General features: G+C 74.3%; 51 protein-coding genes (2 of these 51 only partly in view). 19 read left to right on the top strand and 32 right to left on the bottom strand.

The genetic code is table 11. From position 1 onward, the window contains the following. Positions 1-69, bottom strand: the 5' end (the start) of a protein-coding gene (locus ACN9MM_RS04770) for an FAD-binding oxidoreductase (RefSeq protein WP_426362445.1). It extends 1,320 nt beyond the left edge of the window; only the first 69 of its 1,389 coding nucleotides appear in the window; its start codon is at positions 67-69; the stop codon falls past the left edge of the window. 193 nt (positions 70-262) lie between these two features. Between ACN9MM_RS04770 and ACN9MM_RS04765 the strand changes: the two genes are divergently transcribed. Together ACN9MM_RS04765 and ACN9MM_RS04760 are read left to right on the top strand one after the other, a co-directional pair. Further along, positions 263-709: an SRPBCC domain-containing protein gene (locus tag ACN9MM_RS04765; protein ID WP_426362444.1), complete on the top strand. Its 447-nt coding sequence runs from the start codon at positions 263-265 to the stop codon at positions 707-709. A gap of 11 nt (positions 710-720) precedes the next feature. Then, a complete protein-coding gene (locus ACN9MM_RS04760; protein ID WP_426362443.1) occupies positions 721-1,038 on the top strand; it encodes an ArsR/SmtB family transcription factor in 318 nt (105 codons plus the stop codon). A 33-nt stretch (positions 1,039-1,071) separates the two neighbouring features. Here ACN9MM_RS04760 and ACN9MM_RS04755 read toward each other — a convergent pair whose 3' ends face one another. The 3 genes from ACN9MM_RS04755 to ACN9MM_RS04745 all read right to left on the bottom strand — a co-directional run bounded on the left by ACN9MM_RS04755 (position 1,072) and on the right by ACN9MM_RS04745 (position 4,204). After that, a complete protein-coding gene (locus ACN9MM_RS04755) occupies positions 1,072-2,541 on the bottom strand; it encodes a multicopper oxidase family protein (protein ID WP_426362442.1) in 1,470 nt (489 codons plus the stop codon). 320 nt (positions 2,542-2,861) lie between these two features. Further along, a complete protein-coding gene (locus ACN9MM_RS04750; protein ID WP_426362441.1) occupies positions 2,862-3,224 on the bottom strand; it encodes a DUF952 domain-containing protein in 363 nt (120 codons plus the stop codon). 38 nt (positions 3,225-3,262) lie between these two features. After that, entirely contained in the window at positions 3,263-4,204 is a 942-nt protein-coding gene (locus ACN9MM_RS04745) for a LysR family transcriptional regulator (protein ID WP_426362440.1), read from the bottom strand. A 172-nt stretch (positions 4,205-4,376) separates the two neighbouring features. On the opposite strand from ACN9MM_RS04745, the gene ACN9MM_RS04740 reads away from it, so the two are divergent. Both ACN9MM_RS04740 and ACN9MM_RS04735 read left to right on the top strand, forming a co-directional pair. After that, complete coding sequence (locus ACN9MM_RS04740) at positions 4,377-5,222, top strand: maleylpyruvate isomerase family mycothiol-dependent enzyme (RefSeq protein WP_426362439.1); 846 nt, start codon at positions 4,377-4,379, stop codon at positions 5,220-5,222. 267 nt (positions 5,223-5,489) lie between these two features. Beyond that, positions 5,490-5,789: a DUF1876 domain-containing protein gene (locus ACN9MM_RS04735; RefSeq protein ID WP_382858537.1), complete on the top strand. Its 300-nt coding sequence runs from the start codon at positions 5,490-5,492 to the stop codon at positions 5,787-5,789. A gap of 140 nt (positions 5,790-5,929) precedes the next feature. On the opposite strand, the gene ACN9MM_RS04730 is transcribed toward ACN9MM_RS04735, so the two are convergent. Further along, positions 5,930-6,628 carry a CBS domain-containing protein gene (locus tag ACN9MM_RS04730; RefSeq protein ID WP_426362438.1) on the bottom strand — a complete coding sequence of 233 codons (699 nt, stop codon included), beginning with the start codon at positions 6,626-6,628 and terminating at the stop codon, positions 5,930-5,932. A 152-nt stretch (positions 6,629-6,780) separates the two neighbouring features. Between ACN9MM_RS04730 and ACN9MM_RS04725 the strand changes: the two genes are divergently transcribed. Beyond that, on the top strand, positions 6,781-8,031 hold the full coding sequence (locus tag ACN9MM_RS04725) for a YncE family protein (RefSeq protein WP_426362437.1): 1,251 nt from the start codon (positions 6,781-6,783) through the stop codon (positions 8,029-8,031). Between the two features lie 66 nt (positions 8,032-8,097). Here ACN9MM_RS04725 and ACN9MM_RS04720 read toward each other — a convergent pair whose 3' ends face one another. From ACN9MM_RS04720 to ACN9MM_RS04690, 7 genes are all read right to left on the bottom strand, one after another. Continuing rightward, on the bottom strand, positions 8,098-10,167 hold the full coding sequence (locus ACN9MM_RS04720) for a discoidin domain-containing protein (RefSeq protein WP_426362436.1): 2,070 nt from the start codon (positions 10,165-10,167) through the stop codon (positions 8,098-8,100). A gap of 121 nt (positions 10,168-10,288) precedes the next feature. Beyond that, a complete protein-coding gene (locus tag ACN9MM_RS04715; RefSeq protein ID WP_426362435.1) occupies positions 10,289-10,879 on the bottom strand; it encodes a TetR/AcrR family transcriptional regulator in 591 nt (196 codons plus the stop codon). A gap of 135 nt (positions 10,880-11,014) precedes the next feature. After that, positions 11,015-11,803, bottom strand: coding sequence for an ABC transporter ATP-binding protein (locus tag ACN9MM_RS04710; protein ID WP_426368673.1), 789 nt, complete (start codon positions 11,801-11,803; stop codon positions 11,015-11,017). A gap of 40 nt (positions 11,804-11,843) precedes the next feature. After that, positions 11,844-12,887, bottom strand: coding sequence for a glycine betaine ABC transporter substrate-binding protein (locus ACN9MM_RS04705; protein ID WP_426362434.1), 1,044 nt, complete (start codon positions 12,885-12,887; stop codon positions 11,844-11,846). A 56-nt stretch (positions 12,888-12,943) separates the two neighbouring features. After that, entirely contained in the window at positions 12,944-13,870 is a 927-nt protein-coding gene (locus ACN9MM_RS04700; protein ID WP_426362433.1) for an ABC transporter permease, read from the bottom strand. Then, the gene (locus ACN9MM_RS04695; RefSeq protein ID WP_426362432.1) at positions 13,867-14,991 is read right to left on the bottom strand and encodes an LLM class flavin-dependent oxidoreductase; all 1,125 of its coding nucleotides are present in this window, start codon (positions 14,989-14,991) and stop codon (positions 13,867-13,869) included. Before ACN9MM_RS04695 ends, ACN9MM_RS04700 begins: the two co-directional genes overlap by 4 nt. Before the next feature lie 201 nt (positions 14,992-15,192). Further along, complete coding sequence (locus ACN9MM_RS04690) at positions 15,193-15,300, bottom strand: putative leader peptide (protein WP_426362431.1); 108 nt, start codon at positions 15,298-15,300, stop codon at positions 15,193-15,195. A 189-nt stretch (positions 15,301-15,489) separates the two neighbouring features. Here ACN9MM_RS04690 and ACN9MM_RS04685 point away from each other — a divergent pair, with 189 nt between their 5' ends. Then, positions 15,490-16,905: a hypothetical protein gene (locus ACN9MM_RS04685; protein WP_426362430.1), complete on the top strand. Its 1,416-nt coding sequence runs from the start codon at positions 15,490-15,492 to the stop codon at positions 16,903-16,905. 43 nt (positions 16,906-16,948) lie between these two features. Here ACN9MM_RS04685 and ACN9MM_RS04680 read toward each other — a convergent pair whose 3' ends face one another. Both ACN9MM_RS04680 and ACN9MM_RS04675 read right to left on the bottom strand, forming a co-directional pair. Further along, positions 16,949-17,623 carry a GntR family transcriptional regulator gene (locus tag ACN9MM_RS04680; protein WP_426362429.1) on the bottom strand — a complete coding sequence of 225 codons (675 nt, stop codon included), beginning with the start codon at positions 17,621-17,623 and terminating at the stop codon, positions 16,949-16,951. Positions 17,624-17,689: 66 nt separating this feature from the next. Beyond that, a complete protein-coding gene (locus ACN9MM_RS04675) occupies positions 17,690-18,901 on the bottom strand; it encodes a CaiB/BaiF CoA transferase family protein (RefSeq protein WP_426362428.1) in 1,212 nt (403 codons plus the stop codon). 200 nt (positions 18,902-19,101) lie between these two features. Between ACN9MM_RS04675 and ACN9MM_RS04670 the strand changes: the two genes are divergently transcribed. Further along, entirely contained in the window at positions 19,102-20,283 is a 1,182-nt protein-coding gene (locus ACN9MM_RS04670) for an acyl-CoA dehydrogenase family protein (protein ID WP_382858566.1), read from the top strand. A gap of 21 nt (positions 20,284-20,304) precedes the next feature. On the opposite strand, the gene ACN9MM_RS04665 is transcribed toward ACN9MM_RS04670, so the two are convergent. Continuing rightward, the gene (locus ACN9MM_RS04665; RefSeq protein ID WP_426362427.1) at positions 20,305-20,808 is read right to left on the bottom strand and encodes an FBP domain-containing protein; all 504 of its coding nucleotides are present in this window, start codon (positions 20,806-20,808) and stop codon (positions 20,305-20,307) included. A gap of 78 nt (positions 20,809-20,886) precedes the next feature. Beyond that, entirely contained in the window at positions 20,887-22,356 is a 1,470-nt protein-coding gene (locus ACN9MM_RS04660) for a PLP-dependent aminotransferase family protein (RefSeq protein ID WP_426362426.1), read from the bottom strand. 99 nt (positions 22,357-22,455) lie between these two features. Between ACN9MM_RS04660 and ACN9MM_RS04655 the strand changes: the two genes are divergently transcribed. Continuing rightward, a complete protein-coding gene (locus ACN9MM_RS04655; RefSeq protein ID WP_426362425.1) occupies positions 22,456-22,638 on the top strand; it encodes a hypothetical protein in 183 nt (60 codons plus the stop codon). Continuing rightward, positions 22,635-23,225, top strand: coding sequence for a universal stress protein (locus tag ACN9MM_RS04650; protein ID WP_426362424.1), 591 nt, complete (start codon positions 22,635-22,637; stop codon positions 23,223-23,225). The genes ACN9MM_RS04655 and ACN9MM_RS04650 overlap by 4 nt, the downstream gene beginning before the upstream one ends. Before the next feature lie 110 nt (positions 23,226-23,335). On the opposite strand, the gene ACN9MM_RS04645 is transcribed toward ACN9MM_RS04650, so the two are convergent. Continuing rightward, positions 23,336-24,736, bottom strand: coding sequence for a DUF6777 domain-containing protein (locus ACN9MM_RS04645; RefSeq protein ID WP_426362423.1), 1,401 nt, complete (start codon positions 24,734-24,736; stop codon positions 23,336-23,338). 84 nt (positions 24,737-24,820) lie between these two features. Between ACN9MM_RS04645 and ACN9MM_RS04640 the strand changes: the two genes are divergently transcribed. Further along, entirely contained in the window at positions 24,821-26,155 is a 1,335-nt protein-coding gene (locus ACN9MM_RS04640; RefSeq protein ID WP_426362422.1) for a streptophobe family protein, read from the top strand. A gap of 145 nt (positions 26,156-26,300) precedes the next feature. On the opposite strand, the gene ACN9MM_RS04635 is transcribed toward ACN9MM_RS04640, so the two are convergent. The 3 genes from ACN9MM_RS04635 to ACN9MM_RS04625 are packed head-to-tail and all read right to left on the bottom strand — an operon-like array spanning position 26,301 to position 30,799. Beyond that, positions 26,301-27,314 (bottom strand): serine/threonine-protein kinase, encoded by a 1,014-nt coding sequence (locus tag ACN9MM_RS04635; RefSeq protein ID WP_426362421.1) that lies wholly within the window; start codon positions 27,312-27,314, stop codon positions 26,301-26,303. Next, a complete protein-coding gene (locus ACN9MM_RS04630; RefSeq protein WP_426362420.1) occupies positions 27,311-27,961 on the bottom strand; it encodes a hypothetical protein in 651 nt (216 codons plus the stop codon). The genes ACN9MM_RS04635 and ACN9MM_RS04630 overlap by 4 nt, the downstream gene beginning before the upstream one ends. 45 nt (positions 27,962-28,006) lie before the next feature. Then, complete coding sequence (locus tag ACN9MM_RS04625; RefSeq protein WP_426362419.1) at positions 28,007-30,799, bottom strand: FHA domain-containing protein; 2,793 nt, start codon at positions 30,797-30,799, stop codon at positions 28,007-28,009. A gap of 100 nt (positions 30,800-30,899) precedes the next feature. Here ACN9MM_RS04625 and ACN9MM_RS04620 point away from each other — a divergent pair, with 100 nt between their 5' ends. Further along, complete coding sequence (locus tag ACN9MM_RS04620) at positions 30,900-31,562, top strand: TetR/AcrR family transcriptional regulator (RefSeq protein WP_426362418.1); 663 nt, start codon at positions 30,900-30,902, stop codon at positions 31,560-31,562. Here the strand turns inward: ACN9MM_RS04620 and ACN9MM_RS04615 are convergent. After that, positions 31,526-32,332 carry a class II aldolase/adducin family protein gene (locus ACN9MM_RS04615; RefSeq protein WP_426362417.1) on the bottom strand — a complete coding sequence of 269 codons (807 nt, stop codon included), beginning with the start codon at positions 32,330-32,332 and terminating at the stop codon, positions 31,526-31,528. The two genes, ACN9MM_RS04620 and ACN9MM_RS04615, sit on opposite strands and share 37 nt — an antisense overlap. Positions 32,333-32,436: 104 nt before the next feature. Next, positions 32,437-33,252: a DUF3626 domain-containing protein gene (locus ACN9MM_RS04610; protein WP_426362416.1), complete on the bottom strand. Its 816-nt coding sequence runs from the start codon at positions 33,250-33,252 to the stop codon at positions 32,437-32,439. Positions 33,253-33,401: 149 nt separating this feature from the next. Here ACN9MM_RS04610 and ACN9MM_RS04605 point away from each other — a divergent pair, with 149 nt between their 5' ends. Beyond that, a complete protein-coding gene (locus tag ACN9MM_RS04605; RefSeq protein WP_426362415.1) occupies positions 33,402-34,079 on the top strand; it encodes a ThuA domain-containing protein in 678 nt (225 codons plus the stop codon). Positions 34,080-34,178: 99 nt separating this feature from the next. Then, positions 34,179-35,576, top strand: a complete 1,398-nt coding sequence (locus ACN9MM_RS04600) for an NADP-dependent succinic semialdehyde dehydrogenase (RefSeq protein WP_426362414.1) — start codon at positions 34,179-34,181, stop codon at positions 35,574-35,576. Between the two features lie 63 nt (positions 35,577-35,639). On the opposite strand, the gene ACN9MM_RS04595 is transcribed toward ACN9MM_RS04600, so the two are convergent. Together ACN9MM_RS04595 and ACN9MM_RS04590 are read right to left on the bottom strand one after the other, a co-directional pair. After that, the gene (locus tag ACN9MM_RS04595; protein WP_426362413.1) at positions 35,640-36,668 is read right to left on the bottom strand and encodes a PHP domain-containing protein; all 1,029 of its coding nucleotides are present in this window, start codon (positions 36,666-36,668) and stop codon (positions 35,640-35,642) included. 10 nt (positions 36,669-36,678) lie between these two features. Continuing rightward, the gene (locus ACN9MM_RS04590; protein ID WP_426362412.1) at positions 36,679-38,763 is read right to left on the bottom strand and encodes a SpoIIE family protein phosphatase; all 2,085 of its coding nucleotides are present in this window, start codon (positions 38,761-38,763) and stop codon (positions 36,679-36,681) included. 413 nt (positions 38,764-39,176) lie between these two features. On the opposite strand from ACN9MM_RS04590, the gene ACN9MM_RS04585 reads away from it, so the two are divergent. Next, on the top strand, positions 39,177-42,572 hold the full coding sequence (locus ACN9MM_RS04585) for an AfsR/SARP family transcriptional regulator (protein WP_426362411.1): 3,396 nt from the start codon (positions 39,177-39,179) through the stop codon (positions 42,570-42,572). Here the strand turns inward: ACN9MM_RS04585 and ACN9MM_RS04580 are convergent. Further along, entirely contained in the window at positions 42,569-43,426 is an 858-nt protein-coding gene (locus tag ACN9MM_RS04580) for a siderophore-interacting protein (protein WP_426362410.1), read from the bottom strand. The genes ACN9MM_RS04585 and ACN9MM_RS04580 overlap by 4 nt on opposite strands. A gap of 161 nt (positions 43,427-43,587) precedes the next feature. Between ACN9MM_RS04580 and ACN9MM_RS04575 the strand changes: the two genes are divergently transcribed. Together ACN9MM_RS04575 and ACN9MM_RS04570 are read left to right on the top strand one after the other, a co-directional pair. After that, positions 43,588-43,788, top strand: a complete 201-nt coding sequence (locus ACN9MM_RS04575) for a hypothetical protein (protein WP_382858620.1) — start codon at positions 43,588-43,590, stop codon at positions 43,786-43,788. A gap of 376 nt (positions 43,789-44,164) precedes the next feature. Beyond that, positions 44,165-45,343 carry an acyl-CoA dehydrogenase family protein gene (locus ACN9MM_RS04570; protein ID WP_426362409.1) on the top strand — a complete coding sequence of 393 codons (1,179 nt, stop codon included), beginning with the start codon at positions 44,165-44,167 and terminating at the stop codon, positions 45,341-45,343. A gap of 71 nt (positions 45,344-45,414) precedes the next feature. On the opposite strand, the gene ACN9MM_RS04565 is transcribed toward ACN9MM_RS04570, so the two are convergent. The 7 genes from ACN9MM_RS04565 to ACN9MM_RS04535 form a co-directional block, all read right to left on the bottom strand. Further along, the gene (locus ACN9MM_RS04565; protein WP_426362408.1) at positions 45,415-46,257 is read right to left on the bottom strand and encodes an NAD(P)H-binding protein; all 843 of its coding nucleotides are present in this window, start codon (positions 46,255-46,257) and stop codon (positions 45,415-45,417) included. A gap of 17 nt (positions 46,258-46,274) precedes the next feature. Next, positions 46,275-47,207, bottom strand: coding sequence for a ScbA/BarX family gamma-butyrolactone biosynthesis protein (locus tag ACN9MM_RS04560; RefSeq protein ID WP_426362407.1), 933 nt, complete (start codon positions 47,205-47,207; stop codon positions 46,275-46,277). A 93-nt stretch (positions 47,208-47,300) separates the two neighbouring features. Next, the gene (locus ACN9MM_RS04555) at positions 47,301-48,797 is read right to left on the bottom strand and encodes an FAD-dependent monooxygenase (protein ID WP_426362406.1); all 1,497 of its coding nucleotides are present in this window, start codon (positions 48,795-48,797) and stop codon (positions 47,301-47,303) included. Between the two features lie 276 nt (positions 48,798-49,073). Beyond that, positions 49,074-49,355: a pyrimidine/purine nucleoside phosphorylase gene (locus ACN9MM_RS04550; RefSeq protein ID WP_426362405.1), complete on the bottom strand. Its 282-nt coding sequence runs from the start codon at positions 49,353-49,355 to the stop codon at positions 49,074-49,076. A 119-nt stretch (positions 49,356-49,474) separates the two neighbouring features. Continuing rightward, positions 49,475-50,041, bottom strand: coding sequence for a YciI family protein (locus tag ACN9MM_RS04545; protein ID WP_426362404.1), 567 nt, complete (start codon positions 50,039-50,041; stop codon positions 49,475-49,477). Positions 50,042-50,093: 52 nt separating this feature from the next. Then, positions 50,094-50,972, bottom strand: a complete 879-nt coding sequence (locus tag ACN9MM_RS04540; RefSeq protein ID WP_426362402.1) for a potassium channel family protein — start codon at positions 50,970-50,972, stop codon at positions 50,094-50,096. A 279-nt stretch (positions 50,973-51,251) separates the two neighbouring features. Then, positions 51,252-52,313 carry a helix-turn-helix transcriptional regulator gene (locus ACN9MM_RS04535; protein WP_426362401.1) on the bottom strand — a complete coding sequence of 354 codons (1,062 nt, stop codon included), beginning with the start codon at positions 52,311-52,313 and terminating at the stop codon, positions 51,252-51,254. A gap of 99 nt (positions 52,314-52,412) precedes the next feature. On the opposite strand from ACN9MM_RS04535, the gene ACN9MM_RS04530 reads away from it, so the two are divergent. The 3 genes in view from ACN9MM_RS04530 to ACN9MM_RS04520 are tightly spaced (at most 39 nt apart) and all read left to right on the top strand, a layout consistent with a single transcriptional unit that may run on beyond the window. Continuing rightward, positions 52,413-52,703, top strand: a complete 291-nt coding sequence (locus ACN9MM_RS04530) for a hypothetical protein (RefSeq protein ID WP_426362400.1) — start codon at positions 52,413-52,415, stop codon at positions 52,701-52,703. Between the two features lie 39 nt (positions 52,704-52,742). Next, complete coding sequence (locus tag ACN9MM_RS04525) at positions 52,743-53,657, top strand: oxygenase MpaB family protein (protein WP_426362399.1); 915 nt, start codon at positions 52,743-52,745, stop codon at positions 53,655-53,657. Beyond that, a protein-coding gene (locus tag ACN9MM_RS04520; RefSeq protein WP_426362398.1) for a tetratricopeptide repeat protein crosses the window boundary here: on the top strand, positions 53,639-54,781 show its 5' portion. Its footprint extends 1,089 nt past the window's final position; only the first 1,143 of its 2,232 coding nucleotides appear in the window; the start codon lies at positions 53,639-53,641; its stop codon lies beyond the right edge, outside the window. The genes ACN9MM_RS04525 and ACN9MM_RS04520 overlap by 19 nt, the downstream gene beginning before the upstream one ends.

The raw sequence follows: 54,781 nt of genomic DNA, 5'->3' as shown, positions 1-54,781 counted from the left end.
GGCGTCCTCCGGGCCGATCACCTCGCCGCGCAGCGCTTCGCGCAGGGTCTCCACCGCCGTGCCGCCCATGACCACTCCTCCTGGGCACCCCTGCCTGCCGGCCGCGCTACCCCTTCAGTCTCCCCCCGCCGTACGGGCCCCGCGAGCCCGTGACGCGCAACCCTCGGGTTGCTCCTCGTGGCGTGATGTGCAACTCTGGAGTTGCACGATTTCGGGGCCGGCCGATCGTCGGCGAGCCCATCCCACGCGAGAGGATTCCCCCATGAGCGAGGACCGGATCGAACGCGAGATCCAGATCGACGCGCCCCTGGAGCGGGTGTGGACCCTGGTCGCCCAGCCCGGATTCTGGGTGGCCGACGAAGCGACCCTGGCCGGGACCGTGGCACGGGAGGGCGAGACGATGGTGGCGCGGAACCCGCAGTACGGGGACTTCCCCGTGCGGGTCGAGAAGGTCGCGCCGCCCACCTACCTCGCCTACCGCTGGGCCAGCGCCTTCCCCGGCGAGGACCTGACCGACGGCAACAGCACGCTCGTCGAGTTCACCCTCACCCAGGAGGGCCCGGGCACCCGCCTCAAGGTCGTCGAGAGCGGCTTCGCCTCGCTCGCCGGCTCGGAGGATCTGCGGGCCCGGGCGGTGCGCGACAACTCGGGCGGCTGGCCGCAGGTGTTCGACGCGTTCAAGAAGCGCGCCGAGCAGTCGCCCGCGTGACGGAGGAAGCCGTGAGCGACCCCGCCGACCGTGTCTTCGGGGCCCTCGCCGACCCGACCCGGCGCGCCCTGCTCGATCTGATCGCCGAGCAGGGCGAGGCCACCGCGACCTCCCTCGCGGCCCGGGTGCCCGTCTCGCGCCAGGCGATCGTCAAGCACCTCGCCGTGCTCGACGCCGCCGGCCTGGTCACGGCGGCCCGGGTCGGCCGGGAGGTCCGCTACGCGGTCCGCCCGGCCGCTCTGGACGCGACGGCCCGCTGGATGTCGGCGCTCGCCTCCGACTGGGACCGCCGCCTGGCCGCGATCAAGCGGATCGCCGAGGACGGCTGATCCGCCGCGTGCGCGGCCTGGCGGAGGAGCCCGTCACCTGACCCGGAAGGTGGCCATCATGCCCATGGCCGAGTGGTCGAGCATGTGGCAGTGGTACACGTAGTCGCCCCGGAAGCCGTCGAACGTCACGTGCAGCTTCACCGTCTCGCCGGGCATCACCCGGACCGTGTCCTTCAGGCCCGCCTCGGTCGGGCCCGCCGGCAGCCCGCCGCGTTCGAGCACCCGGAACTGGACCAGGTGCAGATGGAAGTTGTGGGCGACGCGCCGGTTGGTGTTGGTGACGTTCCAGATCTCGGACGAGCCGAAGGCCACCGTGGTGTCGACGCGATCGGGGTCGTACAGCTGACCGTTGATGAAACCCCGCGGGTCCGGCCGCCCGTCCTCGTCCATGCTGAGATCGACGCGGCGGGTGACGGCGGGGGCGGCCAGGGCGGAGGCGGGCGGCAGGGCGCGCAGGACCGGGGGGACGCTGCTGGGGTCCTCGGCGGTGCGCACCACGTCGAAGCGGAGGACCTTGCCGACCTGCTCGGGCTTGCCGGGGCCGCTGTTCGTGAGGACCAGCCGGGTGCCGACGGGGTGGCGGGAGAAGTCGAGGACCACGTCGGCCCGTTCGCCGGGCGAGAGCGTGAGGACGGGCACGGCGACGGGGCGTTCGAGCAGCCCGCCGTCCGAGGCTATCTGGGTGAGCGGGGTGCCGTCGGACAGGCTCAGCGCGAAGATCCGCAGGTTGGAGCCGTTGAGCAACCGGAAGCGGTACTTTCGGGCCGCGACCTGGAAGTAGGGGGTGGGCCTGCCGTTGGCGAGGATGGTGGTGCGGTCCCGGTCGGACATCGTGTACGCCAGCTGCCCGTTCTCGTCGAAGCGGGCGTCGCGCAGCGTGATGGGCACGTCGTACCGGCCCTTGGGCAGCGGAAGGCGCTGTTCGAGGCCGTCCGTGAGCAGATACGTGCCGGACAGGCCGCGGTAGACGTGCTCCGCCTCCATGTGGTGGGCGTGGTCATGGAACCAGAGCGAGGCGTGCGGCTGCCGGTTGGTGTACGTGTAGGTGCGCGAGGCGCCGGGGGCGAAGACGTCCATCGGGTTGCCGTCGGAGGCGGACGGGACGCTCGCGCCGTGCAGGTGGACGGCCGCGGGCATGTCGAGGCCGTTGCGGTGCCGGACCAGGACCGGGCGCCCGGAGCGGGCGTGGATGACGGGGCCGGGGAAGTGCCCGCCGTAGGTCAGGACGTCGGTCGCGGTGCCCGGGAGGATCTGGGCGGTGGCCTTGCGGATGGTCAGCTCGTAGTAGTCCACGCCGCCCGTCGAGGTGAGGGGGCGCAGGACGTGCGGGACGGGCATGGCCGTGGTGAACGCGGGCGGCACGGGGGCGGGCGCGCGGCGGGGGCCTGCCGAGGGCAGGGCCTGCGCCGCGTGTGCCTCACCCCCGGCGGGGGAGCCGGGGGCGAGGAGCGGCAGGCCTGCGGCGGCGAGTGCCCCGCCGAGCACGCTGCGACGGCTGATCATCGACTTCCTCCCGGGAGGTGGGCGGCAAGTGACGCCGGACGAGGGGCTTCCGGCGGGCCGGCCGACACCCTGTGATCCAGGTCTAACCGAGAGCGGCGGGAACCGCACACGGCGACGGAGCCCGCGCGGCCCCCGGCGCGCCGTCACGGGGCGGGCCCACCGGCGTGGTTTCCGGCGTGGCGGCTCTTCGGTCCGGCGCCGTGCCAGGTACTCCGTGCGGGGAAGGCGGTGCGCGGGGCGGAGCCGCGGGTGCGGAACGCGAGGCGGATCACGGGCAGCACGCGGACGGTCCGCGTCGCCGCGTGCCACGGCGGACACGGTCAGCCGGTCTTCGCGAGCCCCGCGGCCCGGCCGTCCCCGTCCCGGACGACCGTCAGGACCGCGTCGACGGCGGCGCGGTCGATCGGCCCGAACACGTGCGGGAACAGCGTCCCCTCGGGGACACCGGGCGGCGGGGTGGGCACGGCGGCCTCCCACTCCGTCCTCGCCGTGAGCCGGCCCTCGTCGAGCAGGAGGACCAGGAGCGGCCCGGAGGCCTCGGGGAAGAAGGCGTTGACGACGGCGAGCGTGGTCGCCTCGTCGGGGGAGCAGTGGACGAACCCCTCCTCCGCGAGGGAGGCCGGGGCGTACGGCTCCTCCGGTCGGGCGGACCATTCGGCGGGCATCACGACGTGGTAGATCATGCTCCGGTTATAGCAGCGGCCGACGACGTTCCCCGGGGTCACCAGGAGCGCCCCGCCTCCGTCAGCAGGTCCCGTACGCGGCTCACGTCGGGGTTGTCGGGGCGGCCCGGACGCTGCACGAGGTAGGCGGTGTTGATCGGCGGGTCCTCCGGTTCGTGCAGGAGCACGAGGGCGCCCGAGGCCAGTTCGGCAGAGCAGAGATAGCGCGGCAGGACGCTGAACCCCGCTCCGGCCACGACCGCGGCGAGGACCCCGCGCAGATCGGGGACGGTCAGGGCGGCGGGGCGGGAAAGACGCGACCCGAACACGTGCCGCCAGTAGCGGCGCGCGATCGGCAGGTCCTCGGCGTACGCGACCAGGGGTACGGGGTGCAGCGCGGCCGGCCCCTCCCGGCCGACCCGCTCCCCGACCCGGTCCGCCCACTCGGGAGCGGCGACCAGCACGAACTCCTCGTCGGCGATCGGCACGGCGGTGAGCGCCCGCCCGCGCGGCCGGAAGGTGGCGATGACCAGGTCGTGCCGGCCCGCGCGCAGCTCGTCGAGGAGCGGCTCGGTCAGCCCCTGGCCGACCCGCAGCCGTACCCCCGCGGCGGTCAGCGGGGCGAGCACGGGCAGGACGCGCGTGCAGAGCAGTTCGGCCGGACCCGCCAGATGGACGGGAGCGGCCCGCTCGTGGGGCGCGGCCTCGTGTCCGGCCGCGGCGGCCAGCGCGTCGAGCGGGCCGGCGACCCGGGCCGCCAGATCGTCCGCGACCGGAGTCGGGGCGACACCGCGCGGCAGCCGCTCGAACAGCTCACGGCCCGTCTGCCGCTCCAGCGCGCGGATCTGGGTGGTCACCGTCGGCTGCGACAGCCCGAGCAGCCCGGCCGCGGCGGTGAACGAACCGGAACGGTGGACGGCCAGGAAGGTCCGCAGCAGGTTCAGATCGGTCACCGGCTGCGCCGCACCACCGCCCACACCATCGGAATCCTTATGTCGCATGCGCCCAGCCTAACGAGACTCCTATGGGTGGGCGGCCTCTCCCCGGACGTCCGGGCCCCTGGCCCGAGAAGTCCCCGCCCGCGACCGGTGCAGGCGGGGCTACTCGCTGGTACGGTCCCCTGACCCACCGGTGCTCCACGGGGAGCGGCCGGGGCCAGGGAGGGGCGGAACCATGACGCGGCGAACGGGCGAGGTGCTTCCCGGGGTGCTCCCCGCAGGGCTTGCCGAGGCGATAAGGGGCACCGCCGACGACATCGCGGCGGTCCTGCGGACCCCGTCACCCGGCGGACGGCCGGCGGACACCGGCCTGCTTCCCGTGCCCCGCTCCACCTGGACGGTCGGGGAGGCCGCCGCGCACCTCGCGCAGGCGAACGTCCTCATGGCCGACCTGGCCGCCGGCCACGACCGGCCCTACGGCGACGGCACCCCCGGCAGCCTGGCCGAGGCCAACGAACACGCCCTCGCCGCGTTCGGCGAGCGGGCGCCGGGCCCGCTCGCCGAGATGATCACCGCCCAGGCCGAGGCGTTCCTCGCGGCCGTCGAGGAACGCGACCCGGCCGAGCTCCTCTCCACGCCGCTCGGCCGCATGACCCCGGCCGTCCTCGGCTCGTACCTTCTGACGCACATGCTCGGCCACGGCTACGACCTCGCCCTCGCCCTGAACCGCCCCCACATGCTCGACGCCCGCCGGGTCGATCTCACCCTGCCGTTCATGGTCGAGGCGATGCCCCGGGTCGCCGACCCGGCCGCCGTCGCCGGACTGACCGCGAGCTTCGCCGTACGGCTCCGGGGCGGCGGCCCGGGCTTCGGCGTCACCGTCACGGACGGCACGGTCCGGACCGACCACGAGCCGCCCGCCCGCCCCGACTGCACGATCCTCACGGAGCCGGTCGCCTTCCTCCTCCTGGGCCTCGGGCGGATCGACCCCTGGCCGGTGATCGCGCGGGGCAGGGCGCTCGGCTGGGGCCGCAAGCCCTGGCTGGCCCCGCGCTTCCCCCGTCTCTTCCGCGCACCCTAGGGGGTGTCTTGCCGATCAGGCCGGGCTCGCGGCGTCTGGCACCGCGCCTCGCCGCGTTGTCGTCGGTCGACAACGCTCCGCGTTGCCTCCCTCCTCCGCCTTGCGATGCACGGCACCAGACGCCGCTCCCTGATCCGGCCTGATCGACAAGACACCCCCTGGGGTGTCCCGTCCCCGCGCGTTCCCGGCCCCGCCGATGGATCCTGGAGGTATCGGAAGGGGTCGCGCCTCGGTTCCGCGTGGCCCGGCGATGCGAGGAGGCGGACCATGACCCGCACGCTGGAATGGAAGGTCGGCCTGGAACTGACCGAGGAGAGCGGCAGGACGAAGGCCGAGGCGCGGCTCAGCACCGGCACGTCGACCCTCACGGGCCACGGCTCCGCGCGGTGCAACCCGGCGGACGTGGACGTGCCGGCGATCGGCGACGAACTCGCCGCGAGCCGGGCGATGAAGGACCTGGCGGGCAAGCTCATGCGCGAGGCCAACCGGGAGATGGAGGCGGTGGGCGCGGGGACCGTACCCCAGCACACCGGCCCCGGGTACGGCTGGCCGGAGGCGGTGTCCTGACGGAACCGCCACCCGCTCCGGGAGCCCGACGGGCCGGTGACGCCCCGCCGGGCTCCCCGGGGAGACGCGCGCCCGAACCGCCCTCGCCTTCCTGAGACGCGCGGGACGCGCCCTCGCCCTCCGAAGCCGGCCCCGTCCTCCTACGACCCGCCCCCGTCCTCCTCCGACGTCTTCCGGCCCCCGTCCTCCTGCGGCCCGCCCCCGTCCTCCCCCGACGTCTTCCGGCCCCCGTCCTCCTGCGGCCCGCCCCCGTCCTCCCCCGACGTCATCCGGTCCACGACCTCCACCACCCCGTCCACCGTCTCGCACAGCCGGACCAGGATCGGGCCGAGGCCCGGGCGCTCCAGGGTGCCGCTCAGCGTCACCCGGCCCTCGTCGACGTCGATGTGCACGGCCGAGGGTGACAGGCGCAGGATCCGGACGATGACGTCCTCGCGGATCTCCTCCTGGATCGAGCGGTCCCGCCGCAGGAACAGCTGGAGCAGATCGCTGCGGCTGAGCACCCCGATCAGCCGGCCCTCCGCGTCCACGACCGGGAGCCGCTTCACCCGGTGCCGTTCCATCAGGCGGGCCGCCTCGACGGCCGTCCAGGAGGGCCGGGCCGTCACGGCCGGGCTCGACATCATGGCCTCCGCCGAGCTCGGCCCGTCCTTCGCCGTGTGCCTCCGCAGCAGGTCCGCCTCGGAGACGACGCCCACCGGCCGGTTCTCCTCGTCGACCACGGGGACCGCGGTGATGCCGTACTCGTCGAGGAGCCGCGCGATCTCCTTGAACGACGTCCCGCGCTGCACCGCGACGGCGGTGGGGGTCATCAGGTCCGCGACACTGCGGTGCCTCATCGTCCGATCCGTCCCTTCTGCGTTCCTGTGTCCATGATCCCGCACCGGGCGGGAGGGGAGACGCGGAGGGGTGGGCTCCAGGGTCTTGTGGGCTCGACACGACCATGGTTACCTCCGGTAAGTCGTCGTCGTGCCAAGGAAGAAGGACCCCCATGCCCTCTCCCCGAACGTCCCGGACCAGCCGCTTCCTCGGCGCCCTCACGGCCGCCCTGGCGCTCGTCACCGCGACGGGCGGCACCGGAGCCGCCGCCCCCGCCGGACTCCGGGAGGTGATGTTCGTCGGCAACAACTGGGACGGCACCGCCGACGTCATCTCCTCCCGCGGCGACCTCCACCGGATCGGCCGGGTGAACGTGATCCCCGACAAGGAGGAACGCCTCCGCGAGATCTATCTGAACCCCCTCAAGCTGGCCTTCTTCCTCGGCGTGCGCACCGGTCCGGGCGAGGGGCACGACCAGTTCGTCGACGACATGTACGCGACGCCCGACGGCTCCGCCATGGTCGTCTCCCGGCCCAGCTTCGCCGACGTCGTCTCCCTCGACCTGCGGACGGGACGGATCAACTGGCGCTTCCCGGTGGCCGGATACCGCGCCGACCACATGGCCGTCTCGCCCGACGGCACCCGTGTCGCGGTCTCCGCCTCCACCGCGAACACCGTGCACGTCCTCGACATCGCCACAGGACGGCAGGTCGGCTCCTTCACGACCGGCGACAAGCCCCACGAGAACGTCTTCACCTCCGACGGCCTGCTCTGGAACATGTCCATCGGCGAGGTCACCACCGCCCTCGACGCCCCCTGGCTCGACTGGACCAAGGGCGACCGCAGGATCACCGTCGTCGACGCCCGCACCTTCGAGACCGTCCGCGTCATCGACATGCGGTCCCGCCTCGACGCCTTCGGCCGCGGTGACCTCTCCGACGCCGTCCGTCCGCTCGTCTTCACCCCGGACGAGAAGAAGATCTACTTCCAGGTCTCCTTCTTCAACGGCTTCCTGGAGTACGACATCGAGTCCGACCGGATCACCCGCCTCAAGAACCTCCCCGGCAACCCGGCGACCGACCCCGACCGCACCACGTGGGTCAACGACTCGCGCCACCACGGTCTCTCGATCAGCCCGGACGGCTCCAAGCTGTGCGTCGCCGGGACGATGGACGACTACGCCACCGTCGTCGACCGCGACACCCTCCAGCAGGGCCCGCTCGTCCAGGCCTCCAAGCCGTACTGGGCGACCGTGAGCGGCGACGGCCGGTCGTGCGTCGTCTCCGAGAGCGGCGCCGACCGGGTCACTGCGATCGACTTCGCCACCGGCCTGCGGGTGGCCTCCGTCGATGTCGGCGACCACCCCCAGCGCGTACGGCTCGCCCGCGTCCCCGCCGACTGGACCGGCCCGACGGCCGGCTGACACCCCCGGACGCCGAGAGGGGCTGCCGGATCCGGTACGGATCCGGCAGCCCCTCTCCCGTGGTGATCAGGACCTGTTGACGGCCACCTCGTAGAGCGAGTAGCCCCAGTCCGTGGCCCGCTTCACGCCGTGGACGCGCACGTAGCGGGCCGACTGCGAGTCGAACGTCGCCGTGTCGTAGCCGCCGTCACCCGCGTCCGTGGACCACACGTCCCGCCAGGTCGTGCCGTCCTCCGACAGCTCGATCCGGTACGCGCGCGCGTAGGCCCGCTCCCAGTCGAGCGTGACCCTGCCGACCCGGCGCACCGAGCCCAGGTCCACCTGGAGCCACTGGTCGTCCGACCACTCGCTGGCCCAGCGGGTCCCCGTGTCGCCGTCGACGGTGAGACCCGGCGAGAAGTTCACGAAGGGGTTCCACCACTGGGTGGTGGAGGCCGACGCCGGCCGCCCGGCCGCCAGGTTCACGCCCGGCTCGTGGTTCTCCGTCTTCTTCCAGGTCGTCAGGTACGACTCCGCTCCGTGCGACAGCTCGTCGACGACGCTCTGGCCGCCGGGGGTGAGCCGGATCTGCTCGACCCAGTCCGGCACCAGACCGTTGTGCGCGGCGCCGTCCGTGTTGAGGTCCCAGGTGCGCTCACCGGTGACCTGGCGGTCGATGACCGAACCGCCGTCGAAGCTGCGGAACGGGTACTTCACGGCGTTCGGCGCGTCGGCCCCGACCGGACCCGGCCAGCCGCCGACGCCGTTCATGTCCGTGCCGTAGCCGAACCCGACGCCGTACTTCTTCCGCAGCTCCGCCTTCTGCGCGGCCTCACCCACGAAACCCTGGGCGCCGTGCATGTACGAGGCGGCGAAACCGCCGAGACGGTAGAGCCGCTCGGTCCAGTCCAGGTCCATCCAGCTGTGGCTGGACAGGACGCCGGGGTACTCCTCGGCCTCCAGCATGTCGAGCGCACGCCCGGCGGCCTTCACGCTCATGTGGTCGAGCTCCAGCATCATGCCGCGCTGGATCATGCCCTTCAGGGCGTACTCCCCGAGCCGCGTGAGACCGCGGGTGTTGCACTTGGCGTCGGAGGCGTACGAGGGGACGCTCACCCCGGCCGGCAGCTTCTCCGCCATCGCGGCCGGCGCGGCGGCGAGCCCGATCGGGTTGTCGTGCTGCGGGCCCGCGCACTTCTCGGTGGACCAGAAGGTGCCCGTCGAGAGGAACTGGCCGATGTTGACCGCCACGCCCGTCGTCCCGCTGTCGAAGCGGACGCCGCAGAGCGCGTTGTCGAACTTGTGGCACAGGAACATGCTGCGCACACCGAGCGCGTACAGCTCGTCGAGGCCCTTGTCGATGTCCGCCTGGCTGCACTGGGCGACGTCGAGGATCTGCTTGCAGCCGAAGGGCTCCGAGGTCTCCACGCCGAGGACGACGGCGAGCTTGCCCTGCTGGATCACCGAGCGGGCCTGGTCGGCGCTGGTGACGATCCGGAACCAGCCCTTGCCGGGGCCGCCGTACATCCCGTCGACGTAGTCCTGCAGCTCGTACGTCTTGCGGGCCTCCAGACGGATCGCGGTCATCTCGTCGCAGCTGCGGTCACGGGGCAGCAGCGAGCAGATGAGACCGTTGGTCACCAGGTCGTTGACGAGGACCCGCTGGCCGCCGCGCCAGGCGCGCTCGACCCAGGCGTAGTAGTTCTGCTGGTGGCTGAGGGAGTTGTTGGCGGGCCAGTCCTTGAACGTGGGCCAGCCGACCGGGTCGTGCTTTCCGTTGTCACCGCCCGTGAGGTGCTCGAAGAGCGCCCCCGAGCCGTCCGGGTAGTGCTCGGGGCAGTCCTTGAGGGCGTCGGCGACACCCGCCTGCGAGAACGTCGCCCCGCAGATCATCCGGCCGCCGAAGCCCTCGTTGGACATGAGGTGGTTGTGCGCGTCCACGAACCCGCGCACCTTGCCCTGCGCGTCCGTTCCCGTGAACGGCGCACCCGTGACGTTGATCTGTGAGTCGGGAGCCGGACGGGACGTGGCTTCCCACCACGTACCGCCGGCGGCGGCGGGGACCGGCGCGGAGCCGAACAGCACCGCGGCCAGGGCCAGGAACAGCGCGAGGAGGGCGGATCTTCCGCCGCGTCCGCGCGGGATGGGTCGAGTCATGGTGGGCGATGCCTCCGGGCGGTGGGGGTGTACCGGCGCCCCGAGGATCGCGTTACCGGGGGTACGAGTCAAGAGTCCGGGTCAAATGACCTGATGAAGAACCGAAGAGCCCGATGACCGGTCAACCCGCGATCAGGGCCACGAATTGATCGGCCGTCAGATCGAGGTGCTCGGCGGCCGCCTTCGGGTCACGGAGGACGAGGTACTGCAGGGTCAGCCCGTCGATGGCCGCCGCCAGATACCGCGCGAGCACCTCCACCGGCACGCGCGGCTCCCGGCCCTGCCCCCCGACCTGCTCGATCAGCGCCGCCGCCGACGCCACGTACTGCTCGTACTGGGCGCGCGCCAGATGCTCGAACCCCGGCTCCCGCAGGGCGTACTGGGTGAGGTCGTACGTCAGCATGTGCTCGCCCGGGTGGGCGGTGACATGGTCCCAGTACGTCTGCAGAGCACGCCGGACGGTTTCGCGCAGCGTCGCCCCCGGCTCGACCGCGTTCCTCACGCGCGCCACGTAGTTGCCGGTGATCGACTCGATCGCGGCTTCGAGCAGCGCCTGCTTGGAGTCGAAGCAGTAGTGGAAGACGCTGAGCGAGACACCCGCCTCGGCGCAGATCGACCGGGTGGTGGTCCGGGCGACCCCGTCCCTGGTCATCGCCCTGATCGCCGCCTCGACCAGCTGCCTGCGTCGTTCGGCCGACGGCATCCGCGCCATGGTTCCTCCTCGCGTCCGGCGCACAGGGTAACCGCAGCCTCTGTGCACCGCGCGGGCCGTGATCGGCTCGGAACACCGGCCGGCGAGCCGCTGGGGGCGGCCCGGAAGCCGCCGCCGCCACCGGCCCCGGAGCCGTCAGGCCGCCGCCGCGTCCCGCGTCGCCGCCGCCAGGTCCGCCCGCAGGGCGGCGAAGGCCGGATCGCCGCGCAGCGAGGCGACGTCCGTGGCCGGGTCGCGGGGGAGGGGCACCGGCACCTCGGCGACCACCCGGCCGGGCCCGGCCGCCATCACCAGGACCCGCGAGCCGAGGAGGACGGCCTCCTCGGCCGAGTGCGTGACGAACAGGACCGTCGTGCCGGTCGCCGCCGCCAGCGTGCGCACCTCCTCCTGGAGACGCTCCCGGGTCAGCGCGTCCAGCGCGGCGAACGGTTCGTCCATCAGCAGGATCTGGGGCTCCGCCGCCAGCGCCCGCGCGATCGCGACCCGCTGCTGCTGCCCGCCCGAGAGCTCCCAGGTCCGCCGCCCCGCCATGCCCGGAAGGCCGACCAGGGACAGCAACTCCTCGATCCGGGCCGCCCGCCCGGCGCGGGCCACACCGTGCCGGGCCAGGGCGAAGGCGAGGTTCCCGCCCACCGTGCGCCAGGGGAAGAGACGCGGCCGCTGGAAGACCACGCCGACCTTCCTGCGTACCTCCACCGCCCCGGTCGCGGGCCCCTCGAATCCGGCCACCAGCCGGAGCAGCGTCGTCTTGCCGCATCCCGAGGGGCCCACGAGCACCACGAACTCGCCGGGCTCCACGGACAGGGACACACCGTCGACCGCGACGACGGGCGCCTTGGCGGAGCCGTACCGGACACCCACGTCCACGAGCGCGATGTCGGCGACCCCCGCCGAGGACGTGCCCAGGGCGCCCGTCCCGGGCACGGCGGCGCGCGTCGCCGACTCCGCGGCGCCCGTCCCGGACTCAGCGGGCGACACGGGCGAGCTCCTTCACCGCGAGGGCCTTCGCGAAGTCCGCCTGTTCGGGGACGGCGTCGATCGCCTTCTGCCCCTTGAGGAAGACGGCGGCGTCGTGCAGGTTCGCGGCGAGCGCGCCCGGTGCCCCCGGCGTGCCGAGGTACTGCGCCCCCTGCTGCTCCTTCGCGGTGAGCAGCACCAGCTCGGCGAGCTGCTTGCGGGCCTCGTCGGGCGCGAGGTTCAGCTCGGCGCCGATGGCGCCGGCCGCCTTCGCGGGATCGTTCTCGGCCAGCTTCACGGCCTGGTCCTCCGCCTTCAGCCAGGCGTCGACGATCTCCGGGTGCTTCGCCGCGAACGCGTCGGTGACCACCCCCAGGTCGGCGGTCGGCTTGCCCCGCTCGGCGATCGCACGGCTGGTGACCAGCACCTTCCCGTCCTTCTTCAGCTCGGTCAGGCTCGGCGTCCACACGTACGCGGCGTCGATGTCGCCCCGCTGCCAGGCGGCGAGCGCGTCCTGTGGCTGGAGGTCGACGAGCGTCACGTCGGAGGCCTTCAGGCCGGCCGACTCCAGCGCCACGAGCAGGGAGTAGTGAGAGGTGGACCCGAAGGGGGTGGCGATCTTGCGGCCCTTGAGGGCGGCGACGGAGGCGATGTCCCTCCTGGCGACGAGCGCCTCGTTGTCACCGATCAGATCGTGGATCCACAGCACCCTGTACGGGATGTCCAGCGGCGCCGACAGACCCTTGGTGACCGGGCTCGAACCGAGGAGCCCGAGGTCCACGGCCCCGGCGATGACCGCGGTGTTGACGTCGCCGCCCGAGTCGAACTTCACCCAGGACACGTCGGCGTCCGGCAGGGCCTTCTCCAGGAGCTTCTGGTTCTTCACCACCAGATCGGCGTTGGGGATCGCCTGGTAGGCGATGCGCACCCGGACCTTGCCGCCCTTGTCTCCGCCGGAGTCGCCGCCCGTGCCGCAGGCGGTGGTGGACAGGGCGAGCAGCAGGGCGGTGGCGGAGGCGGTGAGGACGGCGCCGCGACGGGACGAGGGCATGACGGTTCCTTCGGGGAGGACGGGAGGGGAATCGGGTGAAGGGGGGAAGCCGGGGATCAGGCGCGGCCGCGCCACGGGACGGCGGTTCGCTCCAGGCCCTTGAACAGCGCGTCGAGGACGATCCCGGAGAGGCCGATCGCGATGATCCCGGCGATGACGACGTCGGTCTGGTTGTAGCGCTGGGCGTCCCGGATCATGCCGCCGATGCCGGGGACGCCGTTGATGGTCTCGGCGGCGACGACGGAGGTGTACGCGATGCCGACCGCGATCCGTACCCCCGTGAGGATCTCCGGCAGCGCGGCGGGCAGCCGGATGGAGAAGAGCAGCGCCGCCGGGCCCGCGCCCAGGGCCCGTCCCGCCTCCACGAGGTCGGCGGGGACGCCCCGCACGGCGGCCGCCGTGGCGGCGGCGATCGGCGGGAGGGCGGCGATCAGCAGCAGCCAGATCTTCGGGGACTCGTCGATGCCGAACCAGATGACCAGCAGGGAGAGGTACGCCAGTGGGGGCAGCGTACGCAGGAAGGTGACGGCCGGCTCCAGGACCACGGCGAGCGGCTTCACCGCACCGATCAGCAGCCCCAGGGGGATGCCGACGAGGGCGGCGTAGCCCGTGCCGATGGCGATCCGGCGCAGGGAGACCGCCAGATGCTCGACGAGCAGGTGGTCGCTGATGCCGCGCACCCCGTCGTGGACGGTCGACGCCCGGACGAAGGCCTGCCACACGTAGCCGGGGGAGGGGACGAGGACCCGGGGCCAGAGACCGGCGGTGACCACCGCCTGCCACGCGGCGAGGAGCACCACGAGCGCGAGGAGCCGCAGCGCGCCCCAGCGCAGCGCGGCCACCCCGGCCCGGGTGCCACGGTCCGGCCGGGCGGAGGCGGGGGCGTTCCGGGGGGTCTTGCCGGGCGCCTGGCCGGATCCGTCGCCGGACGGGTTCCCTGCGGCGTCCGGGGCCTGCTCGCCCGTGGTGTCGACGACGGTCATGCCGCCACCTGCCCGTCCGTCGCTCCGGTGAGCGCCCGCAGCCGGGGCGCCACCTCCTCGCCGACGCGGTAGGCCTCTTCGAGGTGCGGGTAGCCGGAGAGGACGAACTCGTCGATGCCGGCCTGCCCGTACTCGAAGAGCCGCCGCGCGACCTCGTCGTGCGAGCCGACGAGCGCGGTCCCGGCGCCCTCGCGGACGAGGCCTATGCCCGCCCACAGGTTGGGCGCGACGGTCAGGCTTTCGGCGGAACCGCCGTGCAGCGCGGTCATCCGGGCCTGCCCGGTGGAGTCCATACGGGCGAACCGTTCCTGCGAGGCGCGGACCGCCTCGGGGTCGAAGCCGGCGAGTATGCGGTCGGCCTCCTGCCAGGCCTCGGCGGAGGTGTCCCGGGTGATGACGTGGAGGCGGATGCCGAAGCGCAGGGTGCGGCCCGCCCGCGCGGCCCCGGCCCGTACCCGCGCGACGCGTGCGGCGACGGCGGCAGGGGGCTCGCCCCACAGCAGCTGCACCTCGGCGTGGCGCGCCGCGACCTCCTCGGCCTCCGGGGAGGCGCCACCGAAGTAGAGGGGGACGGGGGTGCCGAGGGAGGGCGCCGCCAGGCGGGCGTCCTCCACGCGGACGTGGCATCCGTTCAGGGTGACGGCCGACCCGTCGAGCAACTCGCGGACGACACGCATGAGTTCTCCGGTCCTGACGTACCGCTCGTCCTTCGGGAGGTGGTCGCCGTACGCCTTCTGCTCCACCGGGTCGCCGCCGGTCACCACGTTCAGGGCGATGCGGTCGCCGAAGAGGCGCCGGAAGGTGTCCGCCTGCTGCGCGATCAGCGTGGGCTGGGTGAGCCCGGCGCGGAACGCGACGAGGAACCCGATTCGTTCCGTCACCGCGGCGAGGGCCGAGGTCAGCACCCACGGGTCCACACAGCCGAGGCCCACGGGTGTCAGCAGCCGTGAGAATCCAGCCTGTTCGGCCGCGCGGGCCACCTGGGCCAGATAGCCGAGGTCGGCCCCGCGGCGGGTCGCGGCGGCGGAGCGGCCCTGGACGGCGGTGACCCCGCCGGGGTCGCGGCCGTCGCCGCCGGTGGGCAGGAACCAGTGGAGGACGGGTGCGGTGGAAGAGGACATGCGGACGTACCTCGGGGAGGAGCGGGGCCCGGACGGGTGCGCGTGGCACCCCGTCAGGCGCGGGGAGCGTGAAAGGAGGCCCGGGAGGACGGGGCCGTGAGAGGCGTCAGGGGCGGCACGAACGGCCGGCGTCGCGGGACGGCCGGCGGTACGAGGACGTGCGGAGAGCCGCAGGAGGGCTCAGGGGCGGTTCGCCTGACGTCAGGCCGTGCGGTAACAGGCCACGTGGCGACAGGACTCGGACCGACACAGCATCCCCGCGACACGCAGAAGATCCACGTGGCGGCGGGAGACGAGGGCGGGAGTCATGCGGGCATCCTTGCCCCGGCGGCGTCCGGCTCACAAGTCGCGTCCGCGATGCGGACGGTGGCGTCTCGATCGTCGGGACGGTGGCCCGGCTCCGTGCGTGCTCGGAGCGGTGGCGGGCCGTTGGCGATAATGAGATCTTCCGTTCTCACCGAGATCTCCTGTTCTCACGAGTCCCCCGAAGAGCCACCTGTGATCGACAGCACCACGCCACTCCGGGCCACCGACCCGGCCGAGACGCGCGCCGAGCGACGACGGCTCGTCGAGTCGGTCGGGGCCCACCGCCGACTCCTCGCGGCACGACGCCCGTTCGAGCTCGGGGACCGGCGGCGGCTGGACCGCGAGGCGGCGGAGCGGTCCCGTGCCGGGGCACGGCACGGCAAGGCGCTCCAACGCGTCCACGAGAAGCGGGCCAGGCGCGAACGGTCCCTCACCGCCGAGCTGAACGGCCTCGACGGGAAGCGGGCCGGACAAGAACGCCGGGCACTCGCCGTACTGCGTCGCGAGGCCGTCGAACGGTCCCTGCGCGGCACGCGCCTGACGGCGGGCGAGGTGAACGGCGTCGGCGCCGGACTGGTCCGCGACCTCGCGGCACAGGGCATCAGGACGGCCGCCGACTTCACCCGCGTCAGCTGGGGCAAGGCCCCCGGCGGACGCGGCGGCGACGTCCTCTACATCCACCGCACCCAGGGCCGCAAGGTCCACATCAACGGCATCGGCGAGCACCGGGGCAGACCCCTGATGGAATGGCGCCGGGCCGCCGTCGCGCGGGCCGAGGCACGCGCGCCGCACGAACTGCCGCCGGACGAGCGGCACCGCATCGAGGAGATCGTCGGGAAGGAGAGGGCCCGCCTCCGGGCGGAGCTCGCCGAACTCCCCAAGACCTCCGAGACCGCCGGCGCCGAAGCCGAACGGCTCCACGCCGAGCGCCTGGCGGCGCTGACCGCGGCCGAGCGCGAGGCGGCCGAGGAGGCCGCGCGGCGCAGGGCCGCGTTCGACGAGACGGCCGAGCGGCTGCTCGCCCTCCGGGCCGAACTGGCCGCCCACGTCGACCGGTACGGCGATCTCGGGTTCCGCGACCGCCGGGCGCGCTCCCGGGCGCTCCGCCCGCTGCCGGCGCCCCCGGAGGCCCGGGGGACCGCCGCCCCGCCGGTGATCCCGGCCCCGCGCGCTCCGGAGGCGGGGGTGCGGGAGGGCGGCGAGGCCGTGGAATCCGCCGGGGTCCCGACCGCGTCCGGCGTCCGGGCGAGCCTGGGCTGGCTCGTGCCGGTCGCCTTCTTCGCGGTGACCGCGCTGTTCGGCGCGGGTGTGACGGCCGCGACGCCCCTGTGGTTCGTCGTCGCGGGCCGCCTGGTGGCGCTGGTCATGACCGCGGAGCTGCTGCGGCTGTGGATCCCGCGCAGGGACTGGCGTACGGCGGACGCCATGCCCCGTGGCACCGGGTTCCTCGCGGCGGGCGTCTTCCTGGGTCTTGTGGCCGCGAGCATGTTCACGGACCCGCTGTACGCGTCGGACGGCGCCCCCTGGGCCCTGGCGGTCGTGTCCGCGCTCCTCGTGGGGGCGGGCGCGGTCCGGCGCACGGGCGGCGGGCCGGGCGCGGCGGGGTGAGGCCGCTCCCTCCGGGGCGCAGGGCCCCGTCGCCCGGGTGAGGTCAGTCCCCTGCCGGGGCTTCCAGGACCTCGCGCAGCGCCGCCACCGCGTGGGCGCGGTGCTCGTCGAGCCGGTCGACGGTGGCCTCCTCGTCGCGGCGGCGGAGGGCGGAGATCACGGCCCGGTGCTCCCGCACGGCCTGCTCACGGTGCGGGGCGTCGGTGTAGTAGAGCGAGCGGTACGCGTCGGTGGAGTCCCACAGGGTCGTGATGAGGCGGACCAGGCGCGGCATCCCGGAGGCCTCGATCAGGGTGAAGTGGAAGCGACGGTTCGCCGCGGCCATGGCGGTCACGTCCCCCGCGTCCGCGGCCCGTTCCACCTCGCGCTGGATCCCCTCCAGCGTCCCGACCGTGCCCTCCGGCAGCCGCCGCACGGCCGTGCGGACCGCCTCGGTCTCCAGGAGTTCCCGGATCCGGTAGATCTCCTCCAGGTCGGCGAGGGAGAGCTCCGCGACGAAGTAGCCCCGGTGGACGTGGTGGACGACGAGGCCCTCGGCCTCCAGGGCCTTCAGGGCCTCCCGGAGCGGCACCCGGCTCACCTCGAACCGGGCCGCCAGGGCCTCCTGACGGATCGGACCGCCGGGCCTGAGCTCCCCGCTGGTGATGGCGCGCCGCAGTTCCTCCAGGACGAACTGCTGGGCGGTCTGCGGCCGCCGCTTCTGCACCGCGCTGCTCATCGCCTGTGACCTTCCGTTCCCTCACGTCGCCGGTGGCGGCCCCCGCCGCCGGTGCCGACCATCTTCCTACGCGCCGCTGTTCCCCGCCGACGCCCTGTGGACAGCTCGTCCCAGCTCGGACCGCACGCCGTCGGTGTGCTCGCCGAGGCGCGGGGGAGCGGTGCGGTAGGAGGGCGGGGTGGCGCCGAGCCGGATCGGGTGGGCGACCTGACCGGGTCCCGCCGCGGACTCCGGGACGCGCGGGGCGAGCCCCAGGCGGTCGGCGAGGTCGAAGGCGGCCGCCAGGTCGTTGATCGGCCCGCAGGGCACGCCGGCCGCGGTGAGCTCCTCGAACCAGGCGTCGGCGGTGCGGGTGGCGAGCGGGGCGGCGAGGGCCTCGACCAGCTCCTCCCGGTGGGCGACCCGGGCCGTGTTCGTCGCGAAGCGGGGGTCCTCGCCGAGCTCCGGTCGTCCGAGCCGCGCGCACAGGGTCCTGAACTGGCGGTCGTTGCCGACGGCGAGGACCAGCGGCCGGTCCCGTGCCTCGAACACCTCGTAGGGCGCGATGCTCGGGTGCCGGTTGCCCATCGCGCGCGGCACGACCCCGGCCCCGAGGTGGGCGGCGGCCTGGTTGGTGAGCGCGGAGAGGAGGGAGGTGAGCAGGGAGACCTCGACCCGCTGGCCCTCGCCGGTGCGCTCCCGGTGCCGCAGGGCGGCGAGGATGCCGAGGCCCGCGTGGAGGCCGGTGATGACGTCGACCAGGGCGACGCCCGCCTTGGTGCCCTGCCCGTCCGGTTCTCCCGTCACGCTCATGAGGCCGCCCATGGCCTGCACGAGGAGGTCGTAGCCCGGCAGCCGGGCGCCCTCGGCGGTGCCGAAGCCGGTCACCGAGCAGTAGACGAGCCCGGGGTTGTCCGAGCGCACGTCCTCGTACCCCAGGCCGAGCTTCTCCATCGTGCCCGGGCGGAAGTTCTCGACGAGGACGTCCGCGCGGTCCACGATCGCGCGGGCCGTGGCCAGGTCCTCGGGGTCCGTGAGGTCGAGCGACACGGAGCGCTTGTTCCGGTTCACGCCGAGGAAGTACGTGGCCTCGCCCGCCGCGAACGGCGGGCCCCACGCGCGCGTGTCGTCGCCGGAGCCCGGCCGCTCGATCTTGATCACGTCCGCGCCGAGGTCGGCGAGGAGCATCGTCATGTACGGCCCGGCCAGCACCCGGCCGAAGTCGGCGACGACGATTCCCGACAGGGCGCCGCCGTTCGCCGGTGGCGTCTCCGGTGTGCCCGGCTGATCTGCGTGCATGCGGCGTTCCTCGCTCCCGCTGGGGATACCGGAGAGTGGCGGCCGGACCCCGGCGGCCGGTGATCGGATCCCGGCGAACCGGTGATCGGATCCCATCGGACCGTAGGGCTCGGGTGTCGGATTTTCAATACTGGATCCAATATCCGATCTGCCGCTACGCTTCGGCTCGCCGAGTTGCCACAGTCGCCAGGAGGCCGTCCGTGAAGTCGCCGTCCACCCCCGTCCACCCCTTCGACCTGCTCGCCGTCGACGGACTCCTGACCGACGAGGAGCGGGAGATCCGGAACACCGTGCGCGCCGTCGCCGACCGCGAGCTGCGGCCGCACGTCGCCGGCTGGTTCGAGAAGGGCGAGATCCCCGCCCGCGAGCTCGCCCGCACCCTCGGCGGCATCGGCGTGCTCGGCATGCACCTGGAGGGCTACGGCTGCGCGGGCACCAACTCCGTCGCGTACGGCCTCGCCTGCCTGGAGCTGGAGGCCGTCGACTCCGGACTGCGCTCGCTCGTCTCCGTCCAGGGCTCCCTCGCGATGTACGCGATCTGGAAGTACGGCTCCGAGGAGCAGAAGCAGCGCTGGCTGCCGAAGATGGCGGCCGGCGAGTACATCGGCTGCTTCGGCCTCACCGAGCCGGACGCCGGATCGGACCCCGGCGCCATGCGGACCAACGCCAAGCGGGACGGCTCCGACTGGGTCCTCAACGGCACCAAGATGTGGATCACCAACGGTTCGGTCGCCGACGTGGCCGTCGTCTGGGCCCGGACCGAGGAGGGCGTGCGCGGCTTCCTCGTCCCGGCCGGTACCCCCGGCTTCAGCGCCCCCGAGATCAAGATGAAGCTCTCGCTGCGGGCCAGCGTCACCAGCGAACTGGTCTTCGAGGACGTCCGCCTCCCCGCCGACGCGATGCTCCCGGAGGCCCGCGGCCTCTCCGGCCCGCTCGGCTGCCTCAACGAGGCCCGCTTCGGCATCGTCTTCGGCGCCCTCGGCGCCGCCCGCGACTGCCTGGAGACCGCGATCTCCTACGCCAGGGACCGGGTCGTCTTCGCCCGTTCCCTCGCCTCCTACCAGCTGACCCAGCAGAAGCTCGCCGACATGGCCGTCGAGCTCGGCAAGGGCATGCTCCTCGCCCTCCACCTCGGCCGGCTCAAGGACGCGGGCACGCTCACCCCCGAACAGGTCAGCGTGGGCAAGCTGAACAACGTGCGCGAGGCGATCGCCATCGCCCGCGAGTGCCGCACGATCCTGGGCGCCAACGGCATCACCCTGGAGTACCCGGTGCTGCGCCACGCCAACAACCTGGAGTCGGTGCTCACCTACGAGGGCACGAGCGAGGTCCACTCCCTGGTCATCGGCAAGGCGCTCACCGGCGAGCAGGCCTTCCGCTGAGCCGGGACGCCGTCCCGCCCCTCAGCCCGCCGTCACCCGGTCGAGGAACGCGTCCAGGTTGCCCGTCAGACGGGCGACCTGCTCGTCGAGGGTGAGGGACTCCTCGTGGCGCCGGTGGCGCAGCTTCGGCTGCCTCCGGCCCCGGACGTAGAGGGAGCACGCGAGGTCCGCGCACAGGTAGATCCCGACCGTGTTCCCCTCGCGGCCGCGGCTGCCCGCCAGCGGTGCCACCAGGAGCGTGACGCCGGAGGAGGCGTGCGCGGTCAGACAGACCTGGCACATGCTCGACTTCACGGCGCTGGTCCGCCCGGTGGCCGGGACGCGCAGCGACACCCCGAGCGGCCCGTCCTCGCGCGGTACGACCAGGTGCGCCCGCAGCGGCGCGCCCGGGTCGACCCAGCCGAGGAAGTCCAGGTCCTCCCAGGGGAGTTCGGCGAAGTCCAGGGGCAGCTTGAGGCGCGCCGCCTCGCCCTTGGTGCAGTTCACGAAGGACGCGCGGATCTGTTTGTCGGTCAGTGGTTCCACTCGGTGGACCGTACACGGACCACCGGGGACCGGGCATCCGAATATGGCCCCGCGATGCACGGCCCCCGCGGTGCCGGGTCAGGCCACCCAGTCCGGCAGGGCCGGGTCGGCGAAGCGCCCCGGGGCGCCGTCCAGAGCCGCCGCGAGCCGCTCCGCCGCCGCGTCGTACACGTCGGCCGGGAGCGTGAACGGGATCCGCAGCCGGTGCTCGTGCGTGCCCGGGTCCACCCCGAACCGCGCCCCGCCCTCCACCCGTACCCCGTGCCGCAGCGCGCGGCCCGCAAGGGAGGAGGCGACCGGACGGCCCAGGTCGATCCAGAGGCACATCCCGCCCGGCGGCACCGCCCACCGCCACTCGGGCACGTGGCGGGCGAGGGCGTCGGTCAGCGCGGACCGCCGCAGCCGCAGCTCGTCGAGGCGCCGCGGCAGGATCACGTCGAGACGGTCCATCAGGGCGACGGCCACCAGCTGGTCGAGCACGGAACCGGAGAGGTCGGCGGTGATCCGGACCCGGGCCAGCTCGGACACCACGCGGGACGCGGCCCGCACCCAGCCGACCCGCAGCCCGCCCCAGCAGCTCTTGCTCAGCGAGCCCACGGAGACGATCTGCTCGCCGTCGCCCCCGCCGGCCGCCGCCGCGAACGGCACCGGCGCCGGCACGTCCAGGGCCATGTCCGTCAGCGTCTCGTCGACCACCAGCCAGGTCCCGGTGGCCCGCGCGGACCGGGCGAGCTCCCGGCGCTGCTCCGCCGGCATCAGCCGCCCGGTCGGATTGTGGAAGTCCGGGATCAGATAGGCCAGACGTGGGGCGGTCTGTCGCAGCGCCGCGTCGACGAGCCCGGTGTCCCAGCCGGCCTCCGTCACCGGAACCGGCGTGATGCGGAGCATGCGCCCGCGCATCGCGTCGAGGGCGTTGGTGTACGAGGGGTTCTCGGCGAGCACCCGGTCGCCGGCCCGCCCGAGCAGCGTGAGCACCAGCGAGACGGCCTGCTGCGCGCCGGTCGTGACGAGGATCTGTTCCGGGAGCGTCGGCAGGCCCCGCGCCGTGTAGCGCGCGGCGATCGCGGCGCGCAGCGGGGGCAGTCCGTACGGGTGGTAGCCCTGCGAGCCCGCGTAGCGCGGCAGCTCGGCGGCGGCCGCCGCCAGCGCGGCGGACAGCTCCTCCTGCGGTGCCTGCGGGGCGGCGAGGGCCAGGTCGATGGTCGCGCCGGCGTCGTCCTGGAACGCACCGAGAACGGTCGGCGCCTGCCCGTCCGGCAGTGCGGTCCACGTGCCGGCGCCGCGCCGGCTGTGCGCGTAACCGCTCTCCCGCAGCAGGTCGTACGCCCCCGTCACGGTGGTCCGGCTCACCAGGAGCACCGCGGCGAGCTCCCGTTCGGCCGGCAGCCGCAGGCGCAGCGCCACCCGTCCGTCGAGCAACGCCTCCCGCACGGCCCGCGCGAGCTCCCGGTACCCGAACCTGCCCTCCGGGGGAGGGGTGAGGAGCGACGCGAGCTGCCGGCCCGTCAGGGTCCGGTCCGCGGTGTGGACCACACGTGCCACTGCCATGCCAATCACTCCTCATTGGCTCTGCTGTCCGGGCCAATAAGAGTACAGAGTCCTTTCCAGTGGCCTGGTGGCCACGTCCCCAGGGAGAGGAGACGACCGATGTCCGGACACTTCACCGACCGCGACGAGCGGATGTGGCAGCTGCGCGCCGAGGAGCGGGCGGCCCGCCCGCTGCCGATCGGAGCCTGGCTCCGGACCCTGCGCGCCAGGACGGCCCGCACCCCCGCGGAGCGCCGCGCCGCGACGACCGCGCCGCGCGCCCACGCCTGCGAACCGGCATGACCGGCCCGTCCCCGCGGGGCGGCGGCCGGATCGTCGTCGGCGTGACCGGCTCGCTCGCCTCGCTCGCCGCCCTGCGGCACGCGGCCGCCCTGGCCCGCCGCGAGGGCGCGCCGCTCCTGGCTGTACTGGTCTGGGAACCCCCCGAGGGAGAAGGACTCTTCGCCCGGGCGCCCGACCGGGCCTGGGCGCGCCTGTGGGGCGAGGACGCCCGGCGACGCCTGGAGGACGCGCTCCTCGACGGGCTCGGCGGCGTCCCCGCGGGCCTCCCCTTCGAGGGCAGGGTGATCCGGGGCGCCCCGGCGTCCGCGCTGTGCGCGGTCGCGGACCGCCCGGGGGACCTGCTGGTCCTCGGCTCGGCGCCGGGCCGGGGCCGGCTCGCCCGGCTGCGCCGCCGGCCGGTGCTGCGCGCGGCGCTGCGCCGCGCGACCGGTCCGGTCCTGGCCGTGCCGGGCCCGCTGCTGCTCCCGGGCGAGGCCCGCGTCCTGCGGCGGAACGCCCGTACCTCCGTACCGGAAGGACGGACCGGTACGGAGGTACGGGGCGGACGCGGCACCGGACCCACCGGGCCCGGGTGCCGCACGCTCTAGCCGGAGCCCTGGCACCTCCTCCACACCGACAACCACCACCACCGCTGCCACACCGCACGCGACGGACACCCACCCCTCACCCGCGTCGACAACGCCGCGGGTCGACGCGGCTAGCGGGTGCCGGACGCCATCGGGGAGACGGCCGCCGCCGAGCCGTCCGCCTGCGGCGACTGGCTCGTGAGGTCCGCCGGGCTCTCCGGCGCGACCGAGTCCGGGCTCGACGAGTCCGTGGCGGGGGACGAGTCCGGTGGGCTGGAGGAGTCGGACGGCGTCTCCGGCGAGGACGTCGACGCCGAGGGGGAGAGCGTCGAGGGGCACGGCGACGGGGTGGTCCCGCCGCTCGGCGTCGGGGTCTCCGTGCCCGTCACCGTCACGCACGGCACCGGCGAAGACGGGGACGAGCTGGACGTGGACGGCGAGGAGGACGTCGACGGGGAGACCGTGGGCGGCCGGGGCGGCGGCGGGGCGGGCCGGTCGTGCCCGCCGGTGTCGCCGTGCTGCCGCGCGAACCAGACGTCGTCCTGGGGGTCGTACACGACGAAGACGTTCACGACCGTCACCGAGGGCGCCACCACGACGACCTGCTGGGAGCTGAAGCCCTGCCACGGCGTGCCCGTCGTGCGCGGGGCCTTCTGCGGCACCGCGACGGACAGCGGATTGCCGCAGGCGCAGCGCACCCGGGGCACCCCGTGGCCGTCGACCATGACCGCCGTGCCGGCCTGGAGCACCGCCTGGTAGGTGGTCGGCGCGCCGTCGCGGAAGCCGTGGTTCGTCACCCGGGTGTCGACCCGGAGCTGAAGCGGGGTCAGGGACCTGAGATAGTCCGGCACGTCGGCGGGCGGGATCCCGATGACGGAGGCGAACGCCGCGTTCTTCGTGGGTTCGCCGGAGAGGTAGCGGACCTGCTGCTCGACGTCGCAGCTGGAGACCGACTTCGTGCCGCCGTAGAGACCCGGGGTCGACCCCGACACCTCGGGAACGGACGTGGCGGTACGGGGCGGCAGCGAGGCCGGCGGGGCGGAACCGCCGTCGGTGCGCGCCGTCGAGGGGGTGAACGGGTCGGGGCCCGCCGCGGAGGCGTTCTGCAGGAAGACCTCGCCGCCGGATCCCGTGGTGCCGTGATCGGTGTCGCCGGAGCGGTTGGTGAGGACGACGGCCAGGGCCGCTGCCGCGACGAGCACGGCGGTGACCGAGGCGACCTTCGGGACGGAGCGCCACCAGGGACCGCCACCGCCCTTGCCGGAGCCGCCCGTACCGCCGCCGGCCGGGCCGCGGCCGCCATTCCCGGAGTCGCCGCCGGAGTCACCGCCGCCGGATCCGCCGGAGGAGCCGCCGGACCCGCCACCCCCCGGGCCGGGGGGCGGTCCGGGCGGCGGTGGGGGGCCGGCGCTTCCCGGGCGTGTGCTCGGACCCGAGAGGGGGCCCGAGGGGGGACCTGTGGGGGGAACCGACGGAGGGCCGGACGGCGGGTGGGAAGTCACGTTTTTCCCTTTCTTCCGTTCCGCGCCCATTGTGTGTGCCGAACGGTGTCCACCCGCAAGCGGAGGCCCTTCGTCCGCAAGCGGACCCCCGGCACCGGTACTAGCGTGGGCAGGGTGACGAGCAGTCGGCTCCCCACCTCCGCGCGGTCCTCCGCGAACCCGGCCGGGTCCTACGCCCGCGTCGTCCTCCAGGCCCTGGCCGCCGTGGTCGCCGGGCTCGTCGCGATGGGCGTCGTCGCCGGTCTCGGCCTCTGGGCCGCGGGCGCCGCCGACCTGCCCGGCGGCTTCGCCGCCGTCCTCGCCGCGGTCGTCGTCATGGCCTCGGGCGGCAAGGTCGAACTCTCCGGCGACGCGGGAGCCCTCGCCGGCACCCAGGCCGAACTGACCGCCATGCCGCTCACCGTCACCCTGGTGGGCGCACTGGTCACAGGCTTCTGCTTCCTGCGCCCCCTGCGCCACCACGCGGTGACCACCACCCGTGAACTCCTGCTCCGCGCGGCGAGCGTCGTCGTGCTCTGGCTGGCGGCCCTCGCGGGACTCTCGGCCCTCGCCCGCCACGACTTCCCCCTCACCCTCGGCGGCGGCACGTCCGACAACGCCCTCATGGACCTCTTCGGCGACCTCCTGGACGCCGCGAACCCCACCGTCGGCTTCCGCACCGACACCGGACCCACGCTCTTCTACGGGCTCCTGTGGATCCTCGGCGTGCTCGCCGTCGCCCTCCTCGTCTCCCGGCGGACCCCGCTGCCGCCCCGACTCGTCCGCTACCACGAACCCGTCCGGCCCGCCGCGTTCGCGATGCTCCTGCTGCTCCTCGCGTACGTCGTCGTCGGCCTCGTCATCGGGATCGTCGTCGCGGCCACCAAGGGCCACGCCGCGCAGACCCTCGCCGTCCTCCTCCTGGGCCTCCCCAACATCACCTGGCTCGCCCTCGGCGTCGGCATCGGCGGCTCGTGGCAGGGCAAGGCGGAAGGGCCCTTCGGCCTGCCCATGCCGCAGATCCTGGACGCCGTCCTGCGCGGCAACGGCGACAGCCCCGACCTCTCGACCGTCGACCTGTCCTCACTCGCCGCCCAGGACGCGCGCGCGTGGTGGCTGCTGCCCGTCGCCGCCGTCCTGGTGCTCGCCGCCGCCTTCTTCGCGGCCGTACGCTCCCCGGCCCGGATGTCGCTCTGGCAGCACTCCCTGCACCTGGGCATCGCCTTCGCGCTCACGATGCTCGTGGCCGCGCCGGTCACCCTCGTCGAGGCCCGCTTCGGGCTCTCGGTCCTCGGCATCGGCGACCTCGCCTCCCTCGGCGGCGAGGTGGTGCTCCGCCCGGACGTCTGGAAGACGACCGGCCTCGCCCTCCTCTGGGGCCTGGCGTTCGGCCTCCTCGGCGGCCTCCTCGCCTCCCGAGTCCACCGCAAGGGCGAGGTCGGGACCGGCGACAAGGAAGAGGGCCGGTAGCCCCGCGGGACGTCGGCCTGCCGCGCCTTGGCGGAACAGCGTCACCCACCCGGCTCTCGTGACGACCGCACCCCGCGCCGTGGCGGAACAGCCTCACCCACCCGGCTCTCGCGACGACCGCACCCCGCGCCGTGGCGGAACAGCGTCACCCACCCGGCTCTCGTGACGACCGCACCCCGTCCAGCTCCCGGAAGACCGGGCGCGCCCACGCGGGCGGGTCGGGCGGAGGACCGGGCTCCCGCGGTCCCCGCGCCACCACCGGGCCGCCCGGGTCCGTGTCGGACAGGGCGGCGCGCAGCGCGGAGACGAACTCCAGGCACGTCCCGTACCGCTCCTCGGGCGTCTTCGCCAGCGCCCTGGCGAACACCGCGTCCGCCGCCCCCGGCAGCCCCGGCCGCACCTCGGAGAGCGGCGGCGGAGGATCGTACTGCTGCGCCCACAGCACCGCCCAGTCGGACTCGCGGCGGAACGGCGGCACCCCCACCAGGGTCTCGAAGACCACGCACGCCAGGCCGTAGACGTCGCACCGGCCGTCCACCGGCTTGCCGGAGATCTGCTCGGGCGCCACGTAGTCCAGCGTCCCGACGAACTCGCCCACCGTCGTGAACCCCGTCAGCGACAGCGACTTCTTCGTCAGCCCGAAGTCGGTCAGGTAGACGTGCTCCGGGTGGTCGCCGTCGGTGCCCTCGGCGACCAGGACGTTGCCGGGCTTCACGTCCCGGTGCACCAGGTCGTGCGCGTGCGCCGCGTCCAGGGCCGAGGCCACCTGCGTCGCGATCCGGCCCGCCTTCACCGGCGGCAGCGGCCCCTCGCGGCGGAGCAGGGCCGCCAGGTCCTGCCCCGCCACGTACCGCATCGCGATGTACAGCACGCCCTCGGTCTCGCCCGCCTCGAAGACCGGCACGATGTGCGGGTGGTCGATCGAGGCGGCGACCCGCGACTCGTGCGCGAACCGCTTGCGGAAGGTGTCGTTGCGGGCCAGCTCGGGCGCCAGCAGCTTCAGCGCGACCGTACGGTCCAGGCGCAGGTCCAGCGCCCGGTACACGACCGCCATCCCGCCGCGCCCGATCTCGGCCTCCACCCGGTAGCCCGCGATCTCCTTGCCGAGCAGCCCGGAGGGCCGGCCCGCCGGGATCTCCGGGTCCCCGCCCGCCGTCATCGCTCCTCACCCGCCGGACCGGTCGGCCCCACGACCCGCGTCGGCGGCGGCCCGGCCGCCGGATCCACCTGTGGCACCACCTGCGTCGGCTCGTGGCCGGGCGAGGCCGCGGCGGGCTCCTCGGCCACCGGTACGGGGTCGGCCGAGGGCGCCGCCGACGTCGCGTACGTACGGAGGCCGACGCCGTCGCCGTACACCCAGCGCTCGTGCTCCGCGTCGTACAGCCACACCGACTCCCCGTCCACGACCATCCCGACCCGCAGGCCGCGGGTCCGCAGCCGGAAGCCCTCGCCGTCGAGACGCCCCGCGCCCAGCTCCTCCGCCGCCCTCCGGTACCGGCCGAGCGCGTCCTCCGCGCGCGCGATGAGCGGCCGGGGGTCGGCCGTCCTGGTCAGGGGACCGCCAGCCGCCGGAGGATCGTCCGGTACGGACACCAGGAGGCGCGCGTCGACCCACGCGGTCCAGCCGTTGGAGCACAGCACCCGGCCCCAGTCGCCGGTCCGCTCCTCCAGCCGCACGGGCAGGAAGGCGTCGAGGGGTGTCGTCGGCAGCCCCGGATCGGGCGCCTCCCAGGCGGAGAGTCCGGAGCGCGGCACCACATGCGTGGGCCGGAAGTCCGGTACGTACTCGGGTACGGGGACGCTCACGCCGTCACCTCCGCCACGGGGCCCCTCCGACCTGCGTCCATGGGTCTACCTCCGCATGACGACCGGCTCGTGGCGGCGCAGCAGCCGGGACACGGCCAGAGCGAGGACGAGACACAGCACCACCATCATGCCCATGTCGAACAGCCACGCCTCCGCCGTGTGCCGCATGAGCGGGTCGGCGGTCTTCTCGCTCGGCGCGGTCTTCCCGATGTCGATGGTCGCGCCCATCGCCGCGAACGCCCACCGCGAGGGCACCAGCCAGGCCAGCTGTTCGAGGACGGGCGTGCCGCGCACCTTCAGGAGCGCCCCGCAGAACACCACCTGCACGATCGCGAGGAGGACGAGCAGCGGCATCGTGACCTCCTCCTTGCGGACCAGCGCGGAGACCAGCAGACCGAGCATCATCGCCGTGAAGGCGAGGAGCGCCACCGCGAGGGTGATCTCGACGAGCGGGGGCATCAGGACGCCCTTGCCGCCGGGCACGTTCAGCGGCACACCGATGAGGGCCACCAGCGTCAGGACCACCGCCTGCACGACCGTGATCAGGCCGAGGACCACCACCTTCGAGGCGAGGTACGCGGAGCGGGACAGGCCGACGGCTCTCTCGCGCCGGTAGATCGTGCGCTCCTTGACCAGTTCGCGCACGGCGTTCGCCGCGCCGGTGAGGACCCCGCCCACACAGAGGATGAGCAGGACGTTCAGCGTCGACTCGGGGTTGAGGCTGCCCTCCGACAGGGCCCTGGCCATCGCGCCCATCACGAACGGCAGGGCGATCATGATGGCGAGGAAGGTCCGGTCCGCGGAGAGCGCCGCCGCGTAACGGCGGACGAGCGTCCTCAGCTGGGAGCCCCAGCTCTGCGCCTTCGGCGGCGGCGCCGGCTCCACGGCCGCCCGGCCGCCCGGGGGCACGGGGACGTCGGGGCGGGCCGTCGCGTCCGCGATGTACCGGCGGTGGAAGCGGGAGGAACGGTACTGCCCCGCCCAGTCGCGGCCCCGGTCGTTCTCGAAGGCCTCGAAGGCCTCCGGCCACTGCTCGAAGCCGAAGAAGCCCAGGGTGTCGGCGGGCGGCCCGTAGTAGGCGACCCGCCCGCCCGGCGCGAGCACGAGGAGACGGTCGCACACGTCGAGGCTGAGCACGCTGTGCGTGACCACGACGACCGTGCGCCCGTCGTCCGCGAGCCCGCGCAGCATGTGCATCACGGACCGGTCCATGCCCGGGTCGAGACCGGAGGTCGGCTCGTCCAGGAAGAGCAGCGAGGGCTTCGTGAGCAGTTCGAGGGCGACGCTCACCCGCTTGCGCTGGCCGCCGGAGAGGCTGTGGATCGGCTGCTCGGCGCGCTCCACGAGCCCCAGCTCTCGGATCACCTCGTCGACCCGGGCCCGCCGCTCGGCCGCCACAGTGTCCTCGGGGAAGCGGAGTTCGGCGGCGTACCCGAGGGCCCGGCGGACGGTGAGCTGGAGGTGCAGGATGTCGTCCTGCGGGACGAGACCGATGCGCTGGCGCAGCTCCGCATAGTCCTTGTACAGGTCACGGCCGTCGTACAGGACCGTGCCCCGGTCGGCCGGGCGCTGACCGGTGAGCGCGCCCAGGAGCGTCGACTTCCCGGCGCCGGACGGGCCGACGACCGCCAGCAGGCACTTCTGGCCCACCGGGAACGACACCTCGTCGATGAGGGTCCTGCGCCCGTGGTCGACGGTCACCGCGAGCGAGCGGACGTCGAGGGAGACCTCGCCGGTGTCGGTGAACTCGACGAGCTGCCCGCCGATCAGACAGAACGCGGACCGGCCGATGCCGACGATGTCCTCGGCGGTGACCCGGGCGTCCACGACGGGGGCGCCGTTGAGGAAGGTGCCGTTGTGACTGCCGAGGTCGTGGATCCGGTAAGTGCCGTCGGGCTGGGCCCGGAGCTCGGCGTGCCGCCGCGAGACGACCAGGTCGGCGACGACCACGTCGTTGTCGGGGGCGCGCCCGATCCGGATGGTGTGGGCCGGCAACGGCCGCACGGACGTCGGCTTCCGGAAGGTGCCGGTCGCGGCGGGATGCGCGACGGAGGGCGGCCGGAGGACCTCGGGGCGGGGGAAGCCGGGCGCTCCGGAGTCGGGGGCGTCGGGGCGGGGGGCCTCCGGCCCGGGGGGTTCGGGGGTCGGTGGTGCGGGTGCGGGTGCGGGTGGTTCGGGGGTCGGGGGTTCGGGCCAGGGCGTCTCGGGCAGCGGGGCCTTCGGCAGGTGTACGGAGGCGGGTACGACCCCGGCGTCCTGGGGCGGTCCGGCGGGGGGCGCTTCCGCGTCGGGCGGTGGTCCGGCGGGAGCGGGGGCAGGGGCGGGGGCGGGCTCCGCACCGGCCTTCGGCCCGGGGGCCTGCGCGGCGGCAGGCGCGCCGGCACTGGGCCTGGGGCCGCCGTCCACCGCCAGGGCGTCCGGCCCGGGGCCACCGTCCACAGCCCCCGCGTCCGGCCTCGGCCCATCGTCCGCCGCCCCCGCCCCGGGAGCCGGAGGGCTCCCCGCCGGGGGAAGGTCGCGGGTCGAGAGCACCGCGCGCGGTCCGTCGGCCGGATGGCCGAACCGTACGACCGTCCCGGGACCGACCTCCCGCGGCCGGGCGACCCGCAGACCGTCGGCGAACGTGCCGTTCGTACTGCCCTCGTCGACCAGCGTCCAGTGGCCGCCGACGGCGCGCAGCACCGCGTGGTGCCAGGACGCCCGGGCGTCCGCGAGCACGATGTCGCTGGTGGGGTCGCGCCCGATGCGATAGACGCGGCGCGGGTCGATGAGCGTCGCGTCCCCGTCGATCTCGAGGACCAGACCGGGCGCCGCGGGCGCGACGGGCCGCTCTGCCATGCGTGAATTTTATCCGCCGGTGCTGATCGCCGCCCGGGAAGAGGGCGCCGGTAAGGTGGGCGTCCGCCGCGCGAGCGGCCCGAACGAGGAGGACCCACCCGTGCCGAAAGGTGTCACCAGCCGCCGGCCCCGCACCCGCGCGGCGCTCCTGAAGGCGGCCCTGGAGACCTTCGCCGAGCACGGCTTCCACGCGACGACCATCGAGCAGATCTGCGAGCGCGCCGGCTACACGCGGGGCGCGTACTACTCGAACTTCGCGAGCAAGGAAGAGCTCTTCCTCGCCCTCTTCGACGAGCACAGCGAGCGGACGGTCCGGCGTCTCGCCGAGGCCATCGACGGGCTGAGCCCGGAGGAGTACACCCTGACCCGGCTCGCGGAGCTGGCCGCCCGCGTCGAACCGGACGAGCGGGAGTGGTACCTCGTCACCACCGAGTTCACCCTGCACGCCATCCGGGACCGGCAGGCCGCCTGGGTGCTCGCGCGCCACGACGAGCGGCTGCGGGCCGAGATCGCCCGCGGGCTCACGCTCGTCCTGCGCCGGGCCGGACGCGAACTGACCGTGGAGCCCGACCGGTTCGCCCGCCTCCTCATCGCCCTGCGCGAGGGCGGCCTCGCGCAGAGCTACGTGGAGCCGGCCGAGCTGCCGCCGGGGACGCTGGAGAGACAGTTCCTCGCCCCGCTCCTGGAGGCGACGACGCGGGAGATCCCCGGCCGGGGATCCCTCGGTCAGTCGAAGAGGTCCGGGTCGGACGCGGTGATCTGATCCCACAGCGGGCGCGCCTGGAACCAGCCGGCCAGGTGCCCGCCGATCTGCCCCCGGGTGAGCAGGGCCGTCTCGCGGTCGATGTGCTGCGGGGTGCCCGCCGCCATCGCGAGGAGCTGCGCCTGGCAGGAGCGCTCCATGGTGACGAACCACCACACGGCCTCGGCGACGGAGTGGCCGACGGTCAGCAGCCCGTGGTTCTTGAGGATGACGGCCTTGTGGTCGCCGAGTGCCTTGGCGACCCGCTCGCCCTCCTCGGTCTCGTTCACCACGCCCCGGTAGTCGTCGTAGATCCCGTGGTCCTCGAAGAACGCGCAGGCGTCCTGGGTGATCGGGTCGAGCGGGATGCCGAGGCTGGAGAAGGCCTTGCCGTGCAGGGAGTGCGAGTGCGCGGCGGCGACGGCGTCGGGGCGGGCGGCGTGGACCCGCGAGTGGATGACGAACGCGGCCCGGTTGACGGGCCGGCGGCCTTCGAGGACGTTGCCCTCGTGGTCCACGAGGATCAGGTCCGAGGCCTTGATCTGCGTGAAGCTCATGCCGAACGGGTTGACCCAGAAGGCGTTCGGGTCGCCGGGGTCGCGGACGGTGATGTGCCCGGCGACGCCCTCCGAGAAGCCGAACCTGCCGAAGATCCGGAAGCCGGCGGCGAGCTGCTCCTTGCGGTGGCGGCGCTCCTCCTCGACGGAGTCGAAGGAGGGCGGCAGGGGCACGATCGCGCCTTCGGGCAGCGGCCCGACGGCGGCGGCGAGTGCGGGCGGCACGGTGCTCATGACGGCTCCTCGGATTGCGGTGTGCGGTGTGCGGTGTGCGGTGTGCGCGGGCAGGACGCACGGCGCGCCAAAAGATACAGAGATGTATCCGATACGACAACGGATCAGGCGCCGGGCGCCCCGAAGCGGGCCAGGTAGTGCCAGACCTTCTTCACGTCCTGCGGGTCGTACCGCCCCGACGAGGCCGCCTCCTGGACGATCCGGGGGTCGAGGCGGCCGCCGACGGCGATCCGGGCCGCGAGCGCGACGTACTCCGGGCCCCGGAATCCGGGGTGCCGCCGCAGCTCGTCGACGGAGACGCGGAATCCCCCGTGCCACTCCACCGGACACGGCAACCGCCGCGCGGCCTCCTCCACCTCCGTACCCCGGTGGCTCGGGTCCAGGACCAGCGCCTCCACGTCCCGCCCGATCACGACGGGGCCGTGGACCTGTGCCTCGACGTAGTCGTCGAGCGGATCCTTCGCGTCGGCCTCGGCGAGGGCGATCAGGCCCATCCGGGACGCGACGCCGAAGTCGTCGGGCTCCAGGAAGCTGTCCGGGTAGCAGAAGGTCGCCCGGTCCAGGGCGGCGGCCGCGAGCCGCAGATGGGCGGAGCCGAAGCGGGGGGCCGCTCCGTAGGGGCGGCGGCGGAAGTCGAGGGCGCCGTAGACCGGCCGCGTCTCCGCCGGGGCCTCGTCGTAGGCTCCGCCGAACATGCGGCTCTCCCAGCGCCAGCGGTCTCCGCCGGGGCGGGCGGTGAGGCCGCCGTTGCCGGTGCCGGTGACGAACTGGGAGCGGTACACCCCCTCGTCCGCGAGCCGGTGGAGGAACGTCGGGTGGAAGTTGAGGGTGACCCGCAGGGCCGGGTCGAGCGGAGTGCCGGTGGAGCGGTCGGTCACATGGGTGAGGGCCCGCCGGGCGTGATCGTGGAGGGGTGTCATCGCGGCAGTGTGCCGGAGCGCGGGGGGTTGCGGCGCGGTTATTTCGGCCGATACGGTCAAGGCGGTGGGGAAAGCGCTTTCCCCCGTGTTCTCCCAGCTTTCTCCACCGCTCGCCCTCCCCGTCCCGCACCGTCCCCCGGAGCCCCCGCGTGCCCACCGCCGACGAGGTCCTGATCTACACCCGTACGGCGGGATACCGCCACGACTCGATCCCGGCCGGCGCCGCCGCTCTCGCCGAGCTCGCCCGGGGGCTCGGGCGGGCGGTCGAGGTCACCGAGGATCCGGGTGTCTTCACCCCCGAGCGGCTCCGCCGGTGCGCCGCCGTCGTGCTCCTGTCCACGACCGGCGAGGTCCTGACGCCCGAGGGCCGCACCGCCTTCGAGGCGTACCTCCGGGGCGGCGGCTCGCTGCTCTCCGTGCACGCCGCCGCCAACGCCGAACCGGACTGGCCCTTCTACGGCGAGCTGCTCGGCACCCGGTTCGACGGCCACCCCGAGGTCCAGCCCGGCCTCGTCCTCGTCGACGCCCCGGGCCACCCGGCGACCGCCCCGCTCCCGGAGCGCTGGGCCTGGACCGACGAGTGGTACAACTTCACGTCCCACCCCGGGGCCGGGGGCGCCCGGATCCTGGCCCGCGCCGACGAGTCCGCCTACCGGGGCGGCATCCACGGCGACGACCACCCCCTCGTCTGGTGCCGGGAGATCGACCGGGGGCGCTTCTTCTTCACCGCCCTCGGGCACGCCTCCGAGGCCTACCTCGACCCGGCGTTCCGCGCCCACCTCTCCGGCGCCCTGGCCTGGCTCACCGAGCAGGTCCGGCCCTCCTGAGTCCGCCGCCGCGGTCACCCCACCGCCCCGCCCCTGTTGCGCCGACGCCCAGGGAGCGGAAGGTTGCAGACGGGGGCCGATGGCAGGAGGAGAGACGTCATGGGCATCGCCACCGTGAACCCGGCGACCGGCGAGACGCTGCGCACCTACGACGCCCACGGGCCCGAGGAGGTCGAGCGGCGCATCGCCGCCGCGCACGAGGCCTACCGTCAGTACCGCACGACCCCCTTCGCCGAACGCTCCCGGCTTCTGCGCGCCGCCGCGGCCCTCCTCGACGAGGACAACGAGGACATCGCCCGCACCATGACCACCGAGATGGGCAAGCCCATCGCCGCCTCGCGCGCGGAGGCGGCGAAGTGCGCCAAGGCCATGCGCTGGTACGCCAAGAACGCCGAGGAGCTGCTCGCCGACGAGCACCCGGCCGACAGCGACGTCCAGGACTCCGGCGCGGACACGGCCCGGGTCCACTACCGGCCCCTCGGCCCCATCCTCGCCGTCATGCCGTGGAACTTCCCGCTCTGGCAGGTGATCCGCTTCGCCGCGCCCGCGCTCATGGCGGGCAACACCGGCCTCCTCAAGCACGCCTCCAACGTGCCGAGGACCGCGCTCTACCTGGGCGACCTCTTCCGTCGCGCCGGCTATCCCGACGGCTGCTTCCAGACTCTCCTCATCGGCTCCCGCGAGGTCGAGGGCGTCCTGCGCGACCCCCGGGTGGTGGCCGCCACCCTCACCGGGAGCGAACCCGCGGGCCGGGCCGTCGCCGCCGTCGCGGGTGACGAGGTGAAGAAGACCGTCCTGGAGCTCGGCGGCAGCGACCCGTTCATCGTCATGCCCTCCGCCGACATCGTCGGGGCGGTGAAGACGGCCGTCACCGCGCGCGTGCAGAACAACGGGCAGTCCTGCATCGCCGCCAAGCGGTTCATCGTCCACCAGGACGTGTACGACGACTTCTCGGAGCGCTTCACCGCCGCCATGAACGCCCTCACCGTCGGCGACCCCCTCGACGAGTCGACCGACGTGGGCCCCCTCGCCACAGAGCAGGGCCGGGCCGATCTGGAGGCGCTCGTCGACGACGCGGTGGCGCGGGGCGCCACCGCCCTCTGCGGCGGACACCGCCCCGAGGAGCCGGCGCTCCGGAACGGCTGGTACTACCGGCCCACCGTCCTCACCGGCATCACCCCGGAGATGCGGATCCACCAGGAGGAGGCCTTCGGCCCGGTCGCCACGGTCTACCCGGTCCGCGACGTCGAGGAGGCGGTGGCCGTCGCCAACGACTCCCCGTTCGGCCTCAGTTCCAACGTGTGGACGCGCTCCGCGGACGACGTCGCGTTCTTCGTCCGCGACCTGGAGGCTGGCGGCGTCTTCGTCAACGGCATGACGGCCTCGCACCCGGCACTGCCCTTCGGCGGGATCAAGCGCTCGGGGTACGGCCGTGAGCTGTCCGGGCACGGCATCCGCGAGTTCTGCAACGCGACCACGGTCTGGCAGCGCGCCTGACCGCCTTCGCTCCCTGACCGTCGTCCCTCGCTGACCGTCGTATCTCCCTGACCGTCGTCCCGGTCAGGCCGCCGTCCACTCCAACAGGCGTTCCACCGGCCAGGTGTTGATCACCCGGTCCTGCGGCACCCCGCACTCCTCCGCCCGCGCGCACCCCAGGATCTGCCATTCCAGCTGTCCGGGCGCGTGGGCGTCCGTGTCGACGGCGAAGTACGTGCCCGCCGCGACGGCGAGGCGCAGCAGCCGGCGCGGCGGGTCGAGGCGCTCCGGGCGGCTGTTGATCTCCACCGCCGTACCCGACTCGGCACACGCGGCGAAGACGCGCTCCGCGTCGAACTCGGACTCCGGCCGCAGCCGACCGCCCGCCACCAGCCGCCCGGTGCAGTGCCCGAGCACGTCCAACAGCGGGTCGCGTACGGCCCGTTCGAGACGACGGGTCATCGACCGGGCGTCCATCCGCAGCTTCGAGTGGACCGAGCCGACCACCAGATCGAGACGCGCGAGCAGCTCCGGCTCCTGGTCGAGCGAGCCGTCCTCCAGGATGTCGCACTCGATCCCGGTCAGGAGCCGGAAGGGCGCCCACTCCTCGTTGAGCCGCGCCACCACGTCCAGTTGCTCCCGCAGGCGCTCCGGTGACAGGCCCCGCGCCACCGTGAGCCGCGGCGAGTGGTCGGTGAGGACCGCCCACTCGTGCCCGAGGGCCGCCGCCGCACGGCCCATGTCCTCGATCGTGGCACCGCCGTCGGACCAGTCCGAGTGCAGGTGGCAGTCGCCGCGCAGGGCCGCCCGCAGCGTCTCGCCGCCCCCGCCGTCGCCCTCCGCGGGGCCCAGCGAGGCCTCCAGCTCCTCCTCCAGGTGTGCCAGGTACTCCGGCACCCGGCCCTCCAGGGCCTCGCGCACCACCGCGGCCGTCTTCGGGCCGACGCCCTTCAGCGACTCCAGGGTGCCCGCCGCCGCGCGCCGGGCCGCCTCGCCCTCCGGGAGGGCGCCGACGGCGGCCGAGGCCGTACGGAAGGCGCGCGCCCGGTAGCCCGGTGCCTGGGCGCGTTCGAGAAGGAACGCGATGCGGTTCAGGGCGGCCACGGGGTCCACGGTCACCTCCTCACCCACCGCCCGGGGCGGACTCCGCCGCCACCGGCGCCGGCCCGATCTCGCACCACACCGCCTTGCCCTCGCCGCGCGGCTCCACGCCCCACCGGGACGCGAGCGCGTCGAGCAGGAGGAGTCCGCGCCCCGAGGTGGCGGCCTCGCCGGGGGTGCGGCGCCGGGGCCAGGCGCTCGACCGGTCCTGCACGGAGAGCCGTACGCGCCGCACCGGCTCGGGCAGCACCTCCAGGGTCAGTACCGCGCCGCCCTCGGTGTGCAGCAGCACGTTCACGAGGAGCTCGCCCGTCAACAGCTCGGCGTCGTCCGCGAGTTCGTCCATGCCCCAGTCGCGGAGCGCCTGCCCCACGGCCGCGCGCGCGTCCGAGAGGCCCTGGGGGTCGGCCTGGTGGATGTACTGGTGGATGCGTGGCGCCCGGGGGGTGCCGGGGTCGGGGCTGCGCCGGAGCACCAGGAGCGCCACGTCGTCGCCCGAGCCCCACCGCTCCCAGAGACTCTCGGAGAGGTGGTCGGCGAGCGCCTCGGCCTGCGGCGGGCCGCTGCTGATCGCGGTCGAGAGAGCGCTGAGCCCGGACTCGATGTCCGAGCCGGGCTGTTCGACGAGCCCGTCCGTGCAGAGCACCAGCGTCTCGCCGGGCACGAGGTCGAGGCGGGTCTCCGGGAACTCCTCGTCCCCGAACACGGTCGCCAGGCCCAGCGGCAGCCCGCCCCGCAGCTTGGGCTGCCCGACCCGGCCGTCGGTGTGACGGATCAGCGGATCGAGATGCCCGGCCCGTACGGCGCGCAGGGTGCCGCTCGTCAGGTCCACCTGCGCGTACGTGCACGTCGCGAAGCGGTTGGTGTCGAGCTCGGCGAGGAAGCGCGAGGCCCGGGCGAGGACGGTCGACGGGGCGTGCCCCTCGCCCGCGTACGCGCGCAGCGCGATCCGCAGCTGCCCCATGATGGCGGCGGCGTGCGTGTCGTGGCCCTGGACGTCGCCGACGACGATCCCGACCCGGCCGCGGGGCAGCGGGATCACGTCGTACCAGTCGCCGCCGACCTGGCGTCCGCTCCACGCCGCGTGGTAGCGGACGGCGATCTCGCCGCCGGTGAACTGCGGGATCCGGCGCGGCAGCATCGTGGCCTGGAGTCCGGTCGCCAGCTCCCGCTCCTCGTCGAAGAGGATCGCCCGCTGGAGCGACTGGGCGACGATCGCCGCGAGACCGAGGGCGAGGTTGCGCTCGTCGGCGTTGAACGAGGTGCGGCCCCGGTAGAAGAGCGCCATGCCGCCCAGCGAACGCGCCTGCGCCACCAGGGGGAGGTAGCAGGCGGCCCGGAACTCCAGTCGTGCGACGTACGGGGCGAGTTCGGGGAAGTCCCGGCCCAGCGAGGGGAACGAGGACACGAACCGTGGCCGCCCGCTCAGTACCGCGTCCGCCAGCGGCAGCTTCCGGTCCAGACGGCGGCTGCGGAAGTCGTTGAGGATGTCGAGGGATTCGCCGCTCAGCGCGATGATGTTGAGCGAGCCGTTCTCGACGAGACCGAGCGCCAGACCGTCCGCGCCGAGCCGTGCGAGACCGCCCGGACCGGTCAGGGCGGCCGTCACGTCGTCCACGGTCACCGCGCGCGACAGCGCGTTCGTCGTCCGCTCGACGATGTTCGTCTGGACCTCGCGCCGCTTCTCCAGCTCCTGTACGAAGGCGAAGTGCGCGACCTCGGCGGTCGTGTCCCGGACGACGCCCACGATCCGCTTCGCGCGGCCGTCCGGGGAGCGCAGGATCCGCGCCTGCACATGGGTCCAGTGGGGTGATCCGTCGGCCTGCGGGATGGGGAAGTGCGCCGTGTACGACACCGCGCCGCCCTTGACCGCCTTCCGTACGACGCCCTCCAGCTTGGCCCGCTCGTCGGGGGCCAGACGCGTCACGAGCGTCACCGGGCGCCCGTCGTAGGCGTCCGGGGCCACGCCGAAGAGCAGCAGCCCGGACTCGTCGACATCGATGGTGCCCGTGTCGAGATCCCAGTCGAAGCTGCCGGTCCGGTTCATGGCGAGCCACTCGGCGGGCCCGATCTCGCCACTGCGCGTACGCCGGTCGTCATCGGTCATCCTCCCCATTGTCGAACCCGCACCCCGCGGACGCCATGGCGGTGACACGGCGTGGCGCGAGTTCGCCGCGAGGCGCACAGCTCCCGCGCACCGCACCGGGACCCCGGGCCTCCGGGCGCGGCCGGACCCGCCGAGCGCGGGCGTGGGGCGCTCGGGGGTGGCGGGACCGGGGTCGCCCGGGCCTGAGGTGCTCGGGTGTGGCCGGACCCGAACCACCGGGCTCGGGTCCTTGGGGGGTGGCGGGACCGGGGGCGCCGGGCCTGGCCTACTCGGGTGTGGCCGGACCCGAACCACCAGGCCTCGGGCCCTCGGGCGTGCCCGGCCCCGAGTCACCGGGCCGGGGCCCCGGGCGCGGCCGGATCCCGACGGCAACCGCGCTTCGGCCGATCAGTGTGCCGGGGCAGAATGGGCCGGTGCAGTCGTCCTACCGTGTTCTCGGTCCGTGCCAGGCCTTCCGTACCGACGACGGTACGGAGGCCGCCCTGAGTGGTGCCAGGCTCAGGGCCCTTCTCACCGCGCTCGCCGCGGCCGGCGGACGCGCCGTGAGCCCTGGCGCGCTCATCGGCCAGGTCTGGGCCGACGGCGACCCGGCCGACGACCAGGACCGTACGGCGGCGCTCCAGGCCCTCGTCGGCAGGCTGCGCCGCGCGCTCGGCCGCGAGGCCGTCGTCTCCGCACCCGGCGGCGGCTACCGGCTCGCCGCCGGGCCGGACGCCGTCGACCTGTACCGCTTCGAACGGCTCGCCGCCGACGGCGCCACCGCCCTCGCCGCCGGCCACGCCGAACGGGCGGCCGCGCTCCTCGACGAAGCCCTCGGGCTGTGGCGCGGGCCCGCCCTCGCGGACCTGCCCGGCCGGGACACCGACCCCCTGGTCGTACGCGTCGAGCAGCGGCACGCCCAGGCGCGGCGCGACCGGCTCGCCGCCGACCTGGCACTCGGGCGGGCCGCCGCCGTGCTCGCGCCCCTCGCCGCGCTCGCCGCCGGGCAGCCGCTCGACGAACCCCTCCAGGCGCTGCGGATCCGCGCCCTGCGGGCGGCAGGACGGCCCGCCGAGGCCCTCGCGGCGTACGAGGAGGTACGCGTGGCCCTCGCGGACCGGCTCGGCACGGACCCGGGGCCGGAGCTGCGCTCCCTGCACACCGAACTCCTCGCGGAGAAGGCCCCCGTACCGGCCGCGCCCCCGGCCCGGTCCGCGACGGCGGGCACCGTCCCCGCGCGCCTGACCTCGTTCATCGGCCGGTCCGGTGAACTGGGCGCGCTCGCCGCCGCCTGGGAGGGGCGACGGCTCGTCACGCTCACAGGGCCGGGCGGCGTGGGCAAGACGCGGCTCGCCCTGGAGGCGGCCGGGACGTACGAGGGCCCCGTCCATCTCGCCGAACTCGCCTCCGTGCGCGAGGAGTCCACGGTCGCCGCCGCCGTCCTCACCGCCCTGGGCGCCCGCGACACCCAGCTCTGGCACACGCCGGCCGTGGCCCCCTCCGGACCGAAGGACCGGTTCGCCGGCCTCGTCGAGCACTGCGCCGGGCGCCGGATGCTGCTGGTCCTCGACAACTGCGAGCACGTCGTCGCCGAGGCGGCGGAGCTCGCGCAGGCGCTCCTCACGCGCTGTCCGGGCGTGACGGTCCTCGCCACGAGCCGGGAGCCCCTGGGGGTGCCGGGGGAGGAGGTACGGCCCCTGGGGCCGCTGCCCGGGGACATGGCGCTCCGGCTCCTCGCGGAGCGGGGCACGGCGGCGCGCCCCGGGTTCGACCCGGCGGAGGACCCGGAGGCGGCGGAGGAGATCTGCCGTCGCCTCGACGGGCTGCCGCTGGCGATCGAACTGGCGGCGGCGCGGCTGCGGATGCTGTCGGCCCGTCAGATCGCGGACCGGCTCGACGACCGCTTCCGGTTGCTGACCTCGGGCGCGCGGACCGTGCTGCCGCGTCAGCAGACCCTGCGGGCGGTGGTGGACTGGTCCTGGGACCTCCTCGACGAGACCGAACGCGCGGTGCTGCGGCGGCTCGCGGTGTTCGCGGGCGGGTGCGACCTGACGGCGGCGGAGGCGGTGTGCGCGGACGGTGGGGCAACGGAACCCCCGGCCGCCCTCACGCCGGTCGCCCTCACCCCGGACGCGCCCGACGCCCGGGACGGCCGCGTCCCGGACCCGGCGGCCGTGCCGAGCGACGGAGTCCTCGACGTGCTCGGCGCCCTTGTCGACAAGTCGCTCGTCGTCGCCGCCCCGGACGATGGCGGGATGCGCTTCCGGCTCCTGGAGACCGTGGCCGAGTACGCGGGGGAGCGGCTGGACGAGGCCGGGGAGCGGGCGGCGGCCGAGCGCCGGCACCTCACGTACCACCGGGAGCTCGCCCGCCGGACCGACCCGGAGCTGCGCGGTCCCGGCCAGGTGGCCGCCGTCGCCCGCCTGGAGCGGGAGCACGACAACCTGCGCGGCGCCCTCCGGACGGCCGTGGCGCTCGGCGACGAGCAGGAGGTGCTCTGCCTCGTCCACGCGCTCAGCTGGTTCTGGCAGCTCCGCAACCACCAGGTCGACGCCCGCACCTGGGCCGCCGAGGCCGGCCGACTCGGCCCCGACCCCTTCCGGGAACCCGTCCGCCCCGCCGGACCGCTGGAGGGCCGGTGCCTGGACGTGCCGCCGCCGTGGACCGGCGAGCGGCTGTGGGAGGCACGGCGCGGCGGCCGGCTGTACGCCCTCGCGACCGAGGGCGGCGAGGGCGGCGAGGGTACGAGCTTCCTCGAACGGCCCGAGACCCGCGCCCGGCTCTCCGGCCTGGTCGCCGCGTACCGCCCCGGCCTCCCGCAGACCTGCCGGCAGCCGGGCACGATGTGGTACTTCGCCCGGCTCATGACCGGGGAGCTCACCGGCCTCGACGAGACGCTGACCCTGATCGTGGACGCCTGCCGCGCCCACGGCCCCGGCTGGGACCTGGGCTTCGCGCTCCTCATGCGGGCCAAGCTCGCCGGTCACGGCACCGACGCCGCCGAGGCGCTCGCCCTCTTCGAGGCCGCCGGGGACGCCTGGGGCATCGCGGAGTCCCACGCCGCCCGGGGCGAGGTCTACGAACGGGAGGACCGGCTCGCCGAGGCCGCCGCCGACTTCGAGCGGGCCACCGAGGCCGCCGCCCGGGTCGGCGCCCGCTCCCAGGTGCCCGTCTTCACGGCCCGCCTCGCGGCCGTACGGCTCCGCCTCGCCCCGGAGGGGGACGCGGCGGCCGAACGGCTCCTGGCCGAAGCCGCCGACGAGGCCGGGCAGTGGGGCGCGGAGGCCGCCGGCACCGGCCGGCTGCTGCTCGCCCAGCACTACGGCCTGACCGGTCGCACCGGCCTCGCCCGCGCGCAGCTCGCGCTCCTGGAGAAGGAGTTCGGCGAGGTCACCCCGGCGCTCTTCTGGGGTCTCGTCGGCGGGACGTGGGCGTGGCTCGACTGCCTCGACGGCGACCATGACCGGGCCCTGGAGCGGCTCGCCCGGTCCGTCGTCGACATCGAGACCCTCGCCCACCTGGTCGCCCCGCACCTCGTCGTCGCCCAGTTCGGGACCGCCGCCTGGGCCCGCGGCGGACGCGGAGCACCGGGCGACGCCGGGACGGGCGCGCGGCTCCTCGGCGCGTACGACACCCACGCCGGCTCCGACACCGGCGGCGGCTTCCGTCCCTTCACCCCGAGGACGGAGGCCGCGATCCGTGTCCGCGCCGAGGCCGTTCTCCGCGCCGCGCTGCCCCCGGAGACGTACACCCGCAGGTACGAGGAGGGCGCGGGCCTCTCCCTCAGGGCGGCCGCCGACCTCGTCCGCGCCCCGGCGGACGCCGGCTAGCCGAGCGACAGGCGCTCGCGTGCCTCGGCCAGGTCCTCCGGGGTCGGCGCGTCGTCCTGGGTGAGTCGGCGGCGCCAGTACCCGGTGAAGTGCACCGAGCGCCGGTCGACACCCCGCTCCTCCACGAGGTGGCGCCGCAGCCCGCGCACCGCCGAGGCCTCGCCCGCGAGCCACGCGTACGGCCGGCCGGGCGGCAGGGTGTCCGCCCGCACGGCCTCGGCCGGCGAGTCGCCGTCGCGCAGGCGGCGCACGGTCAGGTCGCCCGCCGTCGGCAGCGGCTGCTCCTCGGCCGCGTCGGAGACCTGGACGTACGCGAGGGCCCGCTGCCCCGGCGGGAGCGCGGCGACGACCGTGGCGAGCGCGGGGAGGGCGCAGGCGTCGGCGTACAGGAGTGTCCAGTCGCCGGCGCCCGGATCGACGGGGACCGCGAAGGCCGCCGACGGGCCGAACATGCCCAGCACGTCGCCGGGGCGCGCCGACCCGGCCCACCGTGTCGCGGGGCCCGCGTCCTCGCCCTCCCCGTGGAGGAGGAAGTCGACGTCGACGGTCCCGGCCGCCGGGTCGTGCGCACGCAGGGTGTAGCTCCGCATCCACGGGCGGTCCGCCTCGGGGAGCGCCGCGTAGGCCCCGTACCAGCGCATCGCGTCGTCGTCGGGCCCGGGCACCGGCAGCACCGGCTCCGTCCGGCCCGGCCGGGGGAAGAACAGCTTCACCTGCTGGTCGGGGCCCGCGAGCGTGAAGCCGTCGAGGCTCGGGCCGCCGAGGGTGATCCGGCGCATGCGCGGGGTCACCGGGCGGACGGCGATGACCGTCAGGCGGTGCAGGGGCAGGGGCGCGGAGGGGTTGTGGGGCATCGACGGCTCCTCGTCGGGAGGCGGGTCTGGGCCCCCACCCTCCCCGGGCCGGTCGACACGCCGTCGACACCCCGTCGACACGGGAGGGCCGCGGCCCCGGATGCGCGCACGGGGAGCGGACACGAGAATGGCGAGTGCCGGACGCACACGTAGGAGGCGGAATGAACGCTGAGCCCGACAAGACGTCCCAGGGGGACTTCCCGACGCCCGACCGGCTGCTGCACACAGGGTCGGAGGGCGAATTCACGCCGGAGGACGTGGTCCTCGCCTCCGGCCGTGACGTGAATCCGAAGAACCTCGCCTGGGCGGAACGCCGCATGGCCGAGAAGGGCCGCGCCTGCATGGACGAGCTCCTGCCCTAGGCCCTGTCGTCACACTCCCGTCGTCGCCCGAAGGGCGGCCCCGCGGCGTCAGGTGCGTGCTCTCGGCGTGCCGGGCGCGAGCCCTCGTACTGGACGTACTCGGGCTTGTGCCCGGTGCGGCGAGAGCGCGTGCATGGCGTCGCGGGGCAGGCGGGAGTTTGACGACAGGGCCTAGGAACGCACACCTCCCTCCCGCAGCCCCGGATCGGTCGCTCCGATCCGGGGCCGTGGGCCTTTCGGAAGGGTCTCGAGGCTTCCGCATTTGTGGAACACGTTCTACCGTGGCCGCCGTCGCGCGTCGCACCGCACGGGGACGCGGCGGACACCGCACGGACATCGCGCGGACACCGACGGACGCCCGCCACGGGAGGACGCCATGCACCTCGAGTACACGCCCGCACAGAACAGCCTGCGCGCCGAGCTGCGGGCGTACTTCGCCGGGCTGGTCCCGGACGACGTCCACACCCGTTACGCGGACCCGGCCGCCCAGAAGCGCTTCTACCGGGAGACCGTGCGGCGCCTCGGCACCGACGGCTGGCTCGGGGTGGGCTGGCCCGCCGAGTACGGCGGGCGCGGGCTGACCCCCATGGAACAGTTCATCTTCTTCGACGAGGCCGCGCAGGCCGGCGTGCCGCTGCCGCTGATGGCGCTGAACACCGTGGGCCCGACGATCATGCGGTACGGCACGGACGAGCAGAAGGCGTACTTCCTGCCCCGGATCCTGTCCGGGGAGATCGACTTCGCCATCGGCTACAGCGAGCCCGACGCGGGCACCGACCTGGCCGCCCTGAAGACCCGCGCGGTACGGGAGGGGGACACGTACGTCGTCAACGGACAGAAGATCTGGACGACGAACGGCGACACAGCCGACTGGGTCTGGCTCGCCGTCCGCACGGACCCCGACGCCCCGCCTCACAAGGGCATCACCATGCTCCTCGTGCCGACGAGCGACCCCGGCTACTCCTGCACGATCATCAACACCCTCGCCTCGCACGACACCACCGCGAGCTACTACGACGACGTCCGCGTCCCCGTCTCCCGCCGTGTCGGCGAGGAGAACAAGGGCTGGCGGCTCATCACCAACCAGCTCAACCACGAGCGCGTGACCCTCGCGGCCCACGGCACCATGGCGATCCGCGCCCTCCACGACGTGCAGCGCTGGGCCGCCGGCACCCCGCTCTCCGACGGCCGCAGGGTCATCGACCTGCCCTGGGTGCGGCGCACCCTGGCCCGCACCCATGCCCGGCTCGACGCGATGAAGCTGCTCAACTGGCAGATGGTGAGCGCCGTCCAGAACGGCAGCCTCACCCCCCAGGACGCCTCCGCCGTCAAGGTGTACGGCTCCGAGGCCCGGCGCGACGCGTACGCCGCCCTCATGGAGGTCGTCGCCGCGGCGGGCGCCCTCAAGGAGGGTTCGGCGGGCGCCGTCCTCCACGGCGAACTGGAACGGGGCTACCGCTCGGCCGTCATCTTCACCTTCGGCGGCGGCAACAACGAGATCCAGCGCGAGATCATCTCCTGGATCGGCCTGGGCATGCCCCGCGTCCGCCGATAGGGGAGTGTCCTGGCGATCGCGTCCCGCCGCACGGCCTGACGCAGCTGGCCTCCGCCGGGCCGGCGGACCGGTCAGGCGAACGCCTGCGCGTGGTCCGCCGCCCAGGTGGCGAAGGTCCGAGCGGGCCGTCCCAGTATCGCGGGCACCGCGGAGTCCACCCGTGCCTTCGCGCCGGCCTGCTGGCGCCCCGCGCTGTGCAGGAGCGCGTCGGCGATCACCTCGGGGTAGCGGTCCAGCATGGCGGAGCGGGCCCGCTCCGGCCCGAGTTCCTCGAAGCGCAGCGGTCGGCCCAGCACCTTCGAGAGCACAGCGGTCTGTTCGAGCGCAGTGACCGCCTCCGGACCGGACAGCGCGTGCACGCGGCCCTCCTGCCCGTCCTGGGTCAGAGCGTGCACCGCCACCTCGGCGATGTCGCGCGGGTCCACGCAGGCGTTGGCCGACTCCCCGTAGAGCGCGCGCACGACGCCCTCGGAACGGATGGCCGGTGCCCAGGACAGCGTGTTGGACATGAAGGACCGGGGACGCAGCAGGGTCCACGCCAGTCCCGATTCCCGCAGGGCCCGCTCGTTCTCGCGCTGCCAGCGGGTGATGAGGTCGTCCGCCTCCGGATCCTCCACGGCGGCCGCGGAGAGCTTGACCACGTGCCGTACGCCGCAGGCCCGGGCCGCGTCGATGAACCGTGCGTCGTCCTCCTCAGCCACCCGGTTGGTGACCAGGAAGGCGGCGTGGACTCCCGTGAGCGCCCGGTGGAGGCTTTCGGGGTCCGTGAAGCCGCCGCGGACCACGGTGACGGCGGGCCCTTGGACGGTGGCGAGCTCGGGTCGCCTCGTGAGGATGCGCAGCGGCCGGCTGGGGGCGAGCAGGCGGGCGACCTCCCGCCCTACCGTGCCGGTTGCTCCGGTGACAAGGATCATGTCTGCGTTACCGTCCGTCAGCGGGTGGGAAGGGCCGAGGAGAGCTCGGCGAGGAACACCGCACCGTCGTCCTGGCTTCCCGTGATGGTGACGCCGGTCGTTCCGGCGCGCGATGTGGGCAGGGCGTGGGCCCGTATCCAGCAGGGGGTGCCGAACTCCGCGTAGCGCTGGAAGCTTATGCGTCCCGAGGAGGGGACGAACGGCTGGGACGGCGTCTCCAGTTCGGCCGCCTGCCTGGCTGCTTCGAGGAGCAGCATTCCGGGCACGTGGTCCTTCTCGCCCTGGAACAGGATCGGGTGCCTGGTGTCGACCCGCAGCTGCCACAGCTGGTCCTGCGGGGTGGGCGAGAGCAGGACGTCCTCCGCGCGCGACCGGCCGACGAGCGAGGCCGTCACCGGAGGGGTCCGCGGGACCTCGAATCCCGGGACGGCACGGTCGCCCCGTACCCGCCGGTAGGCCTCTGGGCCGACGATCCGCCCCGTGATGGTGCCCGTGGAGACGACGGCCCCCGCGCGGCGCACGACCATGTCGACCCGGAGAGCGGAGACGTGCCCACGGGCCCGCTTCACATCGGAGCAGACCACCTGCACCTCCACCTCCCCGGGCCCGTCGTCGATGGCGAGCTGGTGCATGCGGCAGGTGAACTGCAACTCCGCCAGGAGGAAGTGGTGCCCTACCGGAATGCCGTACCCGGCGTGCAGTACGAGCAGGGTGGCCTGGCGCATGGTCTCGGTGACGAGCAGGGGATCGTAGCGGCGGCCGGGCACCGGTATGAAGTAAGGGTGTTCACCGGGCCAGTGGGCGATGACCGAATAGTGGTGGTCCTGCGTCTGCGTCCAGCTGACCGGGAAGGCGTCGGCCTCCCTGGCGCGGTGCAGCTGAGCCAGTGACGCGGGGAAAGGCCCGCTGGGCGACCGGAGGCTTCCCTCGTCGATCGTCGTGGTGTTCATGAGATCCCCCGTGGACTCCCGCGGCGGCGACAGGCGAGCCGCACCCGAAACAAGATCCAACCAGGCAGATGATCCTATACGTCGATCAGGTCATTACTCAACGAAGGGATCCACGTCACGGGGCTCGCCGAACCACCGGCGCAGCGCGTCCGTGAGGTCACCCGCGTCCGGTGCCCAGGCGATATGGCCGTCAGGACGCACCAGCACCGCGTCGCACGGGAGGGCGGCATCCGGTGAGGCGGCGACGGTGTTCAGCACATGGGCCCAGCCCCGGGCCGCCTCGCCGTACGCCGCGGCCTGCTCGCCGGACAGGAGAAGCAGGGGCCGGCTGTCGGGCAGCAGCCCCGTGACGTCCTGCGGCTCCGCGCCGTCCCTCACCGTGACGTTCTCCAGGAACCGCCCCTCCCACCGGGAGGCGAAGCCCGAGCGAGCCGGGTACACCGTCTCCTGCGCGCTGATCAGGTCGCCCACGTGCCGGCGGGCCTGCTCCAGCGTCAGCAGCTCGGAGACCATCGCGCGGAGCGGGTCGAGTTCGGGGGCGGGACGCATCAGCGTCAGCTGGACGCGAGTGTTGTCGATGACCCGCTGCGCGGCCGGCCTGCGCTCGTCGTCGTACGTGTCGAGCAGCCCCTCGCCCGCCGTTCCCCGCACGGCGTGGGCCAGCTTCCAGCTCAGGTTGAGCGCGTCGACCACTCCGGTGCTCAACCCCTGCCCGCCGATCGGGAAGTGCACGTGAGCGGCGTCCCCCGCCAGGAACACGCGGTCCTTGCGGTAGTGGCGCACCAGCCGGGTGAAGTCGCTGAACCGGGTCACGGAGAGCGCATCCTCCATCGGGATGTCGTATCCGGCGATCCGGGACGCCTCGTCCTGCAGTTCCCGCACGGTCGCCTGGGTGCGCCGGTGCGGATGGGGCCCGTCGCAGTCGAGCGTGCGGATGAGGCTGTGCCCGTCGGGGACGGGCTTCGCGATGACCCAGCCCCGCTCGGTACGGCACCAGCCCCGCGGCGCCTTGTCGGGCTCGAGCAGCCGGACCAGGCCCATCATCGCCGAGACCGTCGCGGGGTGGGTGTCCTCGGTGAAGCCGGCCTCCCGGCGTACGGTGCTGCGCGCGCCGTCGGCCCCGACCAGGAAGCCGGCGCTGTACGTGTGCTCGCCCCCGGGTCCTTCGGCCACCACCTCGACCCCGTCGGGCCCCTGGCGCAGCGCGGTCACCCGGTGGTCGCGCAGCACGGTCACCCCGCGATCCCGGGCCCGTTCCTCGAACTCCCGCTCCAGATCGGCCTGTGCGCGCTTGAGGATGGGCTCCGGCTCGGCCGCGGGGACCGTGATCGTCAGCCCGGGCATTCCGGCGAAGTGGAACGGCTCGGTCACCGGAGCATCCGAGAACCGCGGCAGCCCGAGGTAGCCCCGCCGGGTCAGCGCCTGCACGGCCCTGGCGTGGACGGTCCCGGCCTTGGGCTGACCGGAGGTCGCACTCTTCTCCTCCAGCACCACGACATCGATGCCGTACGCCCCCAGCTCGGCGGCGATCAGCATGCCGACCGGTCCGCCTCCGACGACGACTATCTCGGTGTGCGTGGCAGTGCGCATGGCAGGTTCGCTCCTCCGCCGGTCGATGTGTGCAGCGGCTGAGGGCTGTTTCCTCGTGGTTCCGCCGATCCGCCGGGCCTTCTCCGGGAATCCCGTTCAGCCGTGGTGATCGAATCTAGTACAGCAGTACGGCTGTGTGGGGTGGTCACGGCCCTGCGTCACCCAGGGGGCGCGGGCGGCGCGGCACGGTGAACTCCGAGGCGGGCCCGGAGCGGGCCCCGCAACACCCTTCAGGGCCTGATCCGACGGACAGGCCCTCGACCCGTCCTCGGACGGTCAGCGGTACTCGCAGAGGTAGGCGGTGTCCACCGCGACCCTGAGCTGGAACCTGCTGTCCCCGGGGACCTTGAACTCGTCCCCGGCGGCGAAGGTCTCCCACGCGTCGGCGCCCGGCAGCCTGACCGTCAGGGCGCCGCTGACCACGTGCATGATCTCCGGGGCGGCCGTGCCGAACTCGTACTCGCCCGGAGCCATGACGCCGATGGTCGCCGGGCCCTGCTCCTGAGTGAACGCGATCGACTTGACCGTGCCGTCGAAGTACTCGTTGACCGTAAACATGGGCATCCTCGGTGAGATCGGGCGGCGGAGGCGGCCGGGCATCACCCTCCGGCCGCGGGTAGGGGGCACCTTAGACGGGGCCGGGGCGGCGCCCCCGGCCGGTCTCACCAGCTGGATGGTCAGGTCGTCGGGCGGCCGCCGAAGGCCCAGTCGTGGACCTCGATCCCGGCATACCGGTCGGGGGTCCGCAGCACCGCCGCGGCCGCCGCCCCGTCCGGGGCGCGGACCAGGGCCGCCGTGCCCACCCAGGTGGCGCCGTCGTCGGACAGCAGCGGGCCATAGGCGATCAGGTCGTCCCCGTCCACCGCGGCGGCCGGGGGCGTGAGGTCGACGGGCTCGCCCTCGCCGAGGCCCAGGACCAGGTAGCGGTTGCCGCCCTCGCGGCCGCCGGGGAACTCCCACATCGTCCGCCCCAGGACGTTGCGCCACCGCCTCACCAGGACGTCCCGGTACGCCCCGGCCTGGTAGTTGGGTTCGTCGAAGGCGAACGCCCGGGCCGCGGCGACGTCGGGCAGGTCGACGATGTGCACGCTTCCGGTACACGTCTCGCCCGCCGCGTCGAAGGTCGGCCCGCGGGCGATCAGCTGTTCCGCGAAGCCGTCCATGTACGCCCAGTGCGCCTCGACGAGGGCCTGCCGCAGGGGCATCGATCCGGGCCGGTCACGGTGGTAGCAGAGGAATTCCATGGGCCCAGGATGTGGGGCCGGAGCGATCATGTCGAGGGGATATCGCCCCACGTCACGGCTGTGCGGGGCGGCGTCCGTGGTCCCTCGCGTACGCCGTGAACACCTCCTCGGGAGTCCCGCCCGTGCGCAGGAAGCGCTCGTCGAGGACGCCGGCCAGGTCGTCGAGCGCCGTGCGCAGGACCGACCCGGACAGCCGGACGTCCGGACGACGCGCCCGCTCCGCCCTCCCCGCCAGGCCGACCGCGTGGCCCAGCTGGCCGGCCAGGGAGATCTTCTCGTCCCCGTCGTAGAAGTAGTACGACTCGGCGTACTGCAGGAAGTCCACGGTCACCGTCGCGAGCGCCGAGGCGAGACCGTCGAGGAGCGCGGCGCCCCCGGCGCAGTCGAGGGATCCGCCCGGGACGCGGCCGCGGCGCAGATGGGACAGCCGCAGGGCGAGCGCCCTGCGGCGGGCGAGGGCCGGGTAGATGCCCAGGACCCAGGCGACGGTCGCCGACAGCAGGGCGAACCCCACCAGCGCCTCCAGCGGCGCGAGGATGCGCAGCCACCCCGACGTCGGCGCGATGTCGCCGAGGCCGAGGGTGGCCAGGGTGACCAGTGAGACGTACAGCGCGTCGACCGGGGACGCGTGCTCCGAGGGCCTCAGCCCCGTGGCGTACGAGAAGTCCTCCGGCATGTGGGGCCAGTAGATGAGGCCCCAGCCGGTGGCGACGACGAGCGACCAGACGGCGACGACCGTCATCATGCCCACCGGCCCCGCGAGACCGACGGGCCGCCACCGCTCCCCGTGATGGGCCGAGAGCCGCCACACGCCCCGCATCACCAGCCTGCTCAGCCCGCCGTGCCGGGTGGGGTGCCAGATGGTGTGGAAGACGTCCCGCAGGATGAACAGGATCAGGGCCGCTCCCGCGAGGACGGACAGCCACGTCATGCCGCCACCGTCCGCTCCGCGCCCGTCCACGCGGACCGGTCGACACACTCGCAGGCCATGCATCGAGCATGCGCGGACGGGCGGCTCCCCGCACGGTGACGGCGGTCAGGCGCCCCGGACGGACGTCCGCGTCAGGCGTCCCGGTCGGACGCCCGCGTCAGGCGTCCCGGTCGGACGCCTGGGTCGGGCGTCCCGGTCGGACGCTCGGGTCACGCGTCCCGGTCGGACGTCCGCGTCAGGCGTCCCGCTCAGGCGCCGGGGCAGCAGGCCGTGGCCGCGTCAGACGCCCAGCGCCCGGGCGAGGAGCACGCGCCGGTGGTGCGTGGACGTCTTCGCGAAGACCGACTTCAGGTGGTCCTGGACCGTGTGCGCGGACAGGGCCATCGCGGCGGCCACCTCACGGCTGTCGGCCCCCTCCGCCAGGTGACCGAGCAGTTCCGTCTCGCGCGCGCTCAGACCGTGGGCCCGGCAGAAGACGTCCAGTCGGTCGGCCGGGGTCGTCTCCTCGATCGTCACGGCGATCTCCCGGTCCGACCCCGCCCCGCCGTCCCCCCGTTCGTCGCCGACGCGGGCCGCGCGCAGGGTCAGCCACAGGCCGTCGGCGAGGTGGACGCGCGCGCGGGGCGGGCCCGGGTCGACGCCCGCCTCGCGCGCCAGGAGCTGGGCGGCCACGTTGTACGCGGCCGCCGGCACCGGCGCGCGGCCCTCCTCCGGCGGGACCAGGCCCGCCAGAATTGCGGCGGCCTCGGGCGTCTGGCCGCGCACCCGCAGATCGGGCGCGAGCAGCATCACCAGGGGGCCCGGCCGTCCGGCGCCCGGCGGACGGGCGGGGAAGGCCGCGGCCTGGGCCCGGCGCAGGGCCTCCGTGACCGGCCCCGCGACCTCGTCCAGGTACGTCAGGTCGGCGGCGCCGAACTCCGCCCCGTACCGCCACAGGTCCAGGAACCCCCAGCAGCCGAACCGGTCCCGGAACACCACCGACGCCACGTCCCGCACCCCGTGCGGCCGCAGCAGCTCCTCCCACAGCGGCCCCCGGGCACCCTCCGGAAGGCCGCTCAGTGCGGCCGCGCCGGTCAGCGACGTCCAGCGGTCCGCCCGGGTCAGGTACTTGAGCCGGATCAGCCGCGGCAGCTCCGGCAGGAACGGCACCCGGGCCACCGGCGAGCACCCGACCGAGGTCACCGGGTCCGTCAGCAGGAACGCGAAGGACTCCGACCCCAACAGCCCCCGGAACTCCCGGAGGAGCAGCACCCGCAGCGTGTGCGCACCACCGGCCCCCGCCGACTCGCAGATCCGCAGCACGCGCGCGCGTGAGCGGGCGTGCGCCGGGGGAAGGGCCATGCGCGGAGCGTACGGCCCGGAACCCCAGACATCTGGGATGGACGCGACCGCGCGTCCCTCCGACGCTGGAGGTGTCACCGACCGGTGGAAGGAGGAGCCGTGATCACCCTGCACATCGAGCACCCGATCACCGACTACGCCGTGTGGAAAGCGGCCTTCGACCGGTTCGACGGCGTCCGCCGGGACGCGGGCGTGCTGCGCCACCAGGTGCGCCGCCCGCTCGACGACCCCGCCTACGTCGTCGTCGACCTGTCCTTCGCCGACGCCGGCCGCGCCGAGGACTTCCTCGGATTCCTCCGCACGCGCGTGTGGGCGAGTACCGAGCACGCGCCGGCCCTCGCCGGCACGCCCCTGACGCGCGTCCTCGCCGTGGAAGAGGACGACTCCTGACCGGTTCCCCGGGGCCGGTTCCCGCGTAGCCTGAGCGCCATGAGGCAGGACGCCGACCCCGGGCTCTTCGGTCCCCGCTCCGTGACGTGGCAGCTGCACAGCGACCCGGTGATGTGGATCGCCGGGGTCCGGGCCCTGTGGCTCCAGGCCCTGCACCCCGTCGCCGTCCGCGGGGTCATGATCAACAGCGGTTTCCGGGAGGACCCCTGGGGCCGGCTGATGCGGACCGCGGACTTCGTCGGGACCCTCAGCTACGGGACCACCGGGGCCGCCGAGGCCGCGGGCGCCCGCGTCCGGCGGATCCACCGGCTGCTCGGCGTCGACGACCCCGAACTGCTGCTCTGGGTCCACTGCGCCGAGACCGACTCCTACCTCTCGGTCGCACGCCGCTCCGGCATCCCGCTCACCGACGCCCAGGCCGACCGGTACGTCGACGAGCACCGCACCTCCGCCCGGCTCGTCGGCCTCGACCCCGACACCGTCCCCGCGTCCACCGCCGAGCTCGCCGCCTACTTCGACGCGGTCCGTCCCGCCCTCGCCGCCGGACCGGACGCCCGGACCGTCGAGGACTTCCTGCGCCGCCCGCCCGTGAGACCCGCGCTCGTCCCGGCGCGCGAGGTGATCTGGCGGCGCGTCACCGCGCTCGCGTACGACACCCTGCCCCTCTACGCCCACGCGCTCTACGGCCGCCCCGCCCCGCCGCACGAGACCGTCACCCACCGGCTCGTCGCCACCGCCAACCTGCTGCGCTGCGTCCCCGCCCGGCTGCGCTGGCGGCTGCCGCCCCGGCACATCCTGCGCGCCGTGGACCGGCTCGGCCCGGAGACCCGGCCCGACCCGTACGCGTACCCCGCCCCGTATTCACTGTCCGACCCGGCGGCCATACTGGAGGAGCCGAGAAGGCAGTACGGAATCGACGGGGGCGGCAGCACACGATGGGGGACTCCAGACTGATCCAGGGCCGGTACCGCCTGCACGAGGTGATCGGTCGCGGAGGCATGGGCGAGGTGTGGCGCGCCACCGACGAGGCCCTCGGGCGCGGCGTCGCCGTGAAGTGCCTGAAACCGCTCGGACCGCAGCAGGACCCCCAGGTCCTCACCGTGGTGCGCGAGCGTTTCCGCCGCGAGGCCCGGGTGGCGGCGGCGCTCCAGCACCGGGGCATCACCGTCGTGCACGACTTCGGCGAGTACGAGGGCGTGCTCTTCCTCGTCATGGAGCTCCTGGAGGGGCGCAACCTCAGCCAGCTCCTCGTGGCCAACGACCAGCACCCGCTGCCCGTCCAGGACGTCGTCGAGATCGCCGACCAGGTCGCCGACGCCCTCGCCTACACGCACCGCCAGGGCATCGTGCACCGGGACCTGAAGCCCGCGAACATCGTGCGGCTGCGGGACGGCACGGTGAAGATCTGCGACTTCGGCATAGCGCGACTCGGCGCCGACATGGGCTTCACCTCCAAACTCACCGGGACCGGCATCGCCATGGGCACGCCCCACTACATGTCCCCGGAACAGATCGGCGGCGGCGAGATCGACCACCGCAGCGACCTCTACTCGCTGGGGTGCGTGCTGTACGAACTGGCCACCGGCGCTCCGCCCTTCGACCTCGGCGACTCCTGGGCCATCCTCATCGGCCACCGCGACACCGTGCCGAGCCCGCCGCGCGCGCACCGCGCCGAGCTGCCCGACTACTTCGACCGGATCGTCGTCGACCTGCTCGCCAAGGTCCCCGAGGAGCGGCCGGCCGACGCGGGCGACCTGCGCCGCCGGATCGTCTCGGGACGCTTCGGCCCGGCCCCGTTCCCGCCGCCCCCGCAGGCGCCCGTGCTCCCCGCCCTGCCGGTGACCGCGCCCCTGCCCGTACCGGCGGCCCTGGAGCCCGCGCCCGTGCCCGCGTGGGTCCGGGGGATCACCGGCGGGCACCGCCCGGCGGCCGTCGCCGGGCCGCGCCCCGCCGCCCACGATCCCGCCGCGGCCGTCCTCACCACCGAGTGGACCACCGCGGCACCAGGGGACACGCCGCCGCCCGCCCCCGTGCCCCCGGCGGAGCTGATCGCCGTGCTCGCCGGACGCTTCCGGGCC

The sequence above is a fragment of the Streptomyces sp. E-08 genome (assembly GCF_049913095.1).
Taxonomy (GTDB): domain Bacteria; phylum Actinomycetota; class Actinomycetes; order Streptomycetales; family Streptomycetaceae; genus Streptomyces.
This window is presented reverse-complemented; position numbering and strand designations above follow the sequence as displayed.

What these genes read in the sequence shown, in the direction of transcription:
- ACN9MM_RS04765 (WP_426362444.1), top strand. Translation starts at nt 263, where the DNA reads ATGAGCGAGGACCGGATCGAACGCGAGATCCAGATCGACGCGCCCCTG.
- ACN9MM_RS04755 (WP_426362442.1), bottom strand. Translation starts at nt 2,541, where the DNA reads ATGATCAGCCGTCGCAGCGTGCTCGGCGGGGCACTCGCCGCCGCAGGC.
- ACN9MM_RS04750 (WP_426362441.1), bottom strand. Translation starts at nt 3,224, where the DNA reads ATGATCTACCACGTCGTGATGCCCGCCGAATGGTCCGCCCGACCGGAG.
- ACN9MM_RS04745 (WP_426362440.1), bottom strand. Translation starts at nt 4,204, where the DNA reads ATGCGACATAAGGATTCCGATGGTGTGGGCGGTGGTGCGGCGCAGCCG.
- ACN9MM_RS04740 (WP_426362439.1), top strand. Translation starts at nt 4,377, where the DNA reads ATGACGCGGCGAACGGGCGAGGTGCTTCCCGGGGTGCTCCCCGCAGGG.
- ACN9MM_RS04735 (WP_382858537.1), top strand. Translation starts at nt 5,490, where the DNA reads ATGACCCGCACGCTGGAATGGAAGGTCGGCCTGGAACTGACCGAGGAG.
- ACN9MM_RS04730 (WP_426362438.1), bottom strand. Translation starts at nt 6,628, where the DNA reads ATGAGGCACCGCAGTGTCGCGGACCTGATGACCCCCACCGCCGTCGCG.
- ACN9MM_RS04725 (WP_426362437.1), top strand. Translation starts at nt 6,781, where the DNA reads ATGCCCTCTCCCCGAACGTCCCGGACCAGCCGCTTCCTCGGCGCCCTC.
- ACN9MM_RS04720 (WP_426362436.1), bottom strand. Translation starts at nt 10,167, where the DNA reads ATGACTCGACCCATCCCGCGCGGACGCGGCGGAAGATCCGCCCTCCTC.
- ACN9MM_RS04715 (WP_426362435.1), bottom strand. Translation starts at nt 10,879, where the DNA reads ATGGCGCGGATGCCGTCGGCCGAACGACGCAGGCAGCTGGTCGAGGCG.
- ACN9MM_RS04705 (WP_426362434.1), bottom strand. Translation starts at nt 12,887, where the DNA reads ATGCCCTCGTCCCGTCGCGGCGCCGTCCTCACCGCCTCCGCCACCGCC.
- ACN9MM_RS04700 (WP_426362433.1), bottom strand. Translation starts at nt 13,870, where the DNA reads ATGACCGTCGTCGACACCACGGGCGAGCAGGCCCCGGACGCCGCAGGG.
- ACN9MM_RS04695 (WP_426362432.1), bottom strand. Translation starts at nt 14,991, where the DNA reads ATGTCCTCTTCCACCGCACCCGTCCTCCACTGGTTCCTGCCCACCGGC.
- ACN9MM_RS04690 (WP_426362431.1), bottom strand. Translation starts at nt 15,300, where the DNA reads ATGACTCCCGCCCTCGTCTCCCGCCGCCACGTGGATCTTCTGCGTGTC.
- ACN9MM_RS04680 (WP_426362429.1), bottom strand. Translation starts at nt 17,623, where the DNA reads ATGAGCAGCGCGGTGCAGAAGCGGCGGCCGCAGACCGCCCAGCAGTTC.
- ACN9MM_RS04675 (WP_426362428.1), bottom strand. Translation starts at nt 18,901, where the DNA reads ATGCACGCAGATCAGCCGGGCACACCGGAGACGCCACCGGCGAACGGC.
- ACN9MM_RS04660 (WP_426362426.1), bottom strand. Translation starts at nt 22,356, where the DNA reads ATGGCAGTGGCACGTGTGGTCCACACCGCGGACCGGACCCTGACGGGC.
- ACN9MM_RS04655 (WP_426362425.1), top strand. Translation starts at nt 22,456, where the DNA reads ATGTCCGGACACTTCACCGACCGCGACGAGCGGATGTGGCAGCTGCGC.
- ACN9MM_RS04650 (WP_426362424.1), top strand. Translation starts at nt 22,635, where the DNA reads ATGACCGGCCCGTCCCCGCGGGGCGGCGGCCGGATCGTCGTCGGCGTG.
- ACN9MM_RS04645 (WP_426362423.1), bottom strand. Translation starts at nt 24,736, where the DNA reads ATGGGCGCGGAACGGAAGAAAGGGAAAAACGTGACTTCCCACCCGCCG.
- ACN9MM_RS04635 (WP_426362421.1), bottom strand. Translation starts at nt 27,314, where the DNA reads ATGACGGCGGGCGGGGACCCGGAGATCCCGGCGGGCCGGCCCTCCGGG.
- ACN9MM_RS04625 (WP_426362419.1), bottom strand. Translation starts at nt 30,799, where the DNA reads ATGGCAGAGCGGCCCGTCGCGCCCGCGGCGCCCGGTCTGGTCCTCGAG.
- ACN9MM_RS04615 (WP_426362417.1), bottom strand. Translation starts at nt 32,332, where the DNA reads ATGAGCACCGTGCCGCCCGCACTCGCCGCCGCCGTCGGGCCGCTGCCC.
- ACN9MM_RS04610 (WP_426362416.1), bottom strand. Translation starts at nt 33,252, where the DNA reads ATGACACCCCTCCACGATCACGCCCGGCGGGCCCTCACCCATGTGACC.
- ACN9MM_RS04600 (WP_426362414.1), top strand. Translation starts at nt 34,179, where the DNA reads ATGGGCATCGCCACCGTGAACCCGGCGACCGGCGAGACGCTGCGCACC.
- ACN9MM_RS04590 (WP_426362412.1), bottom strand. Translation starts at nt 38,763, where the DNA reads ATGACCGATGACGACCGGCGTACGCGCAGTGGCGAGATCGGGCCCGCC.
- ACN9MM_RS04580 (WP_426362410.1), bottom strand. Translation starts at nt 43,426, where the DNA reads ATGCCCCACAACCCCTCCGCGCCCCTGCCCCTGCACCGCCTGACGGTC.
- ACN9MM_RS04575 (WP_382858620.1), top strand. Translation starts at nt 43,588, where the DNA reads ATGAACGCTGAGCCCGACAAGACGTCCCAGGGGGACTTCCCGACGCCC.
- ACN9MM_RS04570 (WP_426362409.1), top strand. Translation starts at nt 44,165, where the DNA reads ATGCACCTCGAGTACACGCCCGCACAGAACAGCCTGCGCGCCGAGCTG.
- ACN9MM_RS04565 (WP_426362408.1), bottom strand. Translation starts at nt 46,257, where the DNA reads ATGATCCTTGTCACCGGAGCAACCGGCACGGTAGGGCGGGAGGTCGCC.
- ACN9MM_RS04560 (WP_426362407.1), bottom strand. Translation starts at nt 47,207, where the DNA reads ATGAACACCACGACGATCGACGAGGGAAGCCTCCGGTCGCCCAGCGGG.
- ACN9MM_RS04555 (WP_426362406.1), bottom strand. Translation starts at nt 48,797, where the DNA reads ATGCGCACTGCCACGCACACCGAGATAGTCGTCGTCGGAGGCGGACCG.
- ACN9MM_RS04550 (WP_426362405.1), bottom strand. Translation starts at nt 49,355, where the DNA reads ATGTTTACGGTCAACGAGTACTTCGACGGCACGGTCAAGTCGATCGCG.
- ACN9MM_RS04545 (WP_426362404.1), bottom strand. Translation starts at nt 50,041, where the DNA reads ATGGAATTCCTCTGCTACCACCGTGACCGGCCCGGATCGATGCCCCTG.
- ACN9MM_RS04540 (WP_426362402.1), bottom strand. Translation starts at nt 50,972, where the DNA reads ATGACGTGGCTGTCCGTCCTCGCGGGAGCGGCCCTGATCCTGTTCATC.
- ACN9MM_RS04535 (WP_426362401.1), bottom strand. Translation starts at nt 52,313, where the DNA reads ATGGCCCTTCCCCCGGCGCACGCCCGCTCACGCGCGCGCGTGCTGCGG.
- ACN9MM_RS04525 (WP_426362399.1), top strand. Translation starts at nt 52,743, where the DNA reads ATGAGGCAGGACGCCGACCCCGGGCTCTTCGGTCCCCGCTCCGTGACG.